The 57,671-nt window shown below is 40.8% G+C and carries 61 protein-coding genes (2 of these 61 only partly in view); 49 read left to right on the top strand and 12 right to left on the bottom strand.

Annotation, left to right across the window (positions count from 1 at the left end):
* A protein-coding gene (locus tag AKG37_RS13115; RefSeq protein WP_149865094.1) for an aminotransferase class I/II-fold pyridoxal phosphate-dependent enzyme crosses the window boundary here: on the bottom strand, positions 1-321 show its beginning. The gene continues 1,152 nt to the left of window position 1, outside the view; only the first 321 of its 1,473 coding nucleotides appear in the window; its start codon is at positions 319-321; the stop codon falls past the left edge of the window.
* A gap of 180 nt (positions 322-501) precedes the next feature.
* Here AKG37_RS13115 and AKG37_RS13110 point away from each other — a divergent pair, with 180 nt between their 5' ends.
* Complete coding sequence (locus tag AKG37_RS13110) at positions 502-771, top strand: UPF0223 family protein (protein ID WP_060699197.1); 270 nt, start codon at positions 502-504, stop codon at positions 769-771.
* Between the two features lie 27 nt (positions 772-798).
* On the opposite strand, the gene AKG37_RS13105 is transcribed toward AKG37_RS13110, so the two are convergent.
* A complete protein-coding gene (locus AKG37_RS13105) occupies positions 799-1,434 on the bottom strand; it encodes a DUF1054 domain-containing protein (protein WP_060699196.1) in 636 nt (211 codons plus the stop codon).
* Between the two features lie 287 nt (positions 1,435-1,721).
* Here AKG37_RS13105 and AKG37_RS13100 point away from each other — a divergent pair, with 287 nt between their 5' ends.
* The gene (locus tag AKG37_RS13100; RefSeq protein WP_039178243.1) at positions 1,722-1,910 is read left to right on the top strand and encodes a hypothetical protein; all 189 of its coding nucleotides are present in this window, start codon (positions 1,722-1,724) and stop codon (positions 1,908-1,910) included.
* 133 nt (positions 1,911-2,043) lie between these two features.
* A complete protein-coding gene (locus AKG37_RS13095; RefSeq protein WP_060699195.1) occupies positions 2,044-2,850 on the top strand; it encodes an inositol monophosphatase family protein in 807 nt (268 codons plus the stop codon).
* Between the two features lie 452 nt (positions 2,851-3,302).
* On the opposite strand, the gene AKG37_RS13090 is transcribed toward AKG37_RS13095, so the two are convergent.
* On the bottom strand, positions 3,303-3,938 hold the full coding sequence (locus AKG37_RS13090) for a hypothetical protein (protein WP_060699194.1): 636 nt from the start codon (positions 3,936-3,938) through the stop codon (positions 3,303-3,305).
* 272 nt (positions 3,939-4,210) lie between these two features.
* Positions 4,211-4,390 carry a DUF5325 family protein gene (locus AKG37_RS13085; protein WP_060699193.1) on the bottom strand — a complete coding sequence of 60 codons (180 nt, stop codon included), beginning with the start codon at positions 4,388-4,390 and terminating at the stop codon, positions 4,211-4,213.
* Positions 4,391-4,503: 113 nt separating this feature from the next.
* Here AKG37_RS13085 and typA point away from each other — a divergent pair, with 113 nt between their 5' ends.
* Together typA and AKG37_RS13075 are read left to right on the top strand one after the other, a co-directional pair.
* Complete coding sequence (gene typA, locus AKG37_RS13080) at positions 4,504-6,342, top strand: translational GTPase TypA (protein WP_060699192.1); 1,839 nt, start codon at positions 4,504-4,506, stop codon at positions 6,340-6,342.
* 96 nt (positions 6,343-6,438) lie between these two features.
* Positions 6,439-6,720, top strand: coding sequence for a YlaH-like family protein (locus tag AKG37_RS13075; RefSeq protein ID WP_048238879.1), 282 nt, complete (start codon positions 6,439-6,441; stop codon positions 6,718-6,720).
* A gap of 29 nt (positions 6,721-6,749) precedes the next feature.
* Here AKG37_RS13075 and AKG37_RS13070 read toward each other — a convergent pair whose 3' ends face one another.
* Complete coding sequence (locus tag AKG37_RS13070) at positions 6,750-6,980, bottom strand: YlaI family protein (protein ID WP_060699191.1); 231 nt, start codon at positions 6,978-6,980, stop codon at positions 6,750-6,752.
* Between the two features lie 102 nt (positions 6,981-7,082).
* The gene (locus AKG37_RS13065; protein ID WP_060699190.1) at positions 7,083-7,700 is read right to left on the bottom strand and encodes a YhcN/YlaJ family sporulation lipoprotein; all 618 of its coding nucleotides are present in this window, start codon (positions 7,698-7,700) and stop codon (positions 7,083-7,085) included.
* Between the two features lie 140 nt (positions 7,701-7,840).
* On the opposite strand from AKG37_RS13065, the gene AKG37_RS13060 reads away from it, so the two are divergent.
* On the top strand, positions 7,841-9,163 hold the full coding sequence (locus AKG37_RS13060; RefSeq protein WP_060699189.1) for a PhoH family protein: 1,323 nt from the start codon (positions 7,841-7,843) through the stop codon (positions 9,161-9,163).
* 15 nt (positions 9,164-9,178) lie between these two features.
* Here the strand turns inward: AKG37_RS13060 and AKG37_RS13055 are convergent, their stop codons facing one another.
* Positions 9,179-9,661, bottom strand: coding sequence for a hypothetical protein (locus AKG37_RS13055; RefSeq protein WP_060699188.1), 483 nt, complete (start codon positions 9,659-9,661; stop codon positions 9,179-9,181).
* A gap of 120 nt (positions 9,662-9,781) precedes the next feature.
* Between AKG37_RS13055 and glsA the strand changes: the two genes are divergently transcribed.
* From glsA to AKG37_RS13030, 5 genes are all read left to right on the top strand, one after another.
* Positions 9,782-10,711, top strand: coding sequence for a glutaminase A (gene glsA / locus AKG37_RS13050; RefSeq protein ID WP_060699187.1), 930 nt, complete (start codon positions 9,782-9,784; stop codon positions 10,709-10,711).
* A gap of 122 nt (positions 10,712-10,833) precedes the next feature.
* Positions 10,834-11,115: an Fpa/YlaN family protein gene (locus AKG37_RS13045; protein ID WP_003212509.1), complete on the top strand. Its 282-nt coding sequence runs from the start codon at positions 10,834-10,836 to the stop codon at positions 11,113-11,115.
* Positions 11,116-11,315: 200 nt separating this feature from the next.
* On the top strand, positions 11,316-12,527 hold the full coding sequence (ftsW, locus tag AKG37_RS13040; protein WP_060699186.1) for a putative lipid II flippase FtsW: 1,212 nt from the start codon (positions 11,316-11,318) through the stop codon (positions 12,525-12,527).
* A gap of 79 nt (positions 12,528-12,606) precedes the next feature.
* Entirely contained in the window at positions 12,607-16,053 is a 3,447-nt protein-coding gene (gene pyc / locus AKG37_RS13035; RefSeq protein WP_060699185.1) for a pyruvate carboxylase, read from the top strand.
* Between the two features lie 107 nt (positions 16,054-16,160).
* On the top strand, positions 16,161-17,594 hold the full coding sequence (locus AKG37_RS13030; RefSeq protein WP_060699184.1) for a cryptochrome/photolyase family protein: 1,434 nt from the start codon (positions 16,161-16,163) through the stop codon (positions 17,592-17,594).
* A 40-nt stretch (positions 17,595-17,634) separates the two neighbouring features.
* Here the strand turns inward: AKG37_RS13030 and AKG37_RS13025 are convergent, their stop codons facing one another.
* Positions 17,635-18,558 (bottom strand): COX15/CtaA family protein, encoded by a 924-nt coding sequence (locus tag AKG37_RS13025; protein WP_060699183.1) that lies wholly within the window; start codon positions 18,556-18,558, stop codon positions 17,635-17,637.
* Between the two features lie 392 nt (positions 18,559-18,950).
* Between AKG37_RS13025 and cyoE the strand changes: the two genes are divergently transcribed.
* The 6 genes from cyoE to ctaG all read left to right on the top strand — a co-directional run bounded on the left by cyoE (position 18,951) and on the right by ctaG (position 25,113).
* Positions 18,951-19,868, top strand: a complete 918-nt coding sequence (cyoE, locus tag AKG37_RS13020) for a heme o synthase (protein WP_060699182.1) — start codon at positions 18,951-18,953, stop codon at positions 19,866-19,868.
* A 278-nt stretch (positions 19,869-20,146) separates the two neighbouring features.
* Positions 20,147-21,214, top strand: a complete 1,068-nt coding sequence (gene coxB, locus AKG37_RS13015) for a cytochrome c oxidase subunit II (RefSeq protein WP_060699181.1) — start codon at positions 20,147-20,149, stop codon at positions 21,212-21,214.
* Between the two features lie 166 nt (positions 21,215-21,380).
* Complete coding sequence (ctaD, locus tag AKG37_RS13010) at positions 21,381-23,252, top strand: cytochrome c oxidase subunit I (protein ID WP_060699180.1); 1,872 nt, start codon at positions 21,381-21,383, stop codon at positions 23,250-23,252.
* The gene (gene ctaE, locus AKG37_RS13005; protein WP_060699179.1) at positions 23,252-23,872 is read left to right on the top strand and encodes a cytochrome c oxidase subunit III; all 621 of its coding nucleotides are present in this window, start codon (positions 23,252-23,254) and stop codon (positions 23,870-23,872) included. Before ctaD ends, ctaE begins: the two co-directional genes overlap by 1 nt.
* A gap of 2 nt (positions 23,873-23,874) precedes the next feature.
* Positions 23,875-24,204 (top strand): cytochrome c oxidase subunit IVB, encoded by a 330-nt coding sequence (gene ctaF / locus AKG37_RS13000; RefSeq protein ID WP_060699178.1) that lies wholly within the window; start codon positions 23,875-23,877, stop codon positions 24,202-24,204.
* Between the two features lie 30 nt (positions 24,205-24,234).
* Positions 24,235-25,113 (top strand): cytochrome c oxidase assembly factor CtaG, encoded by an 879-nt coding sequence (gene ctaG, locus AKG37_RS12995; RefSeq protein WP_060699177.1) that lies wholly within the window; start codon positions 24,235-24,237, stop codon positions 25,111-25,113.
* A gap of 70 nt (positions 25,114-25,183) precedes the next feature.
* Here ctaG and AKG37_RS12990 read toward each other — a convergent pair whose 3' ends face one another.
* Positions 25,184-25,549, bottom strand: coding sequence for a YugN family protein (locus AKG37_RS12990; protein WP_060699176.1), 366 nt, complete (start codon positions 25,547-25,549; stop codon positions 25,184-25,186).
* A gap of 161 nt (positions 25,550-25,710) precedes the next feature.
* On the opposite strand from AKG37_RS12990, the gene AKG37_RS12985 reads away from it, so the two are divergent.
* From AKG37_RS12985 to coaD, 9 genes are all read left to right on the top strand, one after another.
* Positions 25,711-26,133, top strand: coding sequence for a CBS domain-containing protein (locus AKG37_RS12985; protein WP_060699381.1), 423 nt, complete (start codon positions 25,711-25,713; stop codon positions 26,131-26,133).
* Between the two features lie 123 nt (positions 26,134-26,256).
* Positions 26,257-27,300 (top strand): CAP domain-containing protein, encoded by a 1,044-nt coding sequence (locus AKG37_RS12980; protein WP_060699175.1) that lies wholly within the window; start codon positions 26,257-26,259, stop codon positions 27,298-27,300.
* 110 nt (positions 27,301-27,410) lie between these two features.
* Entirely contained in the window at positions 27,411-27,824 is a 414-nt protein-coding gene (locus AKG37_RS12975) for a YlbD family protein (RefSeq protein WP_060699174.1), read from the top strand.
* A 19-nt stretch (positions 27,825-27,843) separates the two neighbouring features.
* Entirely contained in the window at positions 27,844-28,092 is a 249-nt protein-coding gene (locus AKG37_RS12970) for a YlbE-like family protein (RefSeq protein WP_060699173.1), read from the top strand.
* A gap of 72 nt (positions 28,093-28,164) precedes the next feature.
* The gene (locus tag AKG37_RS12965; protein ID WP_060699172.1) at positions 28,165-28,572 is read left to right on the top strand and encodes a hypothetical protein; all 408 of its coding nucleotides are present in this window, start codon (positions 28,165-28,167) and stop codon (positions 28,570-28,572) included.
* Positions 28,573-28,629: 57 nt separating this feature from the next.
* Entirely contained in the window at positions 28,630-29,079 is a 450-nt protein-coding gene (gene ricF / locus AKG37_RS12960; RefSeq protein ID WP_007499807.1) for a regulatory iron-sulfur-containing complex subunit RicF, read from the top strand.
* A gap of 65 nt (positions 29,080-29,144) precedes the next feature.
* Positions 29,145-29,417 (top strand): YlbG family protein, encoded by a 273-nt coding sequence (locus AKG37_RS12955; RefSeq protein ID WP_003212137.1) that lies wholly within the window; start codon positions 29,145-29,147, stop codon positions 29,415-29,417.
* Between the two features lie 283 nt (positions 29,418-29,700).
* Entirely contained in the window at positions 29,701-30,288 is a 588-nt protein-coding gene (gene rsmD, locus AKG37_RS12950; RefSeq protein WP_420805465.1) for a 16S rRNA (guanine(966)-N(2))-methyltransferase RsmD, read from the top strand.
* Between the two features lie 2 nt (positions 30,289-30,290).
* Positions 30,291-30,773 (top strand): pantetheine-phosphate adenylyltransferase, encoded by a 483-nt coding sequence (gene coaD, locus AKG37_RS12945; protein ID WP_060699170.1) that lies wholly within the window; start codon positions 30,291-30,293, stop codon positions 30,771-30,773.
* 13 nt (positions 30,774-30,786) lie between these two features.
* Here coaD and ylbJ read toward each other — a convergent pair whose 3' ends face one another.
* Positions 30,787-31,995, bottom strand: coding sequence for a sporulation integral membrane protein YlbJ (ylbJ, locus tag AKG37_RS12940; protein ID WP_060699169.1), 1,209 nt, complete (start codon positions 31,993-31,995; stop codon positions 30,787-30,789).
* Between the two features lie 156 nt (positions 31,996-32,151).
* Between ylbJ and AKG37_RS12935 the strand changes: the two genes are divergently transcribed.
* Positions 32,152-32,931 carry a patatin-like phospholipase family protein gene (locus AKG37_RS12935; RefSeq protein WP_060699168.1) on the top strand — a complete coding sequence of 260 codons (780 nt, stop codon included), beginning with the start codon at positions 32,152-32,154 and terminating at the stop codon, positions 32,929-32,931.
* A 4-nt stretch (positions 32,932-32,935) separates the two neighbouring features.
* Positions 32,936-33,964 (top strand): SepM family pheromone-processing serine protease, encoded by a 1,029-nt coding sequence (locus AKG37_RS12930; protein WP_060699167.1) that lies wholly within the window; start codon positions 32,936-32,938, stop codon positions 33,962-33,964.
* A 36-nt stretch (positions 33,965-34,000) separates the two neighbouring features.
* Here the strand turns inward: AKG37_RS12930 and AKG37_RS12925 are convergent, their stop codons facing one another.
* Positions 34,001-35,248, bottom strand: coding sequence for a nucleotidyltransferase (locus AKG37_RS12925; protein ID WP_060699380.1), 1,248 nt, complete (start codon positions 35,246-35,248; stop codon positions 34,001-34,003).
* 206 nt (positions 35,249-35,454) lie between these two features.
* Between AKG37_RS12925 and AKG37_RS12920 the strand changes: the two genes are divergently transcribed.
* The 3 genes from AKG37_RS12920 to gerR all read left to right on the top strand — a co-directional run bounded on the left by AKG37_RS12920 (position 35,455) and on the right by gerR (position 36,846).
* On the top strand, positions 35,455-35,973 hold the full coding sequence (locus AKG37_RS12920; protein WP_019743276.1) for a YceD family protein: 519 nt from the start codon (positions 35,455-35,457) through the stop codon (positions 35,971-35,973).
* 21 nt (positions 35,974-35,994) lie between these two features.
* Positions 35,995-36,168, top strand: a complete 174-nt coding sequence (rpmF, locus tag AKG37_RS12915; protein ID WP_008354700.1) for a 50S ribosomal protein L32 — start codon at positions 35,995-35,997, stop codon at positions 36,166-36,168.
* A gap of 138 nt (positions 36,169-36,306) precedes the next feature.
* Positions 36,307-36,846 (top strand): sporulation-specific transcriptional regulator GerR, encoded by a 540-nt coding sequence (gene gerR, locus AKG37_RS12910; protein ID WP_060699166.1) that lies wholly within the window; start codon positions 36,307-36,309, stop codon positions 36,844-36,846.
* A gap of 46 nt (positions 36,847-36,892) precedes the next feature.
* On the opposite strand, the gene AKG37_RS12905 is transcribed toward gerR, so the two are convergent.
* Positions 36,893-37,372, bottom strand: a complete 480-nt coding sequence (locus tag AKG37_RS12905; protein WP_060699165.1) for an N-acetyltransferase — start codon at positions 37,370-37,372, stop codon at positions 36,893-36,895.
* 211 nt (positions 37,373-37,583) lie between these two features.
* Here AKG37_RS12905 and AKG37_RS12900 point away from each other — a divergent pair, with 211 nt between their 5' ends.
* The 18 genes from AKG37_RS12900 to ftsA all read left to right on the top strand — a co-directional run.
* Complete coding sequence (locus tag AKG37_RS12900; RefSeq protein WP_060699164.1) at positions 37,584-38,483, top strand: 2-dehydropantoate 2-reductase; 900 nt, start codon at positions 37,584-37,586, stop codon at positions 38,481-38,483.
* A 65-nt stretch (positions 38,484-38,548) separates the two neighbouring features.
* The gene (gene bshC / locus AKG37_RS12895; protein WP_060699163.1) at positions 38,549-40,168 is read left to right on the top strand and encodes a bacillithiol biosynthesis cysteine-adding enzyme BshC; all 1,620 of its coding nucleotides are present in this window, start codon (positions 38,549-38,551) and stop codon (positions 40,166-40,168) included.
* Between the two features lie 128 nt (positions 40,169-40,296).
* On the top strand, positions 40,297-40,728 hold the full coding sequence (gene mraZ, locus AKG37_RS12890) for a division/cell wall cluster transcriptional repressor MraZ (protein ID WP_003211163.1): 432 nt from the start codon (positions 40,297-40,299) through the stop codon (positions 40,726-40,728).
* Between the two features lie 66 nt (positions 40,729-40,794).
* Positions 40,795-41,727, top strand: coding sequence for a 16S rRNA (cytosine(1402)-N(4))-methyltransferase RsmH (rsmH, locus tag AKG37_RS12885; RefSeq protein WP_060699162.1), 933 nt, complete (start codon positions 40,795-40,797; stop codon positions 41,725-41,727).
* 37 nt (positions 41,728-41,764) lie between these two features.
* Entirely contained in the window at positions 41,765-42,112 is a 348-nt protein-coding gene (ftsL, locus tag AKG37_RS12880) for a cell division protein FtsL (RefSeq protein WP_012009864.1), read from the top strand.
* Between the two features lie 7 nt (positions 42,113-42,119).
* Entirely contained in the window at positions 42,120-44,267 is a 2,148-nt protein-coding gene (locus tag AKG37_RS12875) for a penicillin-binding protein (protein ID WP_060699379.1), read from the top strand.
* 125 nt (positions 44,268-44,392) lie between these two features.
* A complete protein-coding gene (locus AKG37_RS12870) occupies positions 44,393-46,312 on the top strand; it encodes a stage V sporulation protein D (protein ID WP_024424263.1) in 1,920 nt (639 codons plus the stop codon).
* A 211-nt stretch (positions 46,313-46,523) separates the two neighbouring features.
* Complete coding sequence (locus tag AKG37_RS12865) at positions 46,524-47,999, top strand: UDP-N-acetylmuramoyl-L-alanyl-D-glutamate--2,6-diaminopimelate ligase (protein WP_060699161.1); 1,476 nt, start codon at positions 46,524-46,526, stop codon at positions 47,997-47,999.
* Between the two features lie 135 nt (positions 48,000-48,134).
* Positions 48,135-49,109 (top strand): phospho-N-acetylmuramoyl-pentapeptide-transferase, encoded by a 975-nt coding sequence (gene mraY, locus AKG37_RS12860; RefSeq protein WP_060699160.1) that lies wholly within the window; start codon positions 48,135-48,137, stop codon positions 49,107-49,109.
* Positions 49,110-49,118: 9 nt separating this feature from the next.
* Entirely contained in the window at positions 49,119-50,465 is a 1,347-nt protein-coding gene (gene murD / locus AKG37_RS12855; RefSeq protein ID WP_060699378.1) for a UDP-N-acetylmuramoyl-L-alanine--D-glutamate ligase, read from the top strand.
* Positions 50,466-50,524: 59 nt separating this feature from the next.
* Positions 50,525-51,625, top strand: a complete 1,101-nt coding sequence (gene spoVE, locus AKG37_RS12850; protein WP_003212197.1) for a stage V sporulation protein E — start codon at positions 50,525-50,527, stop codon at positions 51,623-51,625.
* A 198-nt stretch (positions 51,626-51,823) separates the two neighbouring features.
* Positions 51,824-52,918, top strand: a complete 1,095-nt coding sequence (gene murG / locus AKG37_RS12845; protein WP_060699159.1) for an undecaprenyldiphospho-muramoylpentapeptide beta-N-acetylglucosaminyltransferase — start codon at positions 51,824-51,826, stop codon at positions 52,916-52,918.
* A gap of 31 nt (positions 52,919-52,949) precedes the next feature.
* On the top strand, positions 52,950-53,861 hold the full coding sequence (murB, locus tag AKG37_RS12840) for a UDP-N-acetylmuramate dehydrogenase (protein WP_060699158.1): 912 nt from the start codon (positions 52,950-52,952) through the stop codon (positions 53,859-53,861).
* Between the two features lie 127 nt (positions 53,862-53,988).
* Complete coding sequence (locus tag AKG37_RS12835) at positions 53,989-54,768, top strand: cell division protein FtsQ/DivIB (protein ID WP_060699157.1); 780 nt, start codon at positions 53,989-53,991, stop codon at positions 54,766-54,768.
* The gene (locus AKG37_RS12830) at positions 54,765-55,454 is read left to right on the top strand and encodes a DUF881 domain-containing protein (RefSeq protein WP_060699156.1); all 690 of its coding nucleotides are present in this window, start codon (positions 54,765-54,767) and stop codon (positions 55,452-55,454) included. Before AKG37_RS12835 ends, AKG37_RS12830 begins: the two co-directional genes overlap by 4 nt.
* A 20-nt stretch (positions 55,455-55,474) precedes the next feature.
* Entirely contained in the window at positions 55,475-56,200 is a 726-nt protein-coding gene (locus AKG37_RS12825; RefSeq protein WP_060699155.1) for a DUF881 domain-containing protein, read from the top strand.
* Positions 56,200-56,568, top strand: coding sequence for a small basic family protein (locus AKG37_RS12820; RefSeq protein WP_003210988.1), 369 nt, complete (start codon positions 56,200-56,202; stop codon positions 56,566-56,568). The genes AKG37_RS12825 and AKG37_RS12820 overlap by 1 nt, the downstream gene beginning before the upstream one ends.
* 159 nt (positions 56,569-56,727) lie before the next feature.
* On the top strand, positions 56,728-57,671 hold the 5' portion of the coding sequence (ftsA, locus tag AKG37_RS12815; RefSeq protein WP_060699154.1) for a cell division protein FtsA. It continues 379 nt past the right edge of the window; only the first 944 of its 1,323 coding nucleotides appear in the window; the start codon lies at positions 56,728-56,730; the stop codon falls past the right edge of the window.

The following is a 57,671-nucleotide window of genomic DNA, read 5'->3' as shown; positions in this document are numbered from 1 at the left end:
TTTATCTCCAGGTCCGCATACCGTCATCACCATTGTCATGATGGCGCCGCTTGTTCCTTGAATGGAGAAAAACGTATGGTCAGCACCGAAGGCTTCAGCAGCGAGTTCCTGTGCTTCTTTTATCATCCCTCGAGGTGAATGTAAATCATCGAGAGGTTCTATATTAATAAGGTCAATGCTTAATGCATTATCGCCAATGAATGCTCTAAATTCAGGATCCATTCCGGCTCCTTTTTTATGGCCTGGAATGTGAAATTGGACTGGATTGGTTGCAGCGTGTTTTTTTAGTCCAGTGTATAAGGGTGTATCATGTTGTGACAATTGCTTTCCCACCTTCATCGAAATACCTGCTATTATTGTACCAATAACAACAGATTTCATTGCATAAAACAAAAGAATTATATTATGAACTGATCGGAATGTAAAGCATAAAATCAATCGGTTTCTGATTGAACAGATGTTATAATAAAAGTTCAATTCGTTAAAGTGAGGGACAAGAAAATGGAATATCAATATCCAATGGATGTCGACTGGACGACAGAGGAAAAGATTGCGGTGATATCGTTTTTTCAGGCTGTTGAAAAAGCCTATGAAAAAGGAATTGCGAAGCAGGAGTTATTAAATTCTTATAAAGGATTTAAAAAGGTTGTGCCATCAAAAGCAGAAGAAAAAACGCATTGTGCGGCGTTTGAAAAGGGAAGTGGGTATTCCCCTTATCATGCAGTGAAAACAGCCAGAGAGGCTGAAGAGACAGCTATTATACGTATGTAAAAAACGAGCCTAAAGGGGCTCGTTTTTTCATACAGATTCTTTCTGTGTAAAACGGTATAGATACGTCAATGTGCGGAAGGCATTTTCAATTTTTGAGAGGAATTCTTCATTATTCATTTGCACGACTTCTTCTCTTGGCAGCTGAATGCCGCAAAGGAGCTCAGCCTTCTTGACTGTTTGAACACGTTCAAACAGTGTTTTCAGCTGCTCTGAATCAAGCTCGCTGTGACGGAGGACATCTGGTTTCATATGATCTTTAGACCAAACAAACTCTTGTGGTATTTTCTTCTGGATCGTGTCCAGCTCTTTTTCGAATAGCTGGCCGTATTCACCCTTTACTGGAGATTCATAAATGAGCGCAAACCAAACAAAAACATGTGTTTTCCAAAGCCCGATTTGAAAATGAGGGAGCTTTTTATATCCGCGTTTACTGTTTGCGAAAGCAACCCACGTATCATTTGGCGGATTGACAGACCTTCTAGCATGCTTTGCGACGTGCACAAACATTTCGTCTCCTGTAATAGAAGAAAGAAGTGGTGCAAAATGTTCACCAAGTGCCTCAAGCTTTGGACGGACTCTTTCTTTTAATACAGTCATTCGTTCATCTAAACCATCGACTGTGAATGTTTCAAAATCTTCATCTCTAAAACGCATTTCACTCATGTTATGCCTCCTGTATCTTTTCGCTGATCATATTTTATCATAGCTTAGGTCAAGCTCAAAAAAAGATGCACCGTTAGAGCAAAGTTTATGAAGGATGAGGTGCAGCGTTTAAAATCTACAATTTTGTGGTACATAACAAATAGGTAAAGACACAATTTTCAGAATGTCGTTGCGGTTATGCGATCGCTTCATACGATATAAGCAAGAACCATTTCTCTTATCGATTGAATTTTTTATCAATGAAAACTGACAAGGAATGAATCATTCTCTGGAAGGGGCGTTGACCAATGAAGCAAATCGTGAAGCAGGGGTATAGGCAGGAGAAGAAGAATCGCATCGCTGTGTGGAGATTAGAGGTTGATTATGAGCTTTCTACGCTTCATGAAGCCATCGAACATAAAGATGACATCCAAATCGAACGCAGCAAACGAAAGCTTGAGCGCCTAAGAAAAGAATGGGAGCAGCTTCAAGGGTAAAACAAGGTGAGGTAAAAACGAACCAATTCATCGGTTCGTTTTTGTATGAAGCTGCTTTTTTCTTGCTTTTACGTACATAATATCAGTATGCTAATACAAATAGGTCCTACATAGAAAAGAGGTTTACAATCTGATGGCAAACTGGGTGGAAATTGACCGTCTTGCAAAGCTCTGGGTAAAAGAAGCAGGAAGCCGTATAAAAGCGTCCATGCAGGAAGGTCTATCAATTGAAACAAAATCAAATCCAAATGATCTTGTCACGAATATCGATAAAGAAACAGAACGTTTTTTTATTGAAAAAATACAATCGACATTTTCAGATCATCACATTTTAGGAGAAGAGGGACAAGGGGAACAAGTGACTTCATTGGATGGGATTGTGTGGATCATTGATCCTATTGATGGCACAATGAACTTTGTCCATCAAAAACGCAACTTTGCCATTTCAATCGGGATATTTGAAAATGGTGTTGGGAAAATCGGTCTTATTTATGACGTCATTCATGACGAGCTCTACCATGCCATCAAAGGTGAAGGAGCCTATATGAACGATACCCTGCTCCCGCCATTAAAAGAGGTGGCGATCGAAAAAGCCATTGTAGGGATTAATCCGACATGGGCAATTGAAAGCCCTTATTTTGACGCCAAACCGTTTGCTCGTCTTGTTCGTGACGTGAGAGGGACACGAACGATTGGTTCAGCTGCCCTTGAGCTTGCTTATATAGCAAGCGGCAGAAGTGATGCATATGTGACGTTAAGGCTTGCGCCGTGGGATTATGCAGCAGGCAGTGTGCTGCTAGATGAAGTAGGGGCTGTTTACTCAAATATTCATGGAGAACGCCTTACGTTCCTCGATAAAAACAGCATCGTGGCTGGAAATCGATCCATTTGCGAAAAAATCTTGCATGATTACATAAAAGGAAGCGGAAATAAGAAATAAACCAAATCACTTCATGAGAATGAAGTGATTCAGCGTGTAGACAAACCCTCGCATTCGGTGTCAGGTCTGCGTTCCGGTGCTCACGAATGCTCAATTCGCTCCGCTCCGGTACTCGTCCTTCCTAGACTGCAAAGGTTTTCTATCACGCTGAAAAGAAGACAAAGGGCTAAAATATAAATCATTTTAGCCCTTTGTCAACAATCTAAATCACTTCATGAGAATGAAGTGATTTTTTATGTTCAATGAAACTTTTTGGCAGGACGAATGTCTATACGAATGAGGCCTTAATTTTATGTAAAGGATTGTGTATCAATGTTTGATTTGTTTAGTGATTTATCCTCTATCTATCGAGCAAGTATTGTGTTTGTTATAGGATACGTCATGATGATCATTCTTTATTGGCTGAAATAGAAAACCCCCATCTGGATGAACCAGGTGGGGGTTTTTTGAGCTTAGCTTAATTTTTCTTTCGCAATTTGAACGGCATCATAGATCGTTTTTAATTGCTCTTGAGGAATTTTCTTAAGCATTTGGTTGAAAACAAGTAATTCAGTAGAACTGAATCCAAGACCTTTTGCGATTTTTGAATCAATCACAACGTTTCCTTTTTTGTCTAGAACAAGTGCATCACCAGCAAGATCAGCAATTCTGATCACTGATTTGAAAAGCTTTTCGAATTTAGTTGCTTCTTCTTTTGTAAGACCAAGTTCAACAGCTTTTGCTGCATCAAAAACCAATTTCCCTTTTTCGTTTTTAGTGATGCTTTCACTGAAAACGATTGTAAGAACAGCTGTGCGATCTAAGAATTTCTCAGCAGTCGCCGCTTCTTCTTCAGTTAATCCGAGCTCAACAGCTTTTTTCACATCAAATGTGAAGTTGTTGTCTTCCTCAACAAATGAATTGATGAGAATGTTGATGACACGCTCGTTTTTCTCCAATAATTCTTTAATGATTTGCTGCTGTTCAAAAGGAATGCCTTTGAAAGTTGCAGCGCTTGCTTGCCCAGGAGCTACTGTTGTGAAAGTAAGAATAATAGCTAAAGCGAAAAATACAACAGAGCTGAGCGATTTGCTCAAAAACTTCTTCATGCTTCTTTTCTCTCCCTTTTCTGTTAAATTTTGTTGCAAGAACAGCATACCATGAGAAACTTTGTGGAAGAATAGGAAAATTGTAACTTTATGTTTGATTTTGGAGAACTATAAAAGTTCTTGTCGAAATATGGAGAGGTTCAGATTGCTTACTTTTGTCAATTCTCAATAGATGTTTTTGTATGTGACGCGAGCTTTCATAGGTGATTTGTCTTGTTTTTACTCAAAAAAAAGCCTTCTACATGTAAAATGTAAAAGGCTTTTGGTCAATTTTATGATTGCACGTTTAATTTTCTTTTTAATGTAAATCCTGTACCCATGAAAATCATGGCGAACACAATGCTTAGACATGTGCCCAGTATGTTTTTTTCAGCAAGAGTTACCCCAATAAAAGCCATACTGACAACTGCAAGTAATGCACATAATAATAGAAGCCATTTGATTTGTTTCATTTGTCTCCATCCCTTTTTTTAGAGTTAATATAAGTTTACAGAAAAACGATCGGCATTTAAAGGGGATTGTGATATAATATGAAAGTTATCTAATTATTTTAGGAGATGAAAATGTGAAACTTCGAAAAGACCTTCGCAACATCGCAATTATTGCCCACGTTGACCATGGTAAAACGACGCTTGTTGACCAATTGCTCCATCAAGCTGGTACTTTCCGTGCGAATGAAAATATCGCTGAGAGAGCCATGGATTCAAATGATTTAGAGCGAGAGCGCGGTATTACGATTTTAGCTAAAAATACTGCGATCCATTATAAAGATACACGCATTAATATTTTAGATACACCTGGACACGCCGATTTCGGTGGTGAAGTTGAGCGTATCATGAAAATGGTAGATGGTGTACTTCTCGTTGTGGATGCTTATGAAGGCTGTATGCCTCAAACACGCTTTGTGCTGAAAAAAGCACTTGAGCAAAACTTAACACCAATTGTTGTCGTCAATAAAATTGACCGCGACTTTGCTCGTCCTGCTGAAGTAGTCGATGAAGTGATTGACTTGTTCATTGAATTGGATGCAACAGAAGAACAGCTTGAATTCCCAGTTGTCTATGCATCAGCAATCAATGGTACAGCTAGTAACGATGCAAGCAAGCAAGATGAAAACATGGAATCTTTATTTGAAGCCATTGTTAACCATATTCCTTGCCCAGTTGATAACCATGAAGAGCCGCTTCAATTCCAAGTGGCACTACTTGATTACAATGATTATGTTGGAAGAATTGGAATCGGCCGCGTATTCAGAGGAACAATGCAAGTAGGACAGCAAGTAGCCTTGATGAAAGTCGACGGCAGTGTAAAACAATTCCGTGTGACAAAGATTTTTGGTTTCCAAGGGTTAAAACGCGTGGAAATCGACGAAGCGAAAGCTGGCGATCTAGTTGCTGTATCTGGAATGGAAGACATTAACGTAGGTGAAACGGTTTGTCCGATAGAACACCAAGAGGCACTGCCAATCCTTCGTATTGATGAGCCGACACTTCAAATGACGTTTGTTGTAAACAACAGTCCATTTGCAGGCCGCGAAGGAAAATACGTGACATCACGTAAAATTGAAGAGCGTTTAGAGCAGCAGCTTCAAACAGACGTTAGTCTTCGTGTAGATCCAACTGCTTCACCTGATGCTTGGGTTGTTTCTGGACGCGGAGAGCTTCACTTATCGATCTTAATTGAGAATATGAGACGTGAAGGTTTTGAATTACAAGTATCGAAGCCAGAAGTTATTGTAAAAGAAGTGGATGGTGTTCGATGTGAGCCTGTTGAGCGCGTTCAAATTGATGTACCAGAAGAGCATACTGGCTCTGTCATGGAATCAATGGGCGCAAGAAAAGGTGAAATGATTGACATGATCAATAATGGTAATGGCCAAGTTCGCCTGATCTTTACAGTGCCATCACGTGGTTTAATCGGATATACAACTGAATTTCTTTCATTAACTCGTGGTTTTGGTATTTTAAACCATACGTTTGACAGCTACCAGCCAATGCAGTCTGGTCAAGTTGGCGGACGCCGTCAAGGTGTACTTGTTTCAATGGAAACAGGGAAAGCGACTGCTTACGGAATCCAAGGTGTTGAAGAACGCGGTGTGATTTTCGTTGAGCCGGGTACTGAAGTATACCAAGGGATGATTGTTGGTGAGCATAACCGTGAGAATGACCTTGTTGTAAACGTAAGCCGTATGAAACAACAAACAAACGTACGTTCAGCGACAAAAGATCAAACGGTTAGCATGAAAAAACCACGTATTATGTCACTTGAGGAATCTCTTGAGTACTTGAATGAAGACGAATACTGTGAGGTTACACCTGAATCAATTCGTCTAAGAAAGAAAATTTTAGATAAAAACGAACGTGAGAAAGCAGCGAAGAAGAAAAAGCTAGCAGGATTATCTTAATTCCATGAAGAATTAAAAAGATAGAACCCTGAAAGATAAGGGGAGGGAATCTTTTTGAATGATCAGGAAGTAAGTGAAAATCTATCCTTTTTCGCGATGCTGTTTCGTGTCGATGAAAATCCACAAACAGGGATGTGGTTCCTTTATGGCACCATCCTTGTTTTAGCGATTATTGTTTTTAAGCTCGGCTTTGCAAGACGTTTACCGATTTTAAAAGCGCTTGTGATTTATTTGTTTTTGATTTTTGGCTGCACGTTTCTCACATTTTTAGGTATCTTCTTGCCTGTAGCGGAAGGCCTAGTCGTGGCAGCTGCCATTTTGATTATTTATAAAATACGGCTGCATCGTGCGAAAAAAGAAGGAACAGTCAATACGTAAAAAAGACCTGAACATGTGTCAGGTCTTTTTTATGTTTTTTGTTCTTTTTTTCCTTTTTTCTTCTTTTTCTCTTTCGTCGCAGGATCTTGATAAAGAGAGAATCTGCCTGTTTTGATGCGTGCTTCTGTCTTTTCTTTAATGCGTTCCTGACAGTCATCGCACATATATGTATGAATCGGCCGGTTTCTTAACCGTTTCGCAACGAGTGTATCATCATCAATGGTTTCAAGCTTTTCACATAATGAGCACTTCACTCTCATCATTTTCACCTCACTTTATTTCATATATTATAGCATGTTTTCTAGACACTTAAAATCAGCGTAGAAAAAGGCTTATATCACAGGAGATATAAGCCGTTCTCTTTATTTCTTCTGGTTCATATGATGGTTTGATTGGTCGTTTTGATTTTTTTCTAACTGTTTTTGATCGTTTTGTTTGAGCTGATCATTCGGATCGTTTGTTGGATCCTTTTCGTTACGGTCGATTTCATTTTTTGGCATCTCTGGCATGACGCGGCCGACAATAGCAGCTAGTTCATCCATAATCCCGCTTACAGGGCGGCCTGCTTGAATTTCTTTGCCCATTTCTTTTAACCGGCTGACTGTATCAGGATCTGCAACCACAACAGCATTGGTGCCTTCAGGGTCATTTCTCAGCGCTTTTGCAACTGAATATTTAATGGTTTCGACTTTACTTCTATCTAAATCATCTTTCACATCAATACCAACGACAGCATAGCGGCCGATGACGATCGCCGTTGCATCATTGACATCTGCTACGTGCTCAGTCACATTGACAAGATGCTGCGCAACATCTGTGGATGGGCGGGCTTCCTTGGTGTTTTTCTTCGTTGAGTCTGACACGCGTACTATGTGCTGGCGTCCATCTTGTTTGTCCAGCGCTTCTGGCTTCTCCTGCTGCTGGCAAGCGCCTAAAAAAATAATGGTGTGAATCATGAATAATGTTAAAAATAGTCGCATCTACATTCCCTCCTTCACAAACTGCATGATTTATTTTATTGTTGAATTAACCTTCTAACTTTATTCATGAAAACATATATTTTAACAATCGTTTTGGGAAAGACAAGGATGAATGAAACCCCGATCAGGAGGCGAAGGACCTGAGTAAAATTTATGTATTAGACACAAATGTGTTATTACAGGATCCGAATTCAATCTTTTCATTTGAAGACAACGAGGTCGTCATTCCGGCCGTTGTGTTAGAGGAAGTAGACTCGAAAAAGAGATACATGGACGAGGTTGGACAAAACGCCCGTCGCGTCTCGCGTTTAATCGACGGTTTGAGATCGAAAGGGAAACTGCATGAAAAAATTACGCTAGAGTCAAAAGGGACGCTGCGTATTGAACTGAATCATCGATCTTTCCACGAGCTTCAAGAAATTTTTATTGAAAAAACGAACGATAACCGAATTTTGGCTGTCGCAAAAAATTTGAGCTTAGAGGAAGAAACAAAGCCTCATGGCCGGCCTGTTATTTTGGTCAGTAAGGATGTCTTAGTCAGGGTAAAGGCAGATGCCATAGGTCTTCAAGCAGAGGACTTCTTAAGTGACCGTGTGCTGCAAAATGAAGACATTGATAACGGCTATTACGAGCTCTATATTCCGACGGAACAATTGAATACATTTTATAAGCAAAGTCAATTACCTATAAAAGAAGTCACAAGTGCATCATTAAATCCTCATCAATTTGTCATTATGAAGGGGAATGAAGGCGGGTCTGCTTTAGGAATGCTTGATCAAAAAGCAGAGAACGTGAAACGGCTTATTTATGATCAGGAGCATATTTGGGGAATCCGGCCGAAAAATGTGCAGCAGACGATGGCACTAGAGCTGCTCTTGCGCCGTGATATTCCGCTCGTCACGCTGATCGGAAAAGCTGGGACCGGTAAAACATTGCTTGCCCTTGCTGCCGGCTTAATGCAGACAGAGGATCTTGGCATGTTTAAAAAACTGATCGTAGCCCGCTCTATTGTTCCTGTTGGTAAAGACTTAGGTTACTTGCCAGGAGAAAAGGAAGAGAAACTCAGACCATGGATGCAGCCGATTTATGACAACCTAGAGTTTTTATTTAATACAAAAAAACCTGGTGAACTTGATGCGATTTTGGCTGGAATTGGTTCGATTCAAGTGGAAGCTTTAACCTATATCCGGGGAAGAAGTATTCCTGATCAATTTATTATCATTGATGAGGCGCAGAATTTAACGAAGCACGAGGTGAAAACATTATTAACGCGAGTCGGAGAGGGAAGTAAAATTGTGCTGATGGGAGATCCAGAGCAGATTGATCATCCTTATTTAGATAGCTTAAATAATGGGCTTACGTATGTCATTGAGCGGTTCAAAGGACAGCAAATATCTGGACATGTCAAGCTTGTCAAAGGAGAAAGGTCTGGACTTGCACAGCTTGCGGCTGATTTGCTATAGTCCAGACCCTCCGTCTTATGTAATAATGAGTTCTTTGACACCTTTTATCGGTTGAGTGATGTTGGACTGATCCGCGAAATAGACGTGGATTGGTCCTTCTTCAGTCATAGGCTTCCCATTTTGGCTGAAGTGTGCAATGCTTTCCATTGCCTGAGAAAGCGGAACAGCAATTGTCCCTGTTTCTGTGACAAATTCGCATGTGTCTGCATGTTCAAGCGGTTCTGCATTTTTCAGCATATCACCAAGGTTCATTCCGAAGCTGCCTGTAACGAGTCTTTCCTTTTCATACTTCTTCTCTGTTTTTAAAGTGGGTGGAAGTGTTTGTCCTTCTCTTATTACCCGCTCTTGGTCAAGCTCCTGATCGAACTGATTTTCTTCACTTTCTATACTTTTTTCAAAAAATGAATCCATTAAAAATTTGCGGTCATCAAAAATCCATACACTTGGATCAATGGTGATTTTGTACTGTACGTTCCCCTTAATTTGAATGATGCTCATGTTCAAGACAACCCCTTTCCAACATAAATTATAGAAGTTTTCGTCTGCTTTGTCACTTTCATAAACATGCTTCTCCTTGTACACACTAATCTTATATGAAAGATAGGGAGGATGTTGGGCATGGCATGTCGCGACAATGAAGAGCTTCAGCGATTTGTAGAAGAAGCAAAAAAAGTGGCCAAAGATGGCAAAGTAGCATCCTATATTCCCGCTCTCGCCAAAGCGGATCAGACGGATTTATCGGTGGCTGTGTACCATGTGAGTAATACTTGCCACTCGGCAGGAGATGTAGATAAACGCTTTACCCTTCAAAGTATTTCAAAAGTATTAGCACTTGCGCTCGTGCTTTCAGAAGAGGGGCCTAAAAAAGTCTTTCAATTTGTTGGACAAGAGCCAACAGGTGACCCGTTTAATTCGATGATTAAGCTGGAAACAGCAAGTCCAAATAAGCCGCTGAATCCAATGATTAATGCAGGAGCGCTTGCAGTCACAAGCTTAATAAGAGGAGCAACTCCGCAAGATCAACTTAACCGTCTGCTCGGCTTTATTAGAGAGCTCGCAAATGACAAAAGCATTACATACTGCAAAGAAACAGCCGCATCAGAATTTGAGACATCCATGATTAACCGCGCTATGTGCTATTACATGAAGCAATATCATATTATTAAAGGGAACGTAGAAGAGGTCATGGACGTATATACGAAACAATGTGCCATCATGATGAACAGCTTAGATTTGGCGAAAATTGCTTGTGTGTTCTCATTAGACGGCAGACATCCAGAAACGGGGCAGCAAATTCTCTCAAAAGATGTCGCTAGAATTTGTAAAACCTTTATGGTGACGTGCGGAATGTACAATGCAAGCGGAGAATTTGCCATTAATATTGGCATCCCTGCTAAAAGCGGTGTTTCAGGCGGAATTATGGGAGCGGCACCTTATGATTTTGGGATTGGCATTTTTGGTCCTGCTCTGGATGAAAAAGGGAACAGTATTGCTGGGATTAAGCTGCTTGAGCTCATGAGTGAAAAATATGAGATGAGTATCTTTTAATGATGGATGGCTTCTTTTTATTTTTACAAAGCGAACTGTACAAATCTGCTTGCAATTTTGGGCGTTTCGCTTTATGATAAATAGAAGAATTAGGTACTCGCCTGGGGAACGGAGGGATACTTTTGGCGTCAGAAATTTTAGTCGATCATCGGCAAAAAGCACTGGCTTTATTAAAATTGGATGCAGATAAAATTTTAAAATTGATCCAAGTGCAAATGGACAACTTAACGATGCCGCAATGTCCTCTTTATGAAGAGGTTTTAGATACTCAAATGTTCGGATTATCGAGAGAAATTGATTTCGCTGTCCGGCTTGGATTAGTTGATCAACATGAAGGCAAGAAACTGCTCGATAAACTTGAGAGAGAGCTTTCCGCACTTCATGATGCGTTCACAAAAAAATAACGATTGAAAACTCAAACTTCTACAACATAAGTTTGAGTTTTTTTGTCCTCTCTTTTTTGAAGAATGAACGGACTTGATTCTTTCATGAATGACGAACAATATAAAAGAGGTAAAACGGGATCAAACGGAGAAAATGTAGTAGAATAAGAACAGCTAAGAGGATATCAAGCAGTAGAAACAGACGTTAGGAAGAGGATTATATGTTAAAGAGAATGCTAAAATCGTATGACTACTCATTATTGTTCGCCATTATTTTAATCAGCGCATTCGGTTTGGTCATGGTGTATAGCTCAAGTATGATTACATCTGTTATCAGATACGATGCCGCGCCAGATAATTTCTTTAAGAAACAGCTTTTATTTATGATTGTTGGAGCCGTCATTTTGATCTTTACAGCACTAGTTCCATATCAGCTGTTTTCAAATAAGAAATTCCAGATTGGTATGCTGCTGCTTGCAGTTTTTTCCCTGATCTATGTGTACTTTGGCGGTCATATTGCAGGGAACGCAAGAAGCTGGATCAAATTAGGCCCGTTTAGTCTTCAGCCAGCCGAATTTGTGAAAATTGTTGTCATTATCTATCTTGCTGCGGTGTATGCAAAAAAGCAGCATTATATTGATCATATTTTAAGAGGTGTCACACCTCCAATCGTGATTGTCTCTATTCTGTGTGGATTTATTATATTGCAGCCAGACTATGGGACAGCATTCATTATTGGCATGATTGCCCTTGCGATGATTTTATGCTCAGGTTTCAGCGGCAAAACGCTTGCAAAACTGCTGGCGCTATTTAGTGTAGTGATGGTTGTAGTGACCCCGTTTATTATTCTTTTTTGGGATAAAATTTTCACGAAAAATCGTCTTGGACGTTTTGAGAGTTTCCAAGATCCATTTAAAGATGCAGGAGCTACTGGGCATCAATTGATCAATTCATATTATGCGATTGGATCAGGCGGCTTTTTTGGACTCGGTCTAGGGGAGAGCGTTCAAAAGTACGGATATCTTCCAGAACCGCATACAGACTTTATCATGGCGATTATCTCAGAAGAGCTTGGCTTTTTCGGTGTGTTTTTCGTTCTCGCTCTCCTTGGCTTTATTGTGGTGAAAGGTTTTTATATTGCGAGAAAGTGTGAAGATCCATTTGGAAGTTTGCTTGCAATAGGAATTTCGTCCATGATTGCGATCCAAACTTGTATTAATTTAGGCGGTGTTTCAGGTCTTATTCCGATCACTGGGGTGACACTTCCGTTTATCAGCTACGGGGGATCGTCCATCATTTTACTTAGCATCTGTATGGGAATGTTGCTGAATATCAGCATGTTTACTGAATATAAAGAGCGTTACAAAAAGAAAAAATCAATCAGCAAACCATCGGTTCAAAAAAATGGATTGCAGAAAACTTTGAATCTTTAGAAAACAAAAGTGTACAGTTTTCATTTCTTCCTTTATTATAGAGTACATATAAAATTTTAAGGGATATGGAGGAGTGAGAATGTCACAGAGAACAATTCAAAAGGTTCTAGTTGCAAACAGAGGGGAAATTGCTATCAGAGTCTTCAGGGCCTGTACGGAGCTCAATTTACGGACAGTGGCCATTTATTCCAAAGAAGACTCGGGCTCATATCATCGCTATAAAGCAGATGAAGCATATCTAGTTGGAGAAGGGAAAAAACCGATTGATGCCTACCTTGATATCGAGGGGATCATCGAAATTGCAAAACGAAATGACGTGGATGCGATTCATCCAGGCTACGGATTTTTATCCGAAAACATTCATTTTGCAAGACGATGCGAAGAGGAAGGCATTCAATTTATCGGTCCAACTTCCCAGCATTTAGATATGTTTGGAGATAAAGTAAAAGCGAGAGATGAAGCGAAAAAAGCTGGGATTCCAGTCATTCCAGGAAGTGACGGACCCGTTGATTCGGTCAGAGAAGTCGAAAAATTCGGTGAAGAATACGGTTACCCGTTTATTATTAAAGCTTCACTTGGCGGCGGCGGCCGAGGTATGCGGATTGTCAGATCGAAAGAGGAGCTGAAGGAAGCCTATGACCGTGCGAAGTCAGAGGCAAAAGCTGCTTTTGGAAATGACGAAGTATACGTTGAAAAACTGATTGAAAATCCGAAGCATATTGAAGTGCAGGTGATTGGTGACAATCACGGCAATATCATTCATTTATATGAGCGTGACTGTTCTGTTCAGAGGCGTCACCAAAAGGTAATTGAAGTGGCACCGAGTGTGTCTCTGACAGATCAATTGCGAGAAGACATTTGCGAAGCGGCTGTTCAGCTGGCTCAGAATGTATCGTATATCAATGCTGGGACTGTCGAATTTCTTGTAGCGAATGGTGAGTTTTATTTTATTGAAGTCAATCCAAGGGTTCAGGTAGAACACACGATCACAGAAATGATCACAGGTGTCGATATCGTCCAAACCCAGATTCTTGTCGCGAAGGGTCATAACCTTCACAGCAAGGAAGTCGGTATACCAAAACAAGAAGATATCTTTACACATGGCTTTGCCATTCAATCAAGGGTAACAACAGAAGATCCTTTGAATGACTTTATGCCAGACACAGGAAAAATTATGGCCTACCGCTCTGGTGGGGGATTTGGTGTACGCCTTGATACAGGGAACAGTTTCCAAGGTGCTGTTATTACACCTTATTACGATTCACTATTGGTCAAGCTGTCTACATGGGCGCTCACATTTGATCAAGCGGCTGCTAAAATGGTCCGGAATTTACAAGAATTCAGGATTCGCGGGATTAAAACAAACATCCCGTTTCTTGAAAACGTGGCAAAGCATGAGAAGTTTTTAAAAGGGGAATACGATACGTCGTTTATCGATTCAACGCCAGAGCTATTTAATTTCCCTAAGCAAAAAGACCGCGGAACGAAAATGCTTACTTATATTGGTAACGTTACCATTAATGGGTTCCCTGGTATTGCGGAGAAAAAGAAGCCTCATTTTGACAAGCCGAACGTACCGAAGCTGCCTATTCATCAAGAGATTCCATCCGGCACAAAACAATTGTTAGACACGCATGGGCCAGAGGGGCTTACCAATTGGGTAAAAGAACAAAGCAGTGTGCTTTTAACAGATACAACCTTTAGAGATGCGCATCAGTCTCTGCTTGCGACACGTTTCAGAACAAATGATTTAAAGAAAGTTGCCCAGCCGACAGCAGGTTTATGGCCAGAGCTGTTTAGTATGGAGATGTGGGGCGGTGCTACATTTGATGTGGCGTACCGATTCTTAAAAGAAGATCCTTGGGAACGATTGAAAGAGCTTCGTCAAGAAGTGCCAAATACGTTGTTCCAAATGCTATTAAGATCATCAAATGCAGTTGGATATACAAACTATGCGGATAATGTGATTAAAGCATTTGTAAAGGAATCAGCTGAGGCAGGCATTGACGTGTTCCGTATTTTCGATAGCTTAAACTGGGTTAAAGGCATGACGCTTGCCATTGATTCCGTTCGTGAATCAGGCAAAGTGGCCGAGGCGGCTATTTGTTATACAGGAGATATTCTTGATCCATCTCGTCCAAAATATGATCTTCAATACTATGTCTCTCTTGCGAAGGAACTTGAATCTGCGGGTGCACATATTTTAGGTATTAAAGATATGGCGGGGTTATTAAAACCACAGGCAGCTTACGAACTAGTATCTGCTTTAAAAGATGAGCTTACGATTCCTATCCATCTTCATACGCATGACACGAGTGGAAACGGGCTGTTCACCTATGCTAGAGCGATTGATGCAGGCGTTGATATTGTGGATGTTGCTGTCAGCTCTATGGCAGGGCTCACATCGCAGCCAAGTGCAAGTTCACTATACTACGCTTTAGACGGGCATGAAAGAAAGCCGGACATGAATGTCCAATCTGTGGAACGCCTTTCTCAATACTGGGATTCCGTCAGAAAATACTACCATGAGTTCGAAAGCGGCATGAATTCGCCTCATACAGAAATTTATGAGCATGAAATGCCTGGCGGTCAATATAGTAACTTGCAGCAGCAGGCGAAAGGTGTCGGTCTTAGCGAGCGCTGGAATGAAGTAAAAGAAATGTACAGACGTGTGAATGACATGTTTGGTGATATTGTAAAGGTGACACCATCATCTAAAGTGGTTGGAGATATGGCACTTTATATGGTGCAAAATGATCTAACAGAAGAAGATGTCTATGAAAAAGGAGCAACACTAGACTTCCCAGATTCTGTTGTGGAATTATTTAAAGGCTATTTAGGCCAGCCGCATGGCGGATTCCCAGAAAAGCTGCAAAAGCTGATTTTAAAAGGGGAAGAGCCACTTACTGTCAGACCTGGTGAGAAGCTGGAACCGGTGAACTTTGAAGATATTAAGCAGCAGTTCAAAGAATCTCATGATCTGACGTTAACAGAGCAAGACGCGATTGCGTATGCCTTATATCCAAAAGTCTTTTCTGAATTTGTCCAAACAGCAGAAAGCTATGGTGATATTTCTGTTCTTGATACACCAACGTTCTTCTACGGGATGAGACTTGGTGAAGAGATCGAGGTAGAAATCGAGAAAGGGAAAACCCTTATTGTCAAACTCGTATCTATTGGAGAACCGAATCCAGATGCCACTAGAGTTCTATACTTTGAGCTAAATGGCCAGCCGCGTGAAGTGGTGATTAAGGATGAAAGCATCAAATCCTCTGTTCAAGAAAAAATGAAGGCGGACCGCTCGAATCCAAATCACATTGCCGCATCAATGCCAGGTACTGTTATTAAAGTGCTCGTGGAAAAAGGGCAGAAAATTTCGCAAGGTGAGCATTTAATGATCAATGAAGCCATGAAAATGGAAACGACTGTACAAGCACCATTCTCTGCAGTTGTAGAAGAAATTCATGTGACGAGTGGGGAAGCGATTCAAACTGGTGATCTGCTCATCGTCTTAAAGCCTGAATAATAAGTGATAAGTGAGACACATCCATCGTGATGTGTCTTTTTTTTGAGCGCATTAAAATGTGCAGCAGCCTGCGGGAGTGATTACACTATAGAGTGAGGTGAAGAACGTTGGAAATTGTTGTGATTTGGTTTCGCCGGGATATGCGATTAGATGATCATATCGCCTTATCAAAGGCGGTCACATATGCAAAAAAACACGAGTACAAATTATTTGCTCTTTATCATCTAGATCCATTTTTTACTGAAATGGACCTGGATTTAAATAACGAACATTTCTTTCAAAACCTGGCGCATTTCGTCAAGAAAGCAAGAGAAGCTCAATTGTATGTTCATCTTTTCCATGATGATGTGCTTCGTGCCTTTCAGCAAATCATCAATGTGTATGACATCAAGGCTGTCTTTTTTAATGAAGATCAAGTGGGAATTGGTCAAAGGCGTGACCGTCGCGTAACCAAATTTTTAGAAAAGAAGGGCATTCATGTGTCAAAGTGGCAAGATACACACCTTCACGGGGCGCAAGATATTTTAAAAGCGGACGGTTCTCATTATCAAGTGTTTACTCCATACTATCAATCATGGCGTAAACAGGAGAAGCAGCCTGTCATAAAAGTTGACAGATCATTTATGAACAGCAAACATAACATTTGTGATGAGTCGCTTTCTGAACTTGGAGATGAAAAACTAAGAGAGATCATAAAGAGATGCTCAAGGAAATTTGATCAAATTGGCTCATCCAAAGCGATGAGCACTTTACACACCTTTATTCAAGAAAGACTCACACGCTACCAGGAGAAACGGGATATTCCATCAGTCTTTGGCACGAGCAAACTGTCACGTTTCTTAAAGACTGGAACAATCTCTATCCGAACAGTTTTTCATGCGCTACATGAGGAGGAGCTTTATGAAGATGAAGGCAGGGAAACCTTTGTCAAAGAACTGGCGTGGCGTGATTTTTACCATATGATATATGCGCATTATCCTGAGATGAAAGATAAAGAAATCAATTTGGCGTTTCAAGGGATGAAATGGAATGAAGATGAAGCGCTTTTTGACGCTTGGTGTAAAGGAGAGACAGGCTTTCCGCTCGTTGACGCCGGAATGAGGCAGTTAAATGAAGAAGGATGGATGCATAACCGTCTAAGAATGGTTACCGCCTCATTTTTAACAAAGGATTATTTGATTGATTGGAGAAAGGGAGAGGCGTATTTTGCGAAAAAGCTTGTAGATTATGATGAGGCTTCGAATATCGGGGGATTTCAGTGGGCGGCCTCTGTCGGGACAGATGCCGTGCCGTATTTCCGTATTTTTAACCCCACAACCCAGTCGAAGCGATTTGATCCTAGCGGGGAATATATAAGAAGATATGTACCAGAGCTAAAGCATATCGATGAAAAATGGATTCATGAACCAAGTAAAATGCCAATAGATGAACAGCTGAAATCCGGGTGTGTGTTAGGGGATACATACCCACTGCCTACCGTAGACCATCAAGAAAGACGCAATTTAGCGATTTCGTTATTTGAAGAAGCAAAACAACAATAAAAGAAATCCCCCTTTCCATTAGGAAGGGGGAGTCAAATTCTTATCTAAATGGCTCTTTGCTTTCGTATTTAAACCGGGCAATGAGTAAGCAGAAGTAGCATAGTACCCCAAACAAACAAGAAATAAAGAATGAATGAGCCAGCGCGTAACCAAGTGCAAGCTGAGAATAAACAGACATCACACCTGAAATGGCTTGAAGTGTAATCAGAATGGCTGAAATGATCCACCCATAATACAGCTGCTTCTGTTCTTTATAATGTTTCATGGCATGGAACATGGCGACAAATATCCAGACGAATAAAAGCAGTGCTGCTGCTCGGTGAGACATTTGAACCCACTGATTAAAATACGTTGGAAGTGCACCGTCTTTTGAACAAAACGGGAAGACAGAGCAAGCAAGACTTGATTTTGTATGTCTCACATAAGCACCTGTATACACCACGATATACGTATACGTAATCAACCCATAAATATGAAACTGCATTCTTTTACCGATATGGAGTGGCTTCACAAGCTTTGTTTCAGATCTGGTTGCTTCAAATACAAGAAGAGCAAGCAGTAACACTGAAGCGAAAGAAATGAGTGAAATACCGAAGTGCAGTGCCATCACAAGTGCGTTAGAACCAAATACAACGGCAAGAGCTCCTAACAGCGCTTGAAGCAGTAAAAATATAATGGACATGATGACCAAAAATTTGGTTTCACGGAATACTGGACTAATTTTTTTCCAGCATAAGACCGCCAGTGCCAGAACAAGAATAGTGGAAATCCCTGTTGACATGCGGTGACTCCATTCGATGATGGAAGCAGGGTTCATTTCAGGGAAGAAACGACCGTGGCATAGGGGCCACTGTCTTCCGCAGCCAAGACCCGATCCGGTTTTCGTAACAAGCGCACCGCCAATCAAAACGATCAGCATCACAAACGTTGTGATGACGCTTAACAGCCTTAAAGCAAATTTCATCAAATTATTTCACCTTCTCTAAAAAACTTCTGATCTAAATGAAAGCCTCACATGCTCTCAAGTTTAAGCCAAATGCGTGTTCTGTTGCAATTATAATGACCAAAATTCACAAAAAAATGATATGTTAGTTCACAAAGTTTACAGATTTAGAGTGCTTGATCTTTCTGTGACAGTCTGATAGAAATAGAGGAGAGAATATTTCATTTTGCACGACCTTCTGAAACACACATACATCCTAATAAATTCACGAAACGTTCACAAATAACTTCAAGTTTGTCGTTTATTATTTAATAGGATGTTTTTTTACAGCTGTTTATCTTGTATGATAGAGTTGTAATGATTTTACGTGTCATTCGTTCGTTTGAAGGTTTGGGCAAGGGAGGTTATACACATTGGCAAATTCCAAAACAGCCGCGGAAGCAGCTATTCATGGACAAATAGAAGAAACAACAGCTTGGAAAGATTTTCTTGCTCTCATTAAAATGGGCATCGTCAATTCCAATTTCATTACGACATTTACTGGAATGTGGCTTGCTTTTTATTTTACAGGTATGAGTTTCCTTGGAAATCTTGATATTGTGCTGTTAACAATGATTGGTTCTTCTCTTATTATTGCCGGTTCATGCGCCATTAATAATGCGTTTGACCGTGATATTGATATATTAATGGAAAGAACAAAAACAAGACCGACGGTTACGGGTAAAATTCAGCCGGGGCAAGCGTATGCATTTGGCATTTTGCTTGTTGTATTAGGACTCATTATGCTTCTGATGACAACCATTACATCAGCAGTAATTGGATTTATTGGAGTCTTTACTTATGCGGTTCTTTACACCATGTGGTCTAAACGTCATTACACCATCAATACAGTCATTGGAAGTGTATCTGGTGCGGTTCCGCCATTAATCGGCTGGACAGCTGTTACAGGTACAATCGACACAACGGCTTGGGTTTTGTTTATGATTATGTTCATTTGGCAAATCCCGCACTTCCTGTCACTTGCAATTAGAAAAACAGAAGATTACCGCAAGGCAGGCATTCCGATGCTGCCAGTCGTTTACGGCTTTGAAGTGACTAAGCGCCAAATCATTATTTGGACAGCATGTCTTCTTCCACTTCCATTTTTCTTAGGTGGATTAGGATGGCCGATTGTCGCACTTGGCACATTGCTTAATATAGGATGGCTCGTTATTGGCCTGATGGGCTTTAAAATGAAAGACGTTATGAAGTGGTCAACACTCATGTTCGTTTATTCATTAAATTACTTAACCATCTTTTTCGTAGCAATGATTATTATTACACTATTCTAGAGTGAAATACACTTTGATCACATCAAACAATGGCTATATCTTATAACACAACATTTTCTAACAACTATGAAAGCCGCCTGATATTCAGTTCTATTTAGGCGGCTTTCTGTTTATACATAGATGGTATTTTGAGTAAAAACATCATTTTTTTATGAAAAGAGGAAATGTAAGTGCTTTTATAAGAGGCGGGGGTTATTGATGGGTAAGAAGTGTTTTTATAAATAAGAGGTAAAAAGCGAAAGGCAAAGGAGATCAAGCAAAAGGGGTTGGGATAAATTATGATAAGAAAATGGCGTGTTTATTCACTGTTTCTCTTACTGACGCTCGTTTTGGCGGGCTGTGGTGAACCATACTTATCAACACTCAAGCCAGTTGGGGAAGTAGCAGATAAACAATTTTTCCTAACGGTGCTGAGTACACTCATTATGGTTCTTGTCGTCATTGTTGTATCGATCATTTTCTTTTACGTCATCATTAAATTCAAACGTTCTAAAGTGGGAGAAGATACGATTCCAAAGCAGGTGGAGGGAAACCGCAACCTTGAAATTACGTGGACAGCGATTCCGATTCTTCTACTCATTATTCTCGTTGTACCTGTTGTGGCATACACGCTTGAATTAGGGGATACAAGCGCTATGGATAAGAAAAAACGAGATCCTGAAAAGACACTTGTTGTTAATGTAAGAGCCAGCTTATATTGGTGGGAATTTGAATACCCTGATTATGGGATTGTCACAAGTCAGGAATTGATCGTACCAACAGATCAAAAGGTGTATTTTAAGCTGAAAGCATCCGATGTTAAACACTCCTTCTGGGTTCCATCGGCTGGCGGTAAAATTGATACAAACACAGATAATGAGAACAAATTTTATTTAACTTTTGACTCGAAACGAACGAAAGATGCAGGGGATTATTTCTACGGGAAATGTGCAGAGCTTTGCGGGCCATCACATGCTTTAATGGACTTTAAAGTTAAAACGCTTTCTCAAGATGAGTTCTTAGGGTGGACGAAAAAAATGGCTGATTACAAGAAGCCTGCAACCACAAAAGATCTTGCCTTAGAGGGTGAAAAATTATTTAAAGAGAAAAACTGCTTGAGCTGTCACGCAGTAGAGCCTGGCGATGAACGGCCGGAAGCGGCAAGGACAGCACCAAACCTTGCGACCTTCGGAGAGCGAACGAAAGTAGCTGGAATTAAAGACATGAATAAAGAAAATGTGAAAGCATGGCTGAAAGATCCAGAAAGCTTTAAACCAGGGAATAAGATGACAGGAACGTACCCTAAATTAAATGACTCAGAAGCAGATGCACTTTACGAGTATTTAAAAGGTCTTAAAATCGAGTAACGTCTAGAGCAAATATTTGAAGAGGGTATGAGAAGTTTTGTTAAGAGCTCCCGAATATGTCTCTACAACCGAGAAATCGTCATCTGTCAGACACAGTCTGTTTAAAGGATCGTTAAGATAGACATCTAAATGAAAAGGGGCAAATGGGAGATAAGAGGGGGATTTCATGGTGAGTACAATAGCTAAAAAGCGGGGGTTTGGCGCTGTCTTATGGGATTACTTGACAACGGTTGACCACAAAAAAATTGCCATATTATATTTAGTGGCAGGGGGATTTTTCTTTTTGGTTGGCGGTCTAGAAGCGATGTTTATTCGTATTCAGCTAGCCATCCCTGAAAATGATTTTGTGGGTGCAGGGGTTTACAATGAAATCATGACGATGCATGGAACGACAATGATTTTCCTTGCAGCTATGCCGCTTTTATTTGCATTAATGAATGCGGTTGTACCAATACAAATTGGTGCACGTGACGTAGCATTTCCGTTTGTGAATTCACTTGGTTTTTGGTTATTCTTTTTCGGAGGAATTTTCTTAAACCTTGGATGGTTTATGGGCGGAGCACCTGATGCAGGCTGGACTGCATATGCCTCGTTGACGTTGAATTCAGAAGGACATGGCATGGATTTCTATATTTTAGGTTTGCAGATTGCGGGTATTGGTACGCTGATTGCCGGGATCAACTTTCTTGCAACGATTATTAATATGCGAACGCCTGGTATGACGTATATGAGAATGCCGCTCTTTACTTGGACGACATTTGTCGCCTCCGCACTTATTTTATTCGCATTCCCACCGCTGACAGCAGGGCTTGCGATGCTGATGCTTGATAGAATGTTTGATACGAGCTTTTTCAATCCAGAGCTTGGAGGAAACACAATCATTTGGGAGCATTTGTTCTGGATTTTCGGACACCCGGAAGTATATATCTTGATTTTGCCGGCATTCGGAATCTTCTCTGAGATCATTCCAGTGTTTGCGAGAAAAAGATTGTTTGGCTACTCGTCCATGGTGTTCGCTACTGTTTTGATTGGTTTCCTTGGATTCATGGTGTGGGCGCATCACATGTTCACAACAGGACTTGGGCCGATCGCCAATGCGATCTTTGCCGTAGCTACTATGGCAATTGCGGTACCAACAGGAATTAAAGTATTCAACTGGCTGCTCACGATATGGGGCGGTAATGTGAAGTTTACAACGCCGATGCTGTATTCCGTTGCCTTTATTCCGTCGTTCTTACTTGGCGGGGTAACTGGAGTCATGCTTGCAGCAGCTGCAGCAGATTATCAGTTCCATGATACGTATTTTGTTGTGGCGCATTTCCATTACGTCATTATCGGCGGGGTTGTGTTTGGTATTTTAGCAGGCGTGCATTACTGGTGGCCGAAGATGTTTGGAAAAATACTAAATGAGAGGCTTGGGAAAATTGGCTTTGTGCTGTTTTTCATCGGTTTCCATTTAACCTTCTTTATCCAGCATTTCCTCGGTCTATGGGGCATGCCGCGCCGAGTCTTTACGTTCCTGCCAGGGCAGGGTCTTGAGCTCGGGAACTTGATCAGTACGATAGGGGCACTGTTTATGTTTGTAGCGGTTGTGATCATGCTGATTAACGTCATCTGGACAACTGCAAAAGGGGAGCGTGTCTCAAGCGATCCTTGGGGAGATGGAAGAACACTTGAATGGGCAGTGTCTTCACCTCCGCCAGAATACAACTTTAAACAGCTTCCGCTTGTCAGAGGATTAGATCCATTATGGATTGAAAAAATGGATGGTAAAAAAGGAATGACAGCATCTGAACCGCTCGATGATATTCACATGCCGAATAACTCCATCTTGCCTGTCATTATCTCATTCGGTCTATTTGTGTCAGCGTTTGGCTTTATGTATCGTCAAGAGCACAGCTGGGGGCTGCCGGTGATCTTCATTGGGCTTGGCATTACGTTTGCGACCATGCTGGTTCGGTCTCTTAAAGACGATCATGGATACCATATTCACAAAGAAGATTTGACCGATGACGATGATAAAGGGGTGAAAGCATAATGGAACCACAAAAAATGACAGCGGAAACCTTTCCTGCTTCTCCTGAGAAGGCCACGTTAGAAGGAAAGAATAAGTTTGTCGGGTTCTGGCTGTTTCTTGGAGGAGAAACCGTTCTGTTTGCATCGCTTTTTGCCACTTATTTGGCGCTGAAAAATTCGAATGCAGGCGGAGCAAAAACAACTGACATGTTTGACATTACACTTGTCTTTATTGCCACAATGCTTCTGCTGACGAGCAGTTTAACGAGTGTGTATGCAATGTATCATATGAAAAACTTTGCCTTTAAAAAGATGCAGCTTTGGCTCGGCGTGACCGTTCTATTAGGAGCTGGATTTTTAGGGGTTGAAATTTATGAGTTTTATCATTATGTGCATGCGTATGAATTTACGATTACCAGCTCAGCTCTTGGTTCTTCTTTCTATACACTTGTAGGAACTCACGGGGCTCACGTTGCCTTCGGACTTTGCTGGATTACCGCTCTTATGATTCGAAATATGAGACGCGGACTCGATTTATACAATGCACCTAAATATTATGTGGCAAGTTTATATTGGCACTTCATTGATGTTGTGTGGGTCTTCATCTTTACCGTTGTATATTTAATGGGAATGGTGGGATAAGAATGGGAAATAAAAACACAAATCAGTCCAAAGTCGATCTTGTATATCGTAAAAAGAAAAATGCCGAAGAAATGAAGCATCAGCTCATTTCTTTCGGCTTGATGATTGGATTAACATTTGTTGCGTTTTTGACGATCGCCTCTGATGACGTGGGAAATTGGTTCGCAGTACCATTTATTTTACTGCTTGCAGGCATTCAGGTGGCTTTTCAGCTTTATTATTTTATGCACATGAACCAAAAAGGGCATGAAACACCCGCTTTGTTTCTATACTCAGGTGTGTTTGTTGCGTTTATTACCGTATTAGCCTTTTTGACCATTATATGGTGGTAAGCCCGCTTTGCCCTTGAAGGAGGCGCAGCAATGGAGAACTTAGAAATATTCGGATTTCGGGCATTATGGAGCCCTTACTATTTAACTTGTATTGTCATAGCAGCTGCTCTTTATCTGCTTCTTGTGACAAAGGGAAAGCACCGCGCGACGGTGAAAGAGAAAACGTTATTTCTAACAGGGCTTGCTCTGTTATATGCTGTGAAAGGAAGCCCAATTGATTTGATGGGGCATATTATGTTTAGTGCACATATGGCGCAGATGGCGGTGCTATATTTAGTGATACCGCCTCTCCTTATTACAGGATTGCCTGCGGCCATTTGGGAGCGGATCATTCAAACGCCGGGTATTCAAGCAGTTTTTCGTTTGTTTTCCAAGCCTTTGATTGCACTTCTTGGTTTTAACGGATTGTTTTCGCTGTATCACATTCCGCTTGTTTTTGATTTTGTGAAAACAGATCCGTTTTACCATGCGTTGATGACGGTTGTTATTTTTATCGCTGCCTTTTTCATGTGGTGGCCACTCGTCCATAAAGTCCAAAGTCAGCCACAGATCACAGGCATTTTGAAGCTTGGATATATCATGGCAGACGGGATATTGATGACACCTGCATGTGCACTCATCATGTTTAGTGAGGCTCCGATCTATGCAACCTATTCTGACGCCGGCGCATGGATACAAGCACTGCATTTATGTGTGCCAAGTGATATGCTTTCAGGTCTTGCGCTCACTGGCCCTGATATGTTCCACACGCTGCCGCTGCTAGAGGACCAGCAGTTAGGCGCCATTTTGATGAAAATTATTCAGGAGATTGTGTACGGCTCTATTCTTGCTGTTGTCTTTTTCGACTGGGCAAGAAAAGAAAGAGCGAAAGATGCCGTTCCAGATGCGCTTATTCCGAAATATGATTAAAAAAGCACAGCCATATGGCTGTGCTTTCTTCGTATATTTCATGTAGTCCGTCTATCATAGCCCTTTTATTTTACGCTTCAGCAGTCATTGATTCTAGTTTTTCCTTCAGTCGTTCAAGCGTTTTTTTGCTTGATTGGATGAGAGACTTAGGGAATTCTTCACCTTCGCCGTATTCAACACCATGTGGATAATAGTGTTTTCCAAGTAATGGTGTTAGAAGCTGGATGTGTGCCTTTTTGGAACCGACATCTCCTTCAGTGGCGTAACCAGAAATCCTTAAATAAAAGGTCCCCTCTACCATGCTGTACTTTCTGTCATACGTTACACGCTCATAATCCCATTGATCGGCTCGTACAAATCCTTCACTTTCCATAATGAAATCTAATTTATTTAAGTCAGCCGATACCTTTTCAATCCCCGTACCTTCAAACTTCACCCAAAACCCCTCCTTATAAAAATTCCCTTTACTGACAATCATAGTATGAAAGCGTTAAACTTTCAACTGCGAAAGGTATGTTCTTTTACAAGCTGGTTACAGTAATAAAGAAAATAACAGATGGAGGAATCAACGTGAAAACGAAAAAAATCAAAGATATTATGACAAAAAAAGTAGTGACATGCCAACAGGGCGACAATACGTATGAAGCTGCAATCAAAATGAGAGATGCAGACATTGGTGCCATTCCAGTAGTCGACGGCGATCAGCTCGTTGGAATAGTGACAGACCGTGACCTTGTCCTCAGAGGCATCGCGGAAAAAAAGCCAAACTCACAGGAAGTAGGTTCGCTCATGACGAAGGAAGTCCTGACTGCTGAAGAAGATGCAACGCTTGAAGAAATTGTCCGGCTCATGTCAGAGCATCAGCTCCGCCGCATTCCTGTTGTGAAAAACGGCTCATTAACTGGGATTGTTGCTCTTGGAGATTTATCAGTCGAAGATTTATCAAACGACCGTGCGGGGGATGCGCTGACAGAAATCTCTCAACAGGATCAAGATCATGGACAAGGATTTCTCCATTAAAGAGGGGCATATTTTAAATTCGTGTTAAATAGGCTGTATTGTCGTTGATAAATGGAGCAAGTTTTGTTTAAATGACAGTAGAAGGTACTTTTTGTACCTTGCCAATTTAACGGAGGTGTTTATTTGAAAACTGTGCTCAAAACACTCCTCATCCTCCTGATTATATCTGGAACGTACGTTCTGTTTATTCAATATGGATCTTCACCAGAAAAGGAAAACAGCAATGAACCGAAGGTGTCTAATGAAGAAACATCTAGCGATAAGCCGATCAACATCCCTAAAAAGGGGCTCATGTCCTTTATGGGGAAATCTTCAAACGAAGTGCTTAAACAGCTGGGAGAACCAGATCGCATTGATCCTTCCGCATATGATTATGACTGGTGGATTTACAACCAATCGAAGAAGCACTATATTCAAGTAGGGGTAAAGGATAGTAAAGTGGTGACCATGTTTGCAACAGGAGACGGACTGAATGTTGAACCGTTTAAGATCGGTCAAGCCACGAGTGAAGTATTTAAAAAAACACAAATTGCGCCTTACATTCATGTAGAGGATGAACAAAATTCATACCGCTTTGAATTCTCAGAAGATGATATGAATACAAGACCCACGGTGAAAGTGGGAGATGATGTGTATGTCCAGCTTTACATGGATAAGTTTGAAAGCACCCTTTCAAGTATCAGGGCCTTCAATGCAGACACTTTTGTGAAACAAAAGCCGTATGAGGTGGTCTATCGAGGTCAATTGATAGAACCTGAGGCGATATCGGGTGAAAAATGGAAGGATATCGAAGCCTCCAGTCAAAAACAAATTTTTGATATGACCAATATTATCCGCCATAAGTACAACCTGCCGATCTTAAAGTGGGATGATGAAACCTCTGAAGTGGCTTTTATGCATAGTGAGGACATGAAAGAGAATCATTATTTCTCCCATGAATCTAAAAAATATGGCACACTGAAAGACCGGTTAGAAAGAGGCGAGGTGGACTTTCAGCTCGCAGGTGAAAACATTGCATATAACTATGTAGATGGACCTGCAGCGGTAGAAGGCTGGCTCAATAGTGAAGGTCACAGGAAGGCGTTATTAAATAAAGATTACACGCACCTTGGTGTAGGAGTAAAAGAAAAATATTACACCCAAAATTTCATCAAGAAAACATCTTAAACGAAAGCAGCTGTTTAGTCGCAGCTGTTTTTTTGATGTTTAAAAAGAGGCTCACCAAAACAGATGCTGGTGTATATAGTATAGTAGGCATTTGTATGGGGGGTGAGGATATGACAAACAAGCAAAAACAAACATCCATTGATGAATTTAAACAGTTCGTCAGACGCCATCCGAAGTTAATTCAAGAAGTGCAAGCGCAAGAAAAAAGCTGGCAAAGTGTATACGAGAATTGGGTTATGTTTGGTGAGGAAGATGAGATGTGGTCACCTTATCGGCAAACAAAATCTGAAGACGCTAAAGAAGAGAAAGCCTCTAAGCCAAGTGAAGCAGGAAAAGCAGATTTTATGTCTAAAATGGTTTCCGCTGTGAAAAAAATGGACGCTGATCAAATGAATGAACAAATTAATAAAATGAGCCAGTCCATTTCCTCTTTACAAAGCTTACTCGGCCAATTTTCAACTAATGGCTCAAAGAAAGGTTCATCTGGAGGCAGTCAGCACCCATTCTCCTTCAGGAAAGATTAAGTGAAAGGGGATGCTTTTGGTGCGAAAAGAAGTACAGGAGTTTGTCATGGCCGAAGAGGATCGGGTTAAATTCATAAGACAGCGTCCTCTCTGGTACAGACAGCTGACTCGACATCCTGAAAATCTATCGTCCTTTGAATTAGATAAAATGAATTTTTACGAAAAAACCATTCCTCATCGTGTGAGTCAGTTGAGCAATAGCGTCCAAATGGCTGAAATGATGATCCAAATGTTCCAAGCAATGCGCAATCAAAATGGAGCCGGGTAAGGCTTTTTTGAGTTGATTAAGATGTCTATTTCCTGAGCATCCTATAAGAGTAGATGAAAGGAGAATCAGATGATGAAATGGATGCTGTCAATATGCGCATTGCTTTTTCTTGTTACAGGGTGTCAAAGTCAACATGAAGAGCAGCAAGTGAAGAAGCAAGACCCAGCAGTACCAGTCATGCAGCAAGCCCAAAGCGAAATGAAGCAGCAAGGCTTTTTGAAATACAAAGTGCAGGGATCGTCTGTCTATATAGAAAGTACACTTCAAGATTTTCATCTTCAGGCAGAACGTTTAAAAAAGAACGAGAAGGCGGGATATTTTACAGTGTATGTAGACGGGAAACGTGCCGGTAATGAGTATACTGCGGCATTTGTGGTCAAGCACCTTTCAAAAGGAAAGCATAAAATGACCGTTGTGCTGAATTCACGTCATCCAGAATATAAACAGAAAAGAGAAACATGGGATGTATTTGTCACGTAAAAGCATTTTCTGATCCATAGGTTTCGTGGTAAACTATGAATTGGAGGTGCATCATTTATGTATGCGACAATCGAATCTGTGGAGCTCCAAGAGGAAGCAAATCAATTGGCTGCCATGATTCTTCAGTCGGAGGAGGCTGAACATTACCGCAACTGCTTTAAGCGTCTCCAGCAAGACGAAGAAGCCCAACAAATTATTGCCCATTTTACAAAAGTAAAAGAGCAATATGAGGATGTGCAGCGGTTCGGCAAGTATCATCCGGACTATAGAACGATCTCAAAGGAAATGCGTGAGGTCAAAAGAAAGCTAGATCTTCACGATACAGTGGTTGATTTCAAAAAAGCAGAAACAGCGATTCAATCCATCTTAGATGAGATTAGTATTGAAATCGGTCAAGCTGTATCAGCATATATTAAAGTTCCAACAGGGAACCCATATTTTGATGGTCTATCATCATGCGGTGGTGGCTGTGGATCAGGTGGCAGCTGCGGCTGTAAAGTATCTTGACGAGACTTGAATGTCTCGTCTTTTACATAATGAATGAAAAGAATTGAAAAGCGGCAGGTGAAAAGATGGAAACCAAACGTCAAGGGATGGTTGTTTGGCTGCATTCGTTAAAGCAGTCAAAAGCGCTAAGAAAATTTGGGAATGTTCACTACATTTCAAGAAAAATGAAATATGCGGTGATCTATTGTGATATGAATGATCTTGAGCGTCATATGGCTAAGCTCAGCTCATTACCATTTGTGAAACGTGTTGAGCCTTCCTATAAGCCTTTTATTAAATTAGAGTACGAATCCAAATTGGACAAAGCAAAAGAGTACGATTATAAGGTGGGCTTTTAAAGACACAAAAAAATCCCCGCGGCATCACCCGCGGGGTCCTTCTATTCTTAATGATTCATTAAGGAGAAGGCAAAGGGAGAGGAGAAACCGGAGGAAGAACTTATGGGGAAACGTAAGTCTTCTCCGCGGTTGGCAACAGCACCACATCAGATGCTGTTATAAGTAGTATGACCCCGGATTTCTTGATCTATACATAAAAAATGAATGAATATCCGCGCATTGTTCCTTGGGGAGTGATGTGGTAAGATAATGTTGAATTTTTTGTCATAAACGATGATAAATAATAGAAGCAAGCAGAAAAAGTGGTGGAAAAATGAGAGTCATCTCTGGAACGAGAAAAGGCCGCACACTTAAAGCGGTACCAGGTCAATCAACAAGACCGACGACAGACAAAGTAAAAGAATCGATATTTAATATGATCGGCCCGTATTTTGACGGCGGATGGGCCCTTGATTTATTTGCGGGAAGCGGTGGTTTAGGAATTGAAGCGCTTTCCAGAGGGTTCGATCATTGCATATTCGTTGATCGAGATATGAAGGCGATACAGACGATTAAAGGAAACCTTAATCAATTGTCGCTAATGGATCAAAGTGAAGTGTTTCGAAATGAAGCAAAGCGTGCACTATCAGCTGTTGTGAAACGGGAGGAATCCTTTCAAGCCATTTTCCTTGATCCGCCATATAAAGATCAACAACTGAAAGCACTTCTTGAAATGATAGATGAGCACGCCTTGTTAACAGATGACGGTGTGATCGTGTGTGAGCATGATAAAGACGTCAAGCTCCCAGAGCAAGCAGGTCAGCTTCACATATCAAGACAGGAACTGTACGGGTTGACTGGTATTACGATCTATAGAAAGCGGGGAAATTAAGCATGGGGAACATAGCCGTTTGTCCGGGTAGCTTCGATCCAGTCACATTGGGGCATTTGGATATCATCAAAAGAGGTGCAAAGATTTTTGATGAAGTGTACGTATGTGTATTAAACAACTCATCCAAAAAACCGTTATTTACTGTTGAAGAGCGGTGTGAGCTTATTCGCCAAGCGACAAAGGATCTGCCAAATATTAAAGTGGAATCCTTTCACGGCCTGCTTGTTGATTATGCGAAGCAAAAAGAAGCCAAAGTCATTTTGCGCGGACTAAGAGCTGTGACGGACTTTGAGTATGAGATGCAAGGCACATCAATGAACAAAGTGCTAGACGATGAAATTGAAACATTTTTTATGATGACCAACAATCAATATTCCTTCTTAAGCTCCAGCATTGTCAAAGAAGTAGCGAAATACCATGGATCAGTCAAAGATCTTGTACCAAAAGAGGTAGAAGCAGCGCTGAAGGAAAAATTTAATGGATGAGTGCCTGGTGCACTCATCCATTTTTTAATTTCCGATAGTATAGCGCGATGTACACAATCAAGCTACAAAGCGTCATCAAAGGACCGGCTGTCACAAGCTGATTCCAAAGCATGCTGCTGAACATGACGACCTGCTGGCTTGCTTCAAAGGCGCCTGCTGGGAGAGCCATGTCTGATCGAGAGACATAAAGAGGCTTGAATAATAAAAAGGCAAAAACAGCTGCATAAATCCCGTGAAGCAGACGGGCGAAGAAAAACGGTTTAAAGCGGATATCTGTTGCTGCCAAAATCCCAGCGACCTGGGCTTGAACAGAGAACCCGCTGAATCCTAAAATAAAGCTGACGACAATCGTTTTGGCGAGAAGAGTGACTTCCTGTGACCCTGTCATCTGACTTCCTAATGTGATTTCAAATAAACCGGCAATCATGGCAAGGTCTAATTCTGGTGGAAGATGCATTGTTTTCAGCATATAGCTGAGCCCTATGGATAAGAGGTCTGTCACATGGACAACTGACAGCATTTTGCTAAACACAGAAAATAAGATAATAAAGCCGCCAATCATAAAGAGAGTTTGAACTGATGACATCACCGCATCACTTAAAATTTGGCCGAGCGGTCTTTTCTCTGCAAGTCTTGCTTTATGAAGGGCGCTGAATGCCTCTTTAAATGGTGGAAATATCAATCTCTGGCGGTTTCTCAGGTCTGCATCATGCCGTGCTTTATATCCCCGCATCGTAACACCAACAGCGAGATTCCCTAAATAATGTGCGCTGGCCAAAACGATCCCTAAAGCTGGGTGATGAAAAAACCCAACAGCTACCGCACCGAAAATAAACAATGGATTCGATGAATTTGTAAAGGAAACGAGGCGCTCTGCTTCAATTCTTGTCAGCTGTCCTTCCTGCCTGAGCCTTGTCGTTAATTTTGCACCAGAAGGAAAGCCTGAAGCCATTCCCATCGCTAGTACAAATCCGCCTACTCCAGGCACCCTGAAGATGGGGCGCATAAATGGCTCTAATAATACCCCGACAAATCGGACAATCCCGAAACTAATTAATAGCTCGGACAAAATAAAAAAAGGAAGCAATGATGGAAATACAACCTCCCACCACATTGCAAGTCCATTTTTAGACGCTTGCAAAGAGGCTTGTGGATGTGTAATCACAGTGGCTGTTAAAAAAATAAAAAAAGCAGCGATGAACAGAGTGTTCCATTTTTTCATGGAGATTTCGCCCCTTGCCGTTATGATCTATTGGCGAGCTCGTGAATGGAGAAAAAGAAACTAGCCGAGCCTGTCTTCTATTACTATACGAGCAGTAGGGGCATGTTTAGACCTATAGATTCGTATATATGCATAGAAAGAGGAGGGTGGATTTTCATGAAGCGACCGATCATTGGGCTTGCGTTAGGCTCCGGGGGTGCGAGGGGAATGGCGCATATCGGGGTTTTGTCTAGTCTTGAGAAACAAGGAATACATGTAGATATGATCGCCGGAAGCAGTATTGGCGCACTTGTAGGGAGCTTTTATGCGGCAGGACAAGACGTAGAAAAAATGAAAAAACTTGCACTTGTCTTCAGAAGAAAGTATTATGCTGACTATACACTGCCAAAAATCGGTCTTTTAAAAGGAAATCGAATTTTGCAGCTGATTCACACGTTTACATATGGGAAAAAATTCGAGGAATTAAGAATGCCCCTTGCGGTTGTTGCCTGTGACCTCGAGACAGGGGAGAAGGTTGTGTTTAAAAAAGGATCTGTCTCACAAGCAGTCAGAGCAAGCATTAGCATTCCAGGCGTGTTTGTTCCTCACGAAATGGGCGGCAGGCAGCTAGTGGATGGAGCGGTTGTTGACCGCATTCCTGTGTCCGTTTTAAAAGAAATGGGCGCAGACCTCATTATCGCCTCAGATGTATCAAGGGTGAAAAAAACAGAAAAGGCGACGAGATTATCGGATGTGATTATGCAAAGTTTGGACATTCTTCAAAATGAATTGGTGCGTCATCAAACCATTCACGCAGATCTCATGATTCGGCCGAAGCTTGAAACATTTAGTTCTAGTTCGTTCACGCAGGTGCAGGAGATGATAGAAGCTGGTGAGCTCGCCGCTGATCAACTAACAGGTAAACTGAAAGATGTCATTGATAAATGGGAGTGTTAATCGAATGAAAAAATTGAATATTCGCTGGCTTAGCTTTTTTGTAGTTGTCCTAGTATTATTTGGCTTAACCTTTGTCAAACTGCCGTATTACGTGACAAAGCCTGGGGATGCAACAGAGATTGCTCCTCATATTCAAGTGGACGGAGGATATGGCGAGAAGGGCAGCTTCTCTCTTATGACGATTAAAGTAGGTCCAGCCAACCCGTATACGTATTTGCTTGCGAAAATGAATAAGTATGACGAAATCGTCCCGGAAGAAAATATTAAAGCGGACGGAGAGTCGGATGAAGATTATATGAAAAGGCAGCTTCAGCTGATGAAAAGCTCTCAAGAAAATGCCATGATAGCCGCGTATACAAAAGCGGGTAAAAAAGTAGATTATACGTTTAATGGGGTATATGCGAGCTACGTCATGAAAGGCATGCCTGCTTACGGAAAAATCGAAGTGGGCGACCGGATTAAAAGCGTTGATGGCAAGACCTATGATTCTGCTGATAAAATGGTTTCGTATATCAGCAGTCAAAAAGCAGGTACATCTGTCCGTTTTGTCCTTGAACGAAACGGCAAGGATATTACGCAGAAAGTGACGTTAAAACCTTTTAAAGAAGAACCGAAGCGAGTCGGCATTGGCGTTTCATTATTTACAGACCGTAATGTGAAAGTCTCACCTTCCATTAAGGTAGATATTGAAAATATCGGCGGCCCGTCGGCAGGTTTAATGATGTCACTTGAAATTTATAATCAGTTGACAAAAGAAGACGAAACACACGGCTATGCAATTGCGGGAACTGGAACAATTGATGCGGACGGTACGGTTGGGCCAATTGGCGGAATAGATCAAAAGGTCGTTGCAGCTGATAAGGCTGGAAAAGATATCTTCTTTGCACCAAACGATAAAGGTGATCCAAATTCAGACTACAAAAATGCTGTTAAAACAGCGAAAGATATTAAAAGTGATATGAAAATCGTACCTGTGGACACAATGCAGGACGCACTGAACTATTTAAACAAGTTAAAAGAGAAAGCATCTTAATTAAAAAAGAGCAGCCTTTATCAAGGCTGCTCTTTTTTATCGAGATTGGAAGAGACCCGTCTCTTCATCGTAGCGGATCGGGGAGGTTTTAAACTCTGCTTCCGTTAACTCTGTTTGCATGGGTTCACTGATGGGAAGACTGAAGACACGGGAAGCGCGAATATCAAGATCAAGGGCAGGGTGTGATAAGGAAGACAGCTTGCTGACGAGTGGTACGTCTAATTCTTTTTTGACAAGAGATAAGTATTGCTGTCCTTTTTTTGACATGCCAAGTAAACGAATGTAGGGTGCTTGCTTCTCTTTCAGCAGCTCATGCATGTCATTTTTCTTCACCCTCATTAAAAGGTGCGTATTCATCCGCTGCAGCCTTGTCCATGTATATCGTTTTGTTTTCACAAGTGATAGATATTCCTCGTAGGAGGATGCATGCGTGATCGCCTTTTGCATGCGGTGTTCGATGCCTTCTTCGATTTCATAGATGCCTTTTAGTTCTGCTGTATCCATGGTGTGAAACACATGTTTTAAGAAACTAAAATAGTCTTCTTGCGTATGTAAAAGATCATAAGAAGAATGATAGTCATGTAATTGCTTAAGTGAAGCTTCCGGGAGATAAGAGGTGACTGTTTCAAATGAACCGTGCTCTTTTAACGCTTTCCGTATGCTTGTTGCGCTTGCAATTTTTTGATGTTCAGGAAGCTCTTGATCATGATAGCCAGATGCAATTCTTTGAGAGGTAAAGGGCTCTATATGAGGAGATCTCTCTAAGATGGCTTTGACATAATGAAAACCTAGAATGTTATTCGGCTTAGACAAATCCAGTAAGTGTGTGGGATCAATGACCTCTTGAAACGCAGCGGCAGCGGCTGCTGGATAACTAAGGCCTTCTTTCACCTTTTCTTTTGTGAAAAGGTCAATTTCTTCTTTTTTTTCAAGCCAAGCGTGGGCTGTTCGCTCAAATGCTTTGATGTCCCCATTCTCACTGCCGAAAAAAAGAGAGCGGCATTTCAAAGCATCTAGAATGGATACTGCGCCGTTTGCAAAGGTTTCTGCCTTTTGCACCGCGTATATGTATGGAAGCTCACATACGATGTCTACACCGTTTTGCAATGCCATTTTTGTTCGTGCCCATTTTGAGACGATTGCAGGCTCTCCGCGCTGGAGGAAGGAACCGCTCATGACGGCAATCGCAACATCTGAGGAGGTATGTGTTTTAGCCTGACGAACATGATAGGCATGTCCATAATGAAATGGATTGTACTCGACAACGACTCCTGTTGCTTTCAATAGATGTTCCGCCTTTCTTGCTATGGTTAAATGGTCTATGCTACAGTAGCATAAGGGAAAAATGAAGCCCATTTTTTTCAGTGTAGGCATTCCATGAACTGATGTCAAACAACGCTCTGACATCACAAAGGACTGTAAAGAAAAAATATTGACAAATAACATGATGAAAGCTATAATCATGTTTGTTGCTCTTAGAGGTGATACAATTGAAATGGACAGTTTATCAGTTACATCAAAAAGCTAAAAACAGCTTCGATTTTCATGAGACGGTTGACTTAAATGAACTTACTAGCCTTCATTCAGATATACGTCGCATTTCACCAGTAGAGGTGAAAGGGACTGGAGTGATCGAATCAAAGCAAGTCGCATTTGATTTAACCATCACAGGTGAAATGACATTGCCTTGTTCAAGAACGCTTGTTGATGTAAATTATCCATTTGCGATTTCAACGAAAGAACTATTTGTACTTCATAAGACAGACGATATAGAAGATGAAGACGTATCTGTTGTAGAAGACGATATCATCGACTTAACGCCTATAGTCAAGGAAGAAATTCTTCTTGAAGTGCCGATGCAAATCTTTTGCGACCAAACAGACGTAAAAGGTGCTGCACCGCAGGAAGGGAATGACTGGGCGGTCATTTCGGAAGATGCACATCAAAACCGAATTGATCCGCGTCTGGAAGGCTTGAAGAAGCTCTTAGAAGAAAATAATGAATCTTAACTCTTTAAGGAGGTGGGAATAATGGCTGTACCTTTTAGAAGAACTTCTAAAATGAAAAAAAGATTGCGTCGTACGCATTTCAAACTACAAGTACCTGGTATGGTAGCTTGCCCAGAATGCGGTGAAATGAAAATTTCTCATCGTGTCTGCAAATCTTGCGGAACATACAAAGGCAAAGACGTAAAAAGCAACTAATGCTTGATAAAAAAGCGTAAGGGAATCCTCCCTTGCGTTTTTTTATTTGTCTATTTTTTAGGTTTCTCTCCTGCAAATAGTCTATCTACTCTAGTAAGCGCATATGATGTGGTATTCAGATTCAGGGGGGATGATCAATTGACGATTACAAGGCAGGACGCATGGACACAAGATGAAGATTTACTATTAGCAGAAGTCGTCTTAAGGCACATTCGAGATGGGGGAACGCAGCTTTCCGCATTTGAAGAAGTCGGGAAAGCATTATCAAGAACGGCTGCAGCATGTGGATTCAGGTGGAACTCATATGTCAGAAAACAATATCAGGCAGGCATTGAACTGGCGAAAAAACAGCGGAAAGAACTACGCCAAAAGATCGGTATTCATTCCTCAGGTTTACCGCAGCATGCGTTAACCATAGAAGAGAAGACATCTTCAGATCAGGCTGAATTGACTCTTCGAGAAGTGATTCAGTTTCTAGAACAGCTTGAAAAAGAACCAGCTGGTCCTGCTTATTTACGTGAGGAACTGGCGGATGCAAAGCATCAATTGAAGTCACTCACAGAAGAAAATGAGCACCTGAAGCGGCAATTAAAAATGACAGAAGAAGATTACCGGGCCCTCATTGGGATTGTTGAAAGAGTCAAACAGAATATCAGCTTAAAAGAATATGCTAAATAATAAAACGCCCCTCACAGAGAAAGGAGGGGCGTTTTGTCATCATCCATTAAGCGGATTCACCTGTATTCTTTTGAATATGGGCGGGCTCCCAGATGAGTGGATTTTCACCTTTATCGCGTTCCATATCATATTTTACCGCCTCAAAGCCCATTTTATCCCAAAAGCCGGCGGATTTGACGCGTGGATTGGTTCGGATAGGCAATCCGAAAGATTTGGCGAATTCAACAAGTGCTTCGCCGTACCCTTTGCGCTGATAACCAGGAAGCACTTCCAGTTTCCACAGCTCTAAATAATCATGATTGTGGTCAAAATACGTAGTCGTCGAGCCGTCCACTTGATAAAGGCTCATACGTGCAACCAGCTTATCTCCAAAATAAATCCCGTAAAATGGAGAGTTGCTGTCATTTTCAATCATATTGCTTTCAAGGTCTTCAAGCATGGATAGTTCTTGTATACCATATTCCTTAAATTGTTTAAATTCCTCTAAAGTTTTGTAATTGATTAAAAGTCGTTTTACTTGTGCCATATGATCTTCCCCCTTACACACATAATGTCGACAGTGATGTCATTGAAGGCGTTTTCATCCCATCCGCCTCAAAAAAGTTTTTACACTTATTATTATAGTTTTTAAATTAAAAAAATTCAATCTTGGCGCGCCACCTGCTTTTTGCATCACAGCATGAAACTGTTAGAATAGTTGATATGATGAAGTAAACAGAAAAAGGGAAGTGCGGCAGTTGAACATTGGAATCATTGGCGGTGGTGCGATTGGTCTGCTTTGTGCTAGTTATTTATCACAGCATCATAACGTCACAGTCTTTACAAAAAGAAACGAACAGGCAGAGGAGATTAATACAACAGGAATTAAGCGTACGGTAAAAGGAGAGACATGCCGGGCGGCAGCCCATGCACAGACAGGGATCACAGGAATATTTGATCTGCTCATTGTGACGGTGAAATATCACCATTTGCAAGAGGTGCTTGATGAACTATCAACATTACCTCGTCAACGAATCTTATTTTTACAGAACGGCATGGCCCACTTATTAGATTTAGAAAACTGGAAAACAGCGCATTCATTATATATTGGTGTCGTAGAGCACGGGGCTATGAAGGTATCAGATCATGCAGTGGATCATACAGGGATTGGTGTGATCAAGTGGGGAGCGTTTCATCATGAGGATACAGCTGATATGAGGAAGCTTTTGAAGGAAGTGCCGGCCGATTTTCAGATGATTTATACGGATGAATGGCAAAAGGTGCTGGAGGAAAAACTGCTAGTCAATGTCTGCATTAATCCACTAACGGCTTTATTACATGTGAAAAATGGGGAATTAATCACAAACCCCTCATATGAATACATGATGAAATGTGCATGTGAAGAAGCGTTGTCCATCCTAGGCTTGCCTGAAAAAGAGCGGCTCTGGTCCCACATAGTCTCAATTTGTCAGAAAACGGCCGCTAATCAATCGTCGATGCTTCAAGATATCGTCAAAGGCCGCCAAACCGAAAGAAAAGCCATCGTTGGCTATCTGTTAAAAAAAGCTCAAGCCCAAGAGATTCTTGCGCCACATCTTACTTTCTTCAATCGAAGCTTGGAAGTATTGGAAAAAAAGCAAACAAAATCTTTTGAGTGAGCTCATTTACATGCTATACTTTTTTCGGGAAACTAACTATTTATTGAAGAAAGGAAGTTCTAAACATGCAATTGACTGAACTTTCCATCCGAAGTCAGAATTTATTCATACGTGATTATATAGAAGAAAAAAAAGAGATGACTGCTTTTTTTGATTATGATATACATTCTGAGCACACATGGAAAAAGAGATACGACGATCTCATGGAAATGAGCTTCCCGCGCGAGGCTTTAGCAGACTATATGAGCGCATACCACGCAAAGTTTGAATCATCTGCGATGCGTCAAAACATTGAAAAGATTCGTGACGAACGGAGTGTCATGGTGGTTGGAGGGCAGCAGGCAGGCCTACTGGCAGGACCGCTTTATACCATACATAAAATCATATCCATTATTCAGTTCGCAAAAGAAAAAGAATCAGCACTTGGCGTTCCTGTGATTCCGGTCTTTTGGGTAGCAGGTGAGGATCATGACGTAGATGAAATCAATTTTGTGTACACGTCTGGCGAAAAAGGTCCAGTCAAACAAAAGCTGCCATTACATAGCGTGAAAAAAACTGCTGCGAAAAGAACGCCGCTGCATCAAGAAAAAACAGAAAAATGGCTTCGTGATGTGTTTTCAAGCTATGAAGAGTCTGCGTACACCAATGACTTGCTTGATCAGCTTATTCGATGTTTACGCAAATCAGAAACGTATACAGATTTCTTTGAATGGATTGTATCCGATCTTTTTGAAGAAGATGGACTGCTTCTATTTAATTCAGGAGACTTAGACGTCAAACCACTTGAGCGTACACTATTCAAACATATTATCGAGACAAATGACGCAGTCACAACTCGCTTGAATGAAACGCAGGCCGCCATGAAGCGAGCGGGATATCAGCCGATCATTGAAGCTGGTGACAATCAGGCGAACCTGTTTTACGAATATGATGAGGAGCGTTTCCTGATTGAGAAGGAGAACGGCCATTTTTCTATATCAGAAGTGGGGCTTACATGGTCAAAAGAAGAGCTTTTGCAGGAAATTGAGGAGCACCCAGAACGGTTTAGTAACAATGTGGTGACACGTCCCTTAATGCAGGAAACCCTTCTCCCGACACTTGCTTTTATGGCAGGACACGGTGAAGTTAACTATTGGGGAGAGTTGAAAGGAATCTTTGAGCACTTTAAATTGAAGATGGCACCTGTTCTCCCAAGATTGCACGTGACCATTCTTGAAAGACATATTGATAAGAAGCTGCCAGTCAGAGAACTGTCGGTAGAAGAAGTGCTGACAAGCGGAGTAAAAGAAAAGAAAGAAGCTCACTTTCAGCAAAGCCTTCCAGACAGCTTTGTTCAAGCGGTTGAACAAGCCAAACGTGAATTAGCGAATGTTCATGGCGTGTTGAGGCAAGAAGCACTGGAGGTTGAACCAAACTTCGATCAGCTGCTAGATAAAAATGCCAAATTTATCGAAGACCAGCTTCAATTTGTTTATCAAAAGGTGGCGCAGCGTGTGGAAGAAAAGGAAGGATATATCCTTCGGGACTTTGAACGGATTGAAAACAGCTTAAAACCACTGGATGCTCCGCAAGAAAGAATTTGGAATATCATGTACTTTTTAAACAAATATGGTCCAGAATTCTTCAAAACGTTCAAAAATCTGCCATTTTCATTTCAAAACAAGCAGCAAATTGTCAAACTTTGAAATAAAGTTTTAATGAACCCTGACTAGTTCAGGGTTTTTTTTTATGTTGAAACAGTGTAAAATAAGTTTTGTGGAGAGAAGTGGTGGATAGTGGAGAGTAAGGGTGAGAAAGTGGGGCTCTGATTATCATGTTCATGGGTGAATACCAACATACGATTGATACAAAAGGGCGCATGATCATCCCTGCTAAATTTAGAGACGGTCTCGGAGAACAGTTTGTGCTGACGAGAGGGCTTGATCAATGTTTATTTGGCTACCCTATGAGTGAGTGGAAACTAATCGAAGAGAAACTCAAAGCACTACCGCTAACGAAAAAAGATGCACGTGCGTTTACCCGGTTCTTCTTCTCTGGCGCAGTCGAATGCGATCTGGACAAGCAGGGGCGTATTAACATCGCATCAAACCTACTCCAATATGCAAAACTCGAAAAAGAATGTGTGGTCATCGGCGTTTCAAATCGAATTGAGTTGTGGAGTAAGTCGATCTGGGAACAATATACAGAAGAGCAAGAAGATTCTTTTGCTGAAATTGCTGAAAACATGATTGGATTTGATATATAATAATCCCTTGTGCAGCAAGCTTTCTACACATTCATTTCTATTTGAAAAAGGTGGGACCATAACATCATGTTTCAACATGAGACAGTTTTATTAAAAGAAACAGTTGACGGTTTAAACGTCAAAGAAGACGGTACATATGTGGACTGCACGCTAGGCGGAGCAGGTCATAGCTCATATTTACTATCTCAACTATCAGAAAAAGGTACATTGATTGGATTTGACCAAGACGATGCTGCACTGGATCATGCACGAGAGAAGCTCGCGGATGCTAAAGCGAACATTCTTTTCATAAAAAGCAACTTCCGATATTTAAAAGAACGTCTGAATGAACAAGGTATTACAAGCGTAGACGGTGTGATATTTGATCTTGGGGTTTCATCTCCTCAGCTTGACACACCAGAAAGAGGCTTTAGTTATCACCATGATGCACCTCTTGACATGCGAATGGATCAAACGGCCGCATTGTCGGCAAAACAAGTGGTGAATGAATGGCCATTTGAAGATCTAGTTCGGATTTTCTACAAATATGGGGAAGAAAAATTCAGCAAGCAAATCGCACGCAAAATTGAAGAAGCTAGAAAAAAAGCGCCAATTGAAACAACAGGGGAGCTTGTCGACATTATCAAAGAAGGAATTCCCGCACCTGCAAGACGAACTGGCGGACATCCAGCAAAAAGAGTGTTCCAAGCGATCCGAATTGCCGTAAATGATGAATTGAAAGTATTTGAAGAAGCACTAGAACAAGCAATAGAGTTACTCAATCCGAAGGGGAGAATTTCTGTCATTACATTCCATTCACTTGAAGACCGGATTTGTAAAAGTACATTTAAAGAAATGTCTTCTCTTCCAGAACTTCCGCACGGACTACCAGTGATTCCAGAAGGACTTGAACCAAAGCTGAAGCTGATCACGAGAAAACCGATCGTTGCATCAGAACAAGAGCTGGAACATAACAACCGTGCCCGTTCAGCGAAGCTCCGAATTGCAGAAAAAAAGTAAAACGACACCATAGATGATGATAAAAAGGAGGTTTCTTATGAGTAATTTGGCTTACCAAAGAGAAGTAAAGCAACATCAAACAGAGCAGCAAGGCCAATCAGTTGTTATTAAAAGAAGAGGTTCTATAACACTTGGTGAAAAAATCTTACTTGTCATGTTTGTCATGGCTCTTATGTGCAGCTCGATTCTCATCATTTCTAAAGCCTTTGCTGTCTATCATGCCAATATCGAAGTACAGAAATTAGAACAGCAAGTTTCTTTAGAATCGAAGAAGATCACTGAGCTTCAAAAGGAAAAAGACTTACTGAGTGAACCAGAGAGAATCATCGAAGCGGCGAAAAAAGCAGGCTTAAGCATATCGAAAGATGTTAAGAAGGTCGATTAAGATGGCGATGCCCAAAAAGAATAAAATGATGAACAGAGGCGCGGCAATTGCGAGTATTTGCTTCGCCCTGTTTTTCTTTATCATCCTTGTACGTTTTATTTATATTCAAATTACAGGAACGGTAGATGGTCAAGTGTTAGCCGCAAAGGCAAATGAACAATATCAATCGAAGAAAACACTTGAAGCCAAAAGAGGATCTATTCTAGACCGGAATGGGAATGTAATTGCAGAGGATACTTCTGTGTACAAGCTAATTGCGGTCATGAGCAAGAAAATGACGGTCGATATAAAGCACCCAATGCATGTGGTTGACAAAGCAAAGACAGCTAAAGAGCTGTCAAAAGTAATTGATATGAGAGAAAGCGAAATTTTAAAGCGTCTGAATACAAAAGATGCGTTCCAAGTTGAGTTTGGAAAAGCTGGGAAGGACATTAGTTTTTCAACAAAAGAAAAAATTGAAAAGCTAAAGCTTCCAGGGATCGCATTTGAAAAAGACACGAAGCGATACTATCCAAACGGCATGTTTGCTTCGAATTTAATTGGTTATGCAAGATTAGATGAGGCGACGAAGGACATGTCAGGCGCGATGGGACTTGAGAAGGCGCTGAACAAATATTTAAAAGAAAAAGACGGCTATGTGACATATAACAGTGACAGAAGCGGATGGGCTCTTCCGAATAGTAAAGAAGACATCGTCGCCCCGAAGGATGGGAAAAACGTCACACTGACCATCGATCAAAAAATCCAAGCGTTTCTTGAAGAAAGTATGACGCAGGTTGCCAAAAAATATAAACCGAAGAAAATCATTGCCACAGTCGTTGACCCAAAAACGGGAAAGGTTCTTGCGATGGGGCAGCGGCCAAGCTTTAATTTAAATGAACTAGACATTACGAATTATAACAATGATGTCATTTCTTACGCGTTTGAGCCGGGTTCAACAATGAAGATCTATACACTTGCTGCGGCAATCCAAGAAGGGGTCTATCACGGCAATGATAAATATCAATCTGGTACTTATAAAGTAGGCGGGGGCCTTGTAAGAGATCACAACAACGGTAATGGCTGGGGAAAGATTGACTTTCATCAAGGTGTTCTACGTTCGTCAAACGTAGCCTTTGCAAAGCTGGCAAAAGAAAAACTAGGCTTCACACGATACGAACAATATTTGCAGAAATTCCATTTCTATGACAAAACAGGAATTGACTTGCCGAACGAAGCGTCTAGTAAAATCAATTACAGATACGAATATGACAAAGCATCGACGGCTTATGGACAAGCGTCTGCCATTACACCAATTCAACAAATCCAAGCAGCGACAGCGATAGCGAACGGCGGAACGATGATGAAGCCATATGTGATTGATCATATTACAGACCCAAACACAAATAAAACGATTTTGCAGCACGAACCAACAGTGGCTGGAAAACCGATATCATCTGATACAGCAAAGCAAGTCCGTGACATTTTAGGTGAGGTTGTTTCCTCGAAAATTGGAACAGGTCAGCCATACCAAATCAAAGGCTTTGATGTTGCTGGGAAAACAGGAACAGGGCAAATTGGCGGTGCCGGCGGTTACCTCCAAGGAAGAAACGATTATGTCTTTTCATTTATGGGCATGGCACCAAAAGATGATCCGAAACTGCTCGTTTATGTGGCTGTACAGCAGCCTCAGCTGTCTGATACAGAAACTGGGTCTGCCCCAGTTGCACAAATTTTTAACCCTGTGATGAAAAATAGTCTGCTCTATTTAAATATTGCACCAACAAAAACAGACGATAAAAAATCGGGCGAACAAAAGGTGAAACAAGAAACCATGCCTTCCTTCCTCGATTTAGAAGTGAAGCAGGCGGAAACAGAAGTCAAAAATAAAAACTTAACGCCTGTTGTCATCGGTGACGGCCTCTCCATTAAGCGCCAGTGGCCAAGTGCAGGCTCTGAATTCTCTGAAAGCCAGAAAGTTTTCTTGAAAACAGCAGGAAAGACCATTAAGATGCCTGATATGACAGGCTGGTCGAGAAGAGAAGTGCTTCAATATGCATCCATTTCCGGTGTGCATATCGAAACAAAGGGACAAGGATATGCTGTCAAACAAAGTGTCAAAAGTGGAGCGGAGATTTCAGATAAAGTCGTCACTGTGACATTTAAACCGAATTAACTGCAAAACCTAGCAAACCATTTGCTAGGTTTTTTCTTTTGGCGAGCCGGATAGACGAGACCGTTCTACAAAAGGACGGGCCTGCATATAATGGAAACAAGCCATATGTAAGGAGTGAACCGGGCGTGCGAGTGTCGAGTGTAACAGTGAGAAAACGATTGCTTTTCGTGCTGCTGTTTGGGGTGATCATTTTTTTCATCATAGATACTAGATTAGGATATGTGCAGTTTATTATGGGCGAGAAGCTGACAAGCTTAGCAAAGGACTCGTGGAGCCGAAACCTCCCGTTTGAACCGGAAAGAGGAGATATTTTAGACCGGAATGGGGTAGAGCTTGCGACAAACAAAAGTGCGCCATCTATATTGGTTGTGCCGCGCCAAATTAAAGATCCCGCAGAAACAAGTAAGAAACTGGCGGCAGTCTTGAATATGTCCGAGGAGAAAGCATACAAACATGTCACAAAGAAAACATCAATCGAACGAATTTCTCCAGAGGGGAGAAAGGTATCTCATGAAAAAGCAAAAGAAGTTAGAGAGCTTGATTTAGATGGAGTGTATGTAGCGGAAGACAGCATCAGACATTATCCGTTTGGCAGCTTCCTTTCTCATGTGCTGGGCTTTGCTGGAATTGATAACCAAGGTCTACTTGGACTGGAAGCCTATTATGACGATGACCTAAAGGGAGAAAAGGGCTCTGTGAAGTTCTATTCCGACGCAAAAGGACAGAAAATGCCAGATGAAGCAGATGATTATACACCGCCTAAAGATGGCCTTGATATGAAATTAACAGTCGATGCGAAGGTACAAACCATCATAGAGCGGGAATTAGACAATGCGCAAGCAAAGTATAATCCAGATGGCATGATTGCTATTGCGATGAACCCGAAGAATGGTGAAGTACTTGGGATGTCAAGCAGACCAGATTTTGATCCTGCGGACTATCAATCAGTTGATTCGAAAGTGTTTAACCGGAATTTACCGGTGTGGAGCACATATGAGCCAGGATCGACGTTTAAAATTATTACACTTGCAGCAGCATTAGAAGAGAAGAAAGTCAATTTAAAACGTGATCATTTTTTTGACAGTGGATCTGTGACAGTTGATGGTGCAAGACTTAGATGCTGGAAAAAAGGCGGACACGGATCACAGTCATTTTTAGAGGTGGTTCAAAACTCCTGTAACCCTGGTTTTGTAGAACTAGGTGACCGTCTAGGAAAAGATAAATTGTTTTCCTATATTAAAAATTTTGGATTTGGTCAAAAAACAGGAATTGACCTACAAGGGGAAGGGCGGGGAATTTTGTTCCCACTTGATCGCGTTGGCCCTGTTGAGCAGGCGACAACTGCTTTTGGTCAAGGTGTATCTGTTACGCCGATTCAGCAAGTAGCTGCAGTAGCAGCTGCGGTAAATGGCGGAACACTTTACACGCCGTACATTGCAAAAGAATGGATAGATCCAATCACAAAAGAGGTAGTGAAAAAGCAATCGCCGATTGCCAAAAAGAAAGTGATTTCAGCAGAAACTTCAAAAGAAATCAGATATGCACTTGAAAGTGTAGTTGCTCAAGGAACTGGCCGAAATGCATTTGTTGAAGGGTATCGAGTTGGTGGAAAAACAGGAACAGCGCAGAAGGTAAAGGACGGAAAGTACATGGAAAATAACCACATTGTGTCGTTTATCGGATTTGCGCCAGCTGATGATCCAAGTATTGTTGTATATGTGGCTGTAGATAACCCGAAAGGCACCATTCAATTTGGCGGGACAGTTGCTGCACCAATTGTTGGCCACATTATGCGGGACAGCCTGCCAGAGATGGGTGTGAAAAAAAGAAAGGGGCAAATTGAAAAGAAGTACCAGTGGCTGGACACAAAAACCATTGAAGTCCCGAATCTTGTAGGGGGTTCTGTTTCAGACCTTGAATCCCTTTTGATTAACCTAAAGATCGATGCTTCAGGAACTGGCAGTAAAGTGGTGAAGCAATCGCCTGCTGCTGGGACAAAGGTCAAAGAAGGTTCCACCATCAGATTATACTTGAACGATGAATAATACAGAATGAACAGAGGGTAGCCGCACTCATTCGGCTGCCTCTTTTTGTTGAAAGAGAAGGTCAGTTTGAAAAAAAGAGCTCAAAGTGTGTTTTTTCCAAGAGAAACTTAAGGAATACGCTGGATGTATCCTTTTTTTTACGATAAAATATAGACTGTGTGTTTTTTTCACAAGACATGCACGTGAACGAATTTGAGAGGTTTGATATGAAATGAAATTACAACAACTCCTTACATACTTTAAAAGTGAAAACAATGAATTGATAAACGAAAATCCTGATATCACTTCCATTGAAATGGATTCAAGAGAGGTGAAAAAAGGAAGCCTTTTTGTCTGTATAAAAGGCTACACAGTAGATGGACATGATTATGCTGAAAAAGCGGTGAAAAGCGGGGCTGTTGCGATTGTAGCAGAACACCCTCTTCACATAACAAATGTACCAGTCATTATTGTGAAACACTCTCAAAGGGCACTTGCAAGAATAGCTGATGCGTTTTACGAACAGCCAACTCATAAGCTGAATCTCATTGGGATCACAGGAACAAACGGAAAAACTTCCACAACGCACATGATTGAACAAATGATGAGAAAAGCTGAAAAGAAAACAGGATTAATCGGTACGATGTATATGAAGGTGAATGATGAGATTCTTGACGTGAAAAACACCACACCTGAAAGTGTCACACTTCAGAAAACCTTTAAACAGATGCTGGATCAAGATGTAGACACAGCCATTATGGAAGTATCATCACATGCACTGCATCTTGGTAGGGTTCATGGATGTGATTATGATATCGCCGTTTTCACGAACCTTTCACAGGATCATCTCGACTATCACAACACAATGGAAGAATATAAACATGCGAAAAGCTTGCTGTTCTCACAGCTTGGCAGTGCCTTTCATCACGATAAGCCAAAGCATGCGATTTTAAATGCAGATGATGACGCTTCGAGTTATTTTGAAAAAGTGACAGCTGCTGAAGTCATGACATATGGCTTAGAGCAAAAAGCAGATGTGATGGCAAAGAATATTCAAATTAAGCCGAAGGGCACTCAATTTGAATTGATCACTCCAATTGGCACAAAGAATGTTACAGTTGCTCTCATTGGAAAGTTTAATGTGTATAACATTCTGGCAGCTGTATCAGTGGGGATCGTATCTGGGCTAACGTTTGAGACGATTGTGAGTGCAATTGAAGAGCTAGAGGGAGTCAAAGGCAGATTTGAACTGGTCAACTGTGATCAAGATTTTCCTGTCATCGTCGATTACGCCCATACGCCTGACAGCTTAGAAAATGTCCTCACAACATGTAGAGAATTAACAGAGGGCAAAATTTTCTGTGTGGTAGGATGCGGCGGCGACCGTGATAAAACGAAGCGCCCTCAAATGGCCCAAATCGCTGTGAAATATGCAGATGAGCCTGTTTTTACATCAGACAACCCAAGAAGCGAAGATCCTTCAGCTATTTTAAAGGATATGGAAAATGGAGTGTCAGACGCATATTATCATAGCTTTGTGAATCGTAAACAAGCGATCTTTTTTGCGATTGCTAATGCAAAAAAAGGCGATACAGTCTTAATAGCGGGTAAAGGTCATGAGACATACCAAATCATAGGTGATCAAGTTTACGATTTTGATGATGCAAAGGTTGCCGTAGACGCTATTTTAGATCTAAACAAATCTTAAAATGATGAAAAGAGTGTAATGAAATGAAGCATTTTGTACAAAAACAACATACGAAGAACGAGAATGAATACCATAATAATGAATGCAATTTTCTGATGGGAAACGGCTTTGGAAATTCGGAAGGAGTAAAGAACGATGCTTGAACAGGTGATATTGTTTACAATCATAATGGGATTTTTAATCAGTGTTCTTTTATCCCCGATTTTTATTCCGTTTTTAAGAAGACTTAAATTTGGTCAAAGTATTAGAGAAGAGGGACCACAGTCTCACTTAAAGAAATCAGGTACTCCGACAATGGGCGGAATTATGATTATCTTTTCTATTACGATTACAACGATTGTGATGATCAACAAATTCTCTGAGATTAGTCCAGAAATGTTTTTATTATTGTTTGTCACACTTGGCTACGGTCTATTAGGATTTTTAGATGATTATATTAAAGTAGCGATGAAACGAAACCTTGGATTAACATCGAAACAGAAATTAATCGGTCAAATTGTGATCGCAGTGATTTTTTATGCAGTCTTCCATTATTATCAGTTTGCAACGACGATTCGCATTCCAGGAACAGATGTCAGCTTTGATTTAGGATGGGCTTACTTTATTCTTGTCGTTTTCATGCTTGTCGGAGGTTCAAATGCCGTGAACTTAACGGACGGACTGGATGGTCTCTTATCTGGAACCGCTGCTATTGCTTTCGGAGCTTTTGCCATACTGGCGTGGAATCAATCACAGTATGATGTAGCAATCTTTTCTGTAGCAGTAGCTGGAGCTGTCCTTGGCTTCCTAGTGTTTAACGCGCATCCTGCAAAAGTATTTATGGGTGATACAGGGTCGCTTGCTTTAGGCGGAGCCATTGTAGCGATTGCGATTTTAACAAAGCTTGAAATTTTACTTGTCATTATTGGAGGAGTATTTGTTGTCGAAACGTTATCCGTTATTCTTCAAGTCATCTCCTTTAAAACAACTGGAAAAAGAATCTTTAAGATGAGTCCGCTTCACCACCACTATGAGTTAGTTGGCTGGTCTGAGTGGAGAGTGGTTGTCACCTTCTGGACAGCTGGTTTATTACTTGCTGTTTTAGGAATTTACATCGAGGTGTGGTTATAATTGAATAAGATGCAAATGTTAAAAAACGAACATGTACTAGTATTAGGTCTTGCAAAAAGCGGATATGCGGCAGCTTCAATTCTTCATGAACATGGAGTAAATGTCACGGTAAATGATCAAAAACCGTTTGAAAAAAATGAGCCTGCTCAACTTCTTTTAAAAAAGGGGATTGATGTCGTTTGTGGCAGCCATCCTCTTCAGATGTTTGATGATAAAGATATTACGATTTTAATTAAAAATCCAGGAATTCCATATGAAAATGTGATGGTTCAAGAGGCACTTCGCCGCCAAATTCCAGTTTGGACGGAAATAGAATTGGCGTATCATTTAACCTCATCTCCTTTTATTGGGATTACTGGATCAAATGGAAAAACCACTACTACGACATTGATTTATGAAATGCTGAAAAAAGACAGTCAAAAAACGTTAGTGGCAGGTAATATTGGAACAGTCGCCAGCGAAGTTGCTGCAAATGCAGATGGCGATGAGTGGATCGTAACTGAGCTCTCTTCTTTTCAGTTAATGGGAACAGTTGAATTCAGACCTAAAATCAGCTTAATATTAAATATTTTTGATGCACATTTAGACTATCACCACACTCGTGATGAATATGAAAAAGCAAAGCAGAAAGTGTATGCACATCAACATGAAGATGACATAGCTGTCATTAATCTAGATGATCCATCTGTTGTAAAACTGGCAGAAGGTTCAAAAGCAAAAAAAGTGTTTTTCTCAGTGAAAGAGCCAGTAGAACATGGTGCGTTCATTAAAGATGGTGCGATCTATTACATGAATGAACATGTTATTGATTTAAAGGATGTTGTCCTTCCTGGTGAGCATAACCAAGAAAACATTTTAGCGGCTATTTGTGTTGTGAAAAATGCAGGATGTTCAAATGAAGCAATCGCACATGTTCTCACGACATTTAGCGGTGTGAAGCATCGTCTGCAGTTTGTAGATACAATTCAGAGCCGAAAATTTTATAACGATAGTAAAGCAACCAATATACTAGCAACAAGTAAAGCATTGTCAGCCTTCGAACAACCGACTATTTTGTTAGCTGGCGGACTTGATCGCGGCAATCAATTTGATGAATTGAAACCTTTTATGAAACATGTTAAAGGAATTATCACATTTGGTGAGACGGCACCTAAGTTTGTGAAGCTGGGTGAAGAACTGGGAATACATCACGTAAAACATGTCGATAATGTTGAACAAGCAGTGCCTGTGGCGTTTAGCATATCTGAAGAAGAAGACGTGATTTTATTATCTCCGGCTTGTGCAAGCTGGGATCAACATAAAACATTTGAAGAACGTGGAGACATGTTTGTAAACGCCGTGCATATGCTTAAATAAGGGCTTGTCTCTCATATGACTGACAGCCCAAATGAAATTATGCTTGGGGTGTCGGTCTCTTGACGAATAAGAAAACTTCTCCGGATTTTTTGCTTGTTGTCATTACGTTACTTTTATTGACGATTGGTTTAATTATGGTGTACAGCGCTAGTGCTGTGTGGGCATCATATAAATTTGATGATTCGTTTTATTTTGCAAAAAGACAGCTTTTGTTTGCCGGAATCGGAGTTATCGCAATGTTTTTCATTATGCGAGTTGATTATTGGACGTGGCGGACTTGGTCAAAGATATTGATTGCTGTTTGTTTTCTCCTTTTACTGCTTGTACTCATTCCTGGTATCGGTATGGAGAGAAATGGATCAAGAAGCTGGATTGGTGTCGGTGCGTTTAGTATTCAGCCCTCTGAATTTATGAAGCTTGCGATGATTGCGTTTCTTGCAAAATTCTTATCTGAAAAACAAAAAAATATTACATCTTTCCGTAAAGGTTTCGCGCCAGCTTTGGGCATTGTGTTTTCTGCATTCGCCATCATTATGCTGCAGCCGGATTTGGGAACAGGAACAGTCATGGTTGGAACCTGCATTATTATGATATTTGTTTCAGGTGCGAGAATTGCTCACTTTATATTTCTCGGTCTTATAGGGCTCAGCGGATTTGCTGCACTGGTCTTATCAGCACCCTATCGAATAAAACGAATTACATCGTACTTAAATCCTTGGGAAGATCCACTAGGCAGTGGGTTTCAAATTATTCAATCCTTATACGCTGTTGGCCCAGGTGGTCTGTTCGGAATGGGTCTCGGTCAAAGTAGACAAAAATTCTTCTATTTACCTGAACCTCAAACAGACTTCATCTTTGCGATATTGTCTGAAGAGCTTGGCTTTATAGGAGGATCACTCATTTTGCTGCTCTTTAGTGTTCTGTTATGGAGAGGCATACGAATAGCACTGGGAGCCCCAGACTTATACGGAAGCTTTCTAGCAGTTGGTATTATTTCAATGGTTGCGATTCAAGTGATGATTAACATCGCTGTTGTCACTGGACTTATCCCTGTGACAGGCATCACGCTCCCTTTCCTAAGTTATGGCGGCTCATCACTTACTTTAATGCTGATGGCAATTGGCGTACTTTTGAATGTAAGCAGGTATGCTAGATATTAATGTGCTGTTAGTTCATGAAACCATGTTGACGTTTATTTTGCAAAAGTACAAAAAAATGATTTGAAGAGTGAAAATGATAGTTTTTGTTTTGAAAACTTGTTTTTTGACTCTTCTTTACAGGTTTTAACGGAGCCCTGTTGTTTAAAACAGGGTTTATACTTTGTTCAGAGCAGAAAAAAATTGAGGGGAAATGGTATAATGCGTATAGTAATCAGTGGAGGCGGAACAGGCGGACATATTTATCCGGCTTTAGCTTTTATTAAAGAAGTGAAAAGACTGCATCCTAATGTAGAATTTTTATATATTGGTACTGAAAATGGACTTGAAAAGAAAATTGTAGAAAGAGAAAATATCCCTTTCAAAGCCATAGAAATTTCAGGTTTTAAAAGAAAGCTTTCCTTTGATAACGTAAAAACGGTGATGAGATTTCTAAAGGGCGTTCAAAAGAGTAAATCTTACTTGAAGGAATTCAAGCCAGATGCGGTCATTGGAACAGGTGGTTATGTGTGTGGTCCTGTCGTTTATGCGGCATCCAAGCTGAAGATCCCGACCATTATTCACGAACAGAACAGCCTGCCTGGTATCACAAATAAGTTTCTGGCGAGATATGTTAATAAGGTAGCCATCTGCTTTGACGAAGCAAAGGCACATTTTCCTTCCGAAAAGGTTGTGTTTACGGGAAACCCTAGAGCCTCTGAAGTCGTCTCTATAAAAGAGGGGAAATCTCTTCAAGAATTTGGGCTGGATGAAAAGAAAAAAACGGTTCTTATTTTTGGCGGGAGCCGAGGTGCTGCTCCGATTAATAGAGCAGTCATTGAAATGCAAGATGAATTAAAGGCTAAGAACTACCAGCTTTTATATATCACGGGTGAGGTTCATTATGAAAAAGTGCTGAACGAACTAAAGGAAAAAGGTGCAGCACCTAATATGATTACAAAGCCATTTTTACATCAAATGCCAGAGTATTTGAAATCGATTGATGTGATTGTTGCAAGAGCGGGAGCCACAACGATTGCTGAAGTGACAGCTCTTGGAATTCCAACCATTTTTATTCCGAGCCCATACGTAACGGCAAATCATCAAGAAATCAATGCAAGATCACTAGAAAAGCATGACGCTGCAATTGTTTTAAGAGAATCAGAGCTTTCTGGAGAGCGCCTCTTGCACGCTATTGATGAAATTGCTGGTAATGAAGAGAAACTAAACCAAATGAGCCGTTTAACAAAAGAACTCGGAGTACCAGATGCGGCTGCACGTTTATATAATGTATTAAAAGAAATTACGACTACATGATGGAATGATATTAGGTAAGGCGGAGGGTAATATGGAGAACTTGAAGAATGAATTATTAGAAGCGCAAGTCGGTAAAGTGCTTGAAAATGAGCCGCTTGCAAATCATACGACAATGAAAATAGGCGGGCCAGCCGATCTATTGATCGTGCCTAAAGATATCGATGCAGTGAAAACGATCATGGATCAGGTGAAAAAACACGATGCGGATTGGACGGTTATTGGGAGAGGATCAAATTTACTTGTACTTGATAAAGGAATACGTGGTGTTGTTCTGAAGTTAGGCGCTGGACTTGATCACCTAACTGTAAATGAGGAAGAAATTACAGTTGGCGGCGGTTATTCTGTTGTAAGACTTGCAACGTCTCTTAGTAAGCAGGGTCTTTCAGGATTGGAATTCGCAGCTGGGATTCCAGGATCTATCGGCGGCGCTGTTTATATGAACGCAGGTGCACACGGATCTGATATTAGTAAGATTCTTGTAAAAGCTAGAATCTTATTTGAAGATGGAAGCATCGAGTGGCTAACAAATGAACAGATGAACTTTAGCTACAGAACGTCCGTTCTTCAAAAGGAACGACCTGGCATCGTCCTCGAAGCCGTGTTTAAGCTCAGACAGGATGATCGTGAGAAAATCACAAAGAAAATGCAGCAAAATAAAGACTATCGTAAGGAAACACAGCCCTATAATCGACCATGTGCCGGCAGTATTTTTCGAAATCCACTGCCTGAATATGCAGGACAGCTTGTAGAAAAAGCGAATTTAAAAGGATACCAAATTGGCGGTGCAAGAATATCTGATATGCATGGCAACTTTATTGTGAACGCCGGTGGTGCTACTGCTCAAGACGTGCTGGACTTAATTCAGTACATCCAAAAGAAAATTAAAGAAGACTACAATGTAGATATGCATACAGAAGTAGAAATTATCGGTCAAGCAAATTAAAAGCTAGTTTTTATGAATGATGGCATCACAGGAAAACAAACGGCATGAAAGAATGCCGTTTGTTTTCTCATCAAAATGATGACCCAAAGGTGTGGACAAGCAGCTTTGAATGAGGTGAAGAATATATATGCGGCCTGATCATGAAAATGAAAAGATCGTCAATATAGAAGAGCGAATTCCTAAGATTAAAGAACAAAGGAAGCAGAAAGCGAATCGAAGGCTAATCTCTTTTATTTTACTGTTTTTTATCATGGTATTAATTATTATTTATTTGCAGACGCCAATTAGTAAAATTTCTTCTTTAACCATTACGGGGAACGAGCATGTCTCTACAAAACAGCTTGTTAAACTCTCACAAATTAAAGAAGGCGAAACAGAGTTTTGGAATTTAAATAAAGATATAACAACAGATCATATTAAGCAAAATAAACTGATTAAAAGTGTCATTATTAAAAAACACTTCCCAAATAAGGTTAGTATTGCTGTCAAAGAATATGCAAATATTGCGTATCTTCAAAAGGGCAATCTCTATTATGAGCTTCTTGAAAATGGGACAGCCTTACCAGAAGAAGTCACACCGAGTCATGCAGGACCTATTTTTGTCGATTGGGACAATAAAGAGAAGCTGAAGCAAACTGTTAAATCGTTGAACAAGCTGCCAGCCTCTATTCAGGAACTCATCTCAGAAGTGTATTATGTGCCGACCAGCTCAAACCAGTGGCTTGTTAAATTTTATATGAATGACGGGAACACCGTGATTGCTTCAATTAAAACATTCGCTGATAAAATGAGAACTTATCCTGCCATTGTAAAAGAGCTTTCGCCATCTGAAAAAGGCACAATCCATATGGAAGTCGCTACGTATTTTGAGTCGTTTAAATCTAAGAAAAAGGAAGATGACCGTTGAGAGGCAAAACAGTGATATTCTCAATTGTAATGCTTGTTCTTGGTTTTCTGATTTCTTTTTCATACCAATATACAAAGCAGCATCAGGCAGATGTCATTCGAACAGAGCAATGGAAAAAAGAATATTCTTTGAAAAGTCAGCTGACAAAGCAAGAAAAGGCGAATCAGAAACTTGAAAAAGAATTATATAGCCTTCAGTCAAAGGTTCAAGCGACAGAGTCCAATTTGAAAAACGAAAAAGAGCAGTATTTTAATGTATTGGAAGATGTTGAGAAATACAGAATGTTTACAGGAGAGATCGGTGTAAAAGGAAAAGGGGTAAAAGTATCCCTTGAAGATGCATCTTATATCCCGAGTGGTCAAAATGTCAATAATTACATTGTTCATGAGAGCCACATTTTCCATGTGATAAACGAACTATTTATATCGGGGGCCTCTGCCGTATCTATTAATGGACAGAGAATCACACACCAATCATACATACATTGTAACGGTCCAGTTGTCACTGTGGACGGTGTTCAGCATCCAGCGCCATTTGTTATTTCTGCTATTGGTGATCCGTCTGTGTTAATACCTGCTTTAAATCTTGCAGGAGGAGTGGTTGATCAGCTGACAAGTGATCACATTTCGATGACGATTGAAAAAAAGGATATTCGTATGAATCCTCTTTTAAAACACAAAGATTAAAAGTGAAAAGGTGAGTGGTGTTGAGGAAAAAGAAGCCTTTACTTAGTTTGACAGCCTTAATGGTGATATTCGGCATCATGGTCTCCATCCAATTTAACTCGTTACAAAAGCCCAAAGTCCGTGATACTCGCGATGTGTGGGAGCTAAGAGAGGATTTATCAGCCTCTAAAAGTAAAGAATTGGATTTACTAAAAGAAATTGATAAATATGATGAAATGCTGAAAAAGTATGGTCATCAAGGAGATCAATCGAAAGAAGCACAACTAACAAAAACGTTAAAAGATTTAAAAGAAAAGGCTGGTTTTACAGAAGTGACAGGAGAGGGAATTGAAGTTGACATCTCTCAGCTCTTCTCTGAGGATCTGACCGGAGAAGAAGTGAAAAATATTCCGCCTGACCTTCTAAAAAAATTAATCAACGAAGCCAATATGTATGGGGCAAAACATATTTCCATAAATGACCACCGTGTGATTAATACAAGTGTGATCCGAGATATTAATGGTACGACGAAAATGGATGGCTACAGCATAGATGGTGATGAAGTAACCATCAAGATGATCAGTGACCAGGCGGACAAATTATACAGCCGTTTAAATGTATCAGATATTGGCGATTTGTTTGCTCAGGAAAATTTCAGCTTAAGTATTAGCCAGCCAAAGCAAAAAATTCACTTAAAAGCATATGATGGTGCAATTCAGATAAATGAACTGAAGCCTCTTGATGATGTAAAGGAGGGAAAATCTTAATGTGGCTTCCTGTACTCGGCTTAATCATAGGGGTTGCGATCGGTTTCTTAACAAACTTTACGATACCGAATGAGTATTCTAATTATCTTTCCCTCGCTGTACTTGCTGCGCTTGATACATTAATTGGCGGAATCAGGGCACATCTGCAAGGGGCATACGATGAACTAGTGTTTGTATCAGGCTTCTTCTTTAATATTATACTAGCAATAAGTTTAGCTTTTCTGGGCGTCCATCTTGGTGTAGACTTGTACTTAGTCGGAATGTTTGCATTCGGCGTTAGATTGTTTCAAAATATAGCAGTTATTCGAAGAATTCTACTAACAAAATGGACAATTTCTAGAGAAAAAAAGAAAAAAAGTGAGTCATAAAAAAGGATATACATATGATGTAACGAATATTTTCAGTAATCCTAATAAAAAATGTTGATTTTTTATGTTTTGTTACACACTTGTAAAAACACATGCATTGTATTGTTGTTCAGCAAATAATAGAATAGAAAGTATTGATATGTGAGGAGGTGCCATAGAATGAACAACAATGAAATTTACGTCAGCCTTGACATCGGTACATCCAATATAAAAGTCATCGTCGGAGAAATGGCGGATGATTCGCTTAACATTATAGGTGTTGGAAATGTCCCTTCAGAAGGGTTAAAAAAAGGATCGATTGTTGATATAGATGAGACAGTTCATTCTATTAGACAAGCATTTGAACAGGCTGAGAGAATGGTAGGTTTTCCTTTACAAAAGGCGATTGTCGGAATTAACGGAAACCACATTCATATACAGAATACGAGCGGCGTGGTCGCAGTATCTAGTGAAAACAAAGAAATACATGCTGAAGATGTGAGACGTGTCTTAGATGCTGCACAAGTAGTATCTATTCCTCAAGAACATCTCGTCGTAGACGTGATTCCGAGACAATTTATCGTCGACGGAAGAGATGAGATCACCGATCCGAAAAAAATGCTTGGTGTTCGGCTAGAGGTGGATGGATCGTTAATTACAGGTTCTAAAACGATTCTACATAACTGGCTCCGATGTGTAGAAAGAGCTGGAATTGAAATTATGGATATATGCTTGCAGCCACTTGCATCAGGCTCAGCAGCATTATCGAAAGATGAAAAAAATCTAGGGGTAGCTCTTGTCGATATTGGCGGCGGATCTACAACGATTTCCGTATTTGAAAACGGGCATCTTTATTCTACTCACAGTATCCCTTTGGGCGGAGAGAACATTACAAAAGATTTGTCTATAGGACTTAGAACTTCCACTGAAGAAGCTGAACGAATCAAAAAACAATTTGGGCATGCTTTTTATGATGAGGCATCGTCTGAGGAAACATTTGAAGTTTCTGTGATCGGTACCGATCAAAAACAGACGTATACGCAGCTTGAAGCGGCTAATATCATCGAAGCGCGGCTGGAAGAAATCTTGCTCTTTGTGGCAGAGGAATTAAGAAATATGGGTGT

Source organism: Bacillus australimaris (assembly GCF_001307105.1).
Taxonomy (GTDB): Bacteria; Bacillota; Bacilli; order Bacillales; family Bacillaceae; genus Bacillus; species Bacillus australimaris.
Note: the sequence above shows the minus strand (reverse complement) of the source record. Positions and strands in the feature narration are given on the sequence as shown.

Bases quoted from the DNA above. Each gene is read 5' to 3' on its own strand.
- murD (WP_060699378.1), top strand. From the start codon at position 49,119: ATGCAAATGTTAAAAAACGAACATGTACTAGTATTAGGTCTTGCAAAA.
- mraY (WP_060699160.1), top strand. From the start codon at position 48,135: ATGCTTGAACAGGTGATATTGTTTACAATCATAATGGGATTTTTAATC.
- mraZ (WP_003211163.1), top strand. From the start codon at position 40,297: ATGTTCATGGGTGAATACCAACATACGATTGATACAAAAGGGCGCATG.
- AKG37_RS13055 (WP_060699188.1), bottom strand. From the start codon at position 9,661: ATGAGCATCATTCAAATTAAGGGGAACGTACAGTACAAAATCACCATT.
- AKG37_RS13095 (WP_060699195.1), top strand. From the start codon at position 2,044: ATGGCAAACTGGGTGGAAATTGACCGTCTTGCAAAGCTCTGGGTAAAA.
- AKG37_RS13070 (WP_060699191.1), bottom strand. From the start codon at position 6,980: ATGAGAGTGAAGTGCTCATTATGTGAAAAGCTTGAAACCATTGATGAT.
- AKG37_RS13085 (WP_060699193.1), bottom strand. From the start codon at position 4,390: ATGAAACAAATCAAATGGCTTCTATTATTATGTGCATTACTTGCAGTT.
- AKG37_RS12955 (WP_003212137.1), top strand. From the start codon at position 29,145: ATGGAAACCAAACGTCAAGGGATGGTTGTTTGGCTGCATTCGTTAAAG.
- ctaG (WP_060699177.1), top strand. From the start codon at position 24,235: ATGGAGAACTTAGAAATATTCGGATTTCGGGCATTATGGAGCCCTTAC.
- ctaE (WP_060699179.1), top strand. From the start codon at position 23,252: ATGGAACCACAAAAAATGACAGCGGAAACCTTTCCTGCTTCTCCTGAG.
- AKG37_RS12930 (WP_060699167.1), top strand. From the start codon at position 32,936: ATGAAAAAATTGAATATTCGCTGGCTTAGCTTTTTTGTAGTTGTCCTA.
- murG (WP_060699159.1), top strand. From the start codon at position 51,824: ATGCGTATAGTAATCAGTGGAGGCGGAACAGGCGGACATATTTATCCG.
- AKG37_RS12965 (WP_060699172.1), top strand. From the start codon at position 28,165: ATGAAATGGATGCTGTCAATATGCGCATTGCTTTTTCTTGTTACAGGG.
- bshC (WP_060699163.1), top strand. From the start codon at position 38,549: ATGCAATTGACTGAACTTTCCATCCGAAGTCAGAATTTATTCATACGT.
- AKG37_RS13100 (WP_039178243.1), top strand. From the start codon at position 1,722: ATGAAGCAAATCGTGAAGCAGGGGTATAGGCAGGAGAAGAAGAATCGC.
- ricF (WP_007499807.1), top strand. From the start codon at position 28,630: ATGTATGCGACAATCGAATCTGTGGAGCTCCAAGAGGAAGCAAATCAA.
- AKG37_RS13105 (WP_060699196.1), bottom strand. From the start codon at position 1,434: ATGAGTGAAATGCGTTTTAGAGATGAAGATTTTGAAACATTCACAGTC.
- pyc (WP_060699185.1), top strand. From the start codon at position 12,607: ATGTCACAGAGAACAATTCAAAAGGTTCTAGTTGCAAACAGAGGGGAA.
- ylbJ (WP_060699169.1), bottom strand. From the start codon at position 31,995: ATGAAAAAATGGAACACTCTGTTCATCGCTGCTTTTTTTATTTTTTTA.
- AKG37_RS12935 (WP_060699168.1), top strand. From the start codon at position 32,152: ATGAAGCGACCGATCATTGGGCTTGCGTTAGGCTCCGGGGGTGCGAGG.
- AKG37_RS12835 (WP_060699157.1), top strand. From the start codon at position 53,989: ATGCGGCCTGATCATGAAAATGAAAAGATCGTCAATATAGAAGAGCGA.
- AKG37_RS12905 (WP_060699165.1), bottom strand. From the start codon at position 37,372: ATGGCACAAGTAAAACGACTTTTAATCAATTACAAAACTTTAGAGGAA.
- ctaD (WP_060699180.1), top strand. From the start codon at position 21,381: ATGGTGAGTACAATAGCTAAAAAGCGGGGGTTTGGCGCTGTCTTATGG.
- ftsL (WP_012009864.1), top strand. From the start codon at position 41,765: ATGAGTAATTTGGCTTACCAAAGAGAAGTAAAGCAACATCAAACAGAG.
- AKG37_RS12875 (WP_060699379.1), top strand. From the start codon at position 42,120: ATGCCCAAAAAGAATAAAATGATGAACAGAGGCGCGGCAATTGCGAGT.
- rpmF (WP_008354700.1), top strand. From the start codon at position 35,995: ATGGCTGTACCTTTTAGAAGAACTTCTAAAATGAAAAAAAGATTGCGT.
- coaD (WP_060699170.1), top strand. From the start codon at position 30,291: ATGGGGAACATAGCCGTTTGTCCGGGTAGCTTCGATCCAGTCACATTG.
- glsA (WP_060699187.1), top strand. From the start codon at position 9,782: ATGGCATGTCGCGACAATGAAGAGCTTCAGCGATTTGTAGAAGAAGCA.
- coxB (WP_060699181.1), top strand. From the start codon at position 20,147: ATGATAAGAAAATGGCGTGTTTATTCACTGTTTCTCTTACTGACGCTC.
- AKG37_RS13110 (WP_060699197.1), top strand. From the start codon at position 502: ATGGAATATCAATATCCAATGGATGTCGACTGGACGACAGAGGAAAAG.
- AKG37_RS13090 (WP_060699194.1), bottom strand. From the start codon at position 3,938: ATGAAGAAGTTTTTGAGCAAATCGCTCAGCTCTGTTGTATTTTTCGCT.
- ctaF (WP_060699178.1), top strand. From the start codon at position 23,875: ATGGGAAATAAAAACACAAATCAGTCCAAAGTCGATCTTGTATATCGT.
- ftsW (WP_060699186.1), top strand. From the start codon at position 11,316: ATGTTAAAGAGAATGCTAAAATCGTATGACTACTCATTATTGTTCGCC.
- AKG37_RS12865 (WP_060699161.1), top strand. From the start codon at position 46,524: ATGAAATTACAACAACTCCTTACATACTTTAAAAGTGAAAACAATGAA.
- AKG37_RS12985 (WP_060699381.1), top strand. From the start codon at position 25,711: ATGACAAAAAAAGTAGTGACATGCCAACAGGGCGACAATACGTATGAA.
- AKG37_RS12820 (WP_003210988.1), top strand. From the start codon at position 56,200: ATGTGGCTTCCTGTACTCGGCTTAATCATAGGGGTTGCGATCGGTTTC.
- AKG37_RS13065 (WP_060699190.1), bottom strand. From the start codon at position 7,700: ATGCGACTATTTTTAACATTATTCATGATTCACACCATTATTTTTTTA.
- AKG37_RS13025 (WP_060699183.1), bottom strand. From the start codon at position 18,558: ATGAAATTTGCTTTAAGGCTGTTAAGCGTCATCACAACGTTTGTGATG.
- murB (WP_060699158.1), top strand. From the start codon at position 52,950: ATGGAGAACTTGAAGAATGAATTATTAGAAGCGCAAGTCGGTAAAGTG.
- AKG37_RS13075 (WP_048238879.1), top strand. From the start codon at position 6,439: ATGCTGTTTCGTGTCGATGAAAATCCACAAACAGGGATGTGGTTCCTT.
- AKG37_RS12975 (WP_060699174.1), top strand. From the start codon at position 27,411: ATGACAAACAAGCAAAAACAAACATCCATTGATGAATTTAAACAGTTC.
- rsmH (WP_060699162.1), top strand. From the start codon at position 40,795: ATGTTTCAACATGAGACAGTTTTATTAAAAGAAACAGTTGACGGTTTA.